This is a genomic window from Kribbella sp. NBC_01245 (assembly GCF_036226525.1).
Taxonomy (GTDB): domain Bacteria; phylum Actinomycetota; class Actinomycetes; order Propionibacteriales; family Kribbellaceae; genus Kribbella.
On record NZ_CP108487.1, the window covers coordinates 4,481,539 to 4,535,891 of the forward strand.

At 67.0% G+C, this 54,353-nt stretch carries 60 protein-coding genes and 1 pseudogene (2 of these 61 only partly in view); 29 read left to right on the plus strand and 32 right to left on the minus strand.

All coding sequences use genetic code 11. The features are described from left to right. The 4 genes from OG394_RS19955 to OG394_RS19970 form a co-directional block, all read left to right on the plus strand. A protein-coding gene (locus tag OG394_RS19955; RefSeq protein ID WP_328988497.1) for an alpha-L-arabinofuranosidase C-terminal domain-containing protein crosses the window boundary here: on the plus strand, positions 1-3,656 show its 3' portion. Its footprint begins 649 nt before the window's first position; the window shows 3,656 of its 4,305 coding nt (coding positions 650-4,305); its start codon lies beyond the left edge, outside the window; it ends in the stop codon at positions 3,654-3,656. A 109-nt stretch (positions 3,657-3,765) separates the two neighbouring features. Next, positions 3,766-3,969: a hypothetical protein gene (locus OG394_RS19960; protein ID WP_328988498.1), complete on the plus strand. Its 204-nt coding sequence runs from the start codon at positions 3,766-3,768 to the stop codon at positions 3,967-3,969. Between the two features lie 10 nt (positions 3,970-3,979). After that, positions 3,980-4,819, plus strand: a complete 840-nt coding sequence (locus OG394_RS19965; protein WP_328988499.1) for a helix-turn-helix transcriptional regulator — start codon at positions 3,980-3,982, stop codon at positions 4,817-4,819. Positions 4,820-4,863: 44 nt separating this feature from the next. Beyond that, positions 4,864-5,616: a glucose 1-dehydrogenase gene (locus tag OG394_RS19970; protein ID WP_328988500.1), complete on the plus strand. Its 753-nt coding sequence runs from the start codon at positions 4,864-4,866 to the stop codon at positions 5,614-5,616. Positions 5,617-5,628: 12 nt separating this feature from the next. Here OG394_RS19970 and OG394_RS19975 read toward each other — a convergent pair whose 3' ends face one another. The 3 genes from OG394_RS19975 to OG394_RS19985 all read right to left on the minus strand — a co-directional run bounded on the left by OG394_RS19975 (position 5,629) and on the right by OG394_RS19985 (position 8,030). Next, positions 5,629-6,099: a hypothetical protein gene (locus OG394_RS19975; RefSeq protein ID WP_328988501.1), complete on the minus strand. Its 471-nt coding sequence runs from the start codon at positions 6,097-6,099 to the stop codon at positions 5,629-5,631. Between the two features lie 132 nt (positions 6,100-6,231). Then, positions 6,232-6,888, minus strand: a complete 657-nt coding sequence (locus OG394_RS19980; RefSeq protein WP_328988502.1) for a response regulator transcription factor — start codon at positions 6,886-6,888, stop codon at positions 6,232-6,234. After that, positions 6,885-8,030 (minus strand): sensor histidine kinase, encoded by a 1,146-nt coding sequence (locus OG394_RS19985; RefSeq protein WP_328988503.1) that lies wholly within the window; start codon positions 8,028-8,030, stop codon positions 6,885-6,887. The genes OG394_RS19980 and OG394_RS19985 overlap by 4 nt, the downstream gene beginning before the upstream one ends. A gap of 172 nt (positions 8,031-8,202) precedes the next feature. Between OG394_RS19985 and OG394_RS19990 the strand changes: the two genes are divergently transcribed. Then, the gene (locus tag OG394_RS19990) at positions 8,203-10,392 is read left to right on the plus strand and encodes an MMPL family transporter (RefSeq protein ID WP_328988504.1); all 2,190 of its coding nucleotides are present in this window, start codon (positions 8,203-8,205) and stop codon (positions 10,390-10,392) included. A 556-nt stretch (positions 10,393-10,948) separates the two neighbouring features. On the opposite strand, the gene OG394_RS40095 is transcribed toward OG394_RS19990, so the two are convergent. Both OG394_RS40095 and OG394_RS19995 read right to left on the minus strand, forming a co-directional pair. After that, on the minus strand, positions 10,949-11,281 hold the full coding sequence (locus tag OG394_RS40095; RefSeq protein ID WP_442914310.1) for a double zinc ribbon domain-containing protein: 333 nt from the start codon (positions 11,279-11,281) through the stop codon (positions 10,949-10,951). Further along, complete coding sequence (locus OG394_RS19995) at positions 11,275-11,904, minus strand: AMIN-like domain-containing (lipo)protein (RefSeq protein ID WP_328988505.1); 630 nt, start codon at positions 11,902-11,904, stop codon at positions 11,275-11,277. The genes OG394_RS40095 and OG394_RS19995 overlap by 7 nt, the downstream gene beginning before the upstream one ends. Positions 11,905-12,046: 142 nt before the next feature. On the opposite strand from OG394_RS19995, the gene OG394_RS20000 reads away from it, so the two are divergent. Next, positions 12,047-12,823 (plus strand): aminoglycoside phosphotransferase family protein, encoded by a 777-nt coding sequence (locus tag OG394_RS20000; RefSeq protein WP_328988506.1) that lies wholly within the window; start codon positions 12,047-12,049, stop codon positions 12,821-12,823. Here OG394_RS20000 and OG394_RS20005 read toward each other — a convergent pair. After that, the gene (locus OG394_RS20005) at positions 12,810-12,962 is read right to left on the minus strand and encodes a hypothetical protein (protein WP_328988507.1); all 153 of its coding nucleotides are present in this window, start codon (positions 12,960-12,962) and stop codon (positions 12,810-12,812) included. The genes OG394_RS20000 and OG394_RS20005 overlap by 14 nt on opposite strands. A gap of 113 nt (positions 12,963-13,075) precedes the next feature. Here OG394_RS20005 and OG394_RS20010 point away from each other — a divergent pair, with 113 nt between their 5' ends. Next, on the plus strand, positions 13,076-15,055 hold the full coding sequence (locus OG394_RS20010; RefSeq protein ID WP_328988508.1) for an amino acid transporter: 1,980 nt from the start codon (positions 13,076-13,078) through the stop codon (positions 15,053-15,055). A 150-nt stretch (positions 15,056-15,205) separates the two neighbouring features. On the opposite strand, the gene OG394_RS20015 is transcribed toward OG394_RS20010, so the two are convergent. From OG394_RS20015 to OG394_RS20025, 3 genes are all read right to left on the minus strand, one after another. Beyond that, a complete protein-coding gene (locus OG394_RS20015; RefSeq protein ID WP_328988509.1) occupies positions 15,206-15,472 on the minus strand; it encodes a hypothetical protein in 267 nt (88 codons plus the stop codon). A gap of 94 nt (positions 15,473-15,566) precedes the next feature. Further along, a complete protein-coding gene (locus tag OG394_RS20020; protein WP_328988510.1) occupies positions 15,567-16,007 on the minus strand; it encodes a MarR family winged helix-turn-helix transcriptional regulator in 441 nt (146 codons plus the stop codon). A 136-nt stretch (positions 16,008-16,143) separates the two neighbouring features. Continuing rightward, the gene (locus OG394_RS20025) at positions 16,144-16,347 is read right to left on the minus strand and encodes a three-helix bundle dimerization domain-containing protein (protein ID WP_328988511.1); all 204 of its coding nucleotides are present in this window, start codon (positions 16,345-16,347) and stop codon (positions 16,144-16,146) included. Positions 16,348-16,480: 133 nt separating this feature from the next. Between OG394_RS20025 and OG394_RS20030 the strand changes: the two genes are divergently transcribed. Both OG394_RS20030 and OG394_RS20035 read left to right on the plus strand, forming a co-directional pair. Then, positions 16,481-16,909 carry an SRPBCC family protein gene (locus OG394_RS20030; protein ID WP_328988512.1) on the plus strand — a complete coding sequence of 143 codons (429 nt, stop codon included), beginning with the start codon at positions 16,481-16,483 and terminating at the stop codon, positions 16,907-16,909. Positions 16,910-16,948: 39 nt separating this feature from the next. Next, positions 16,949-18,325 (plus strand): aspartate aminotransferase family protein, encoded by a 1,377-nt coding sequence (locus OG394_RS20035; RefSeq protein ID WP_328988513.1) that lies wholly within the window; start codon positions 16,949-16,951, stop codon positions 18,323-18,325. Between the two features lie 4 nt (positions 18,326-18,329). Here OG394_RS20035 and OG394_RS40100 read toward each other — a convergent pair whose 3' ends face one another. Both OG394_RS40100 and OG394_RS20040 read right to left on the minus strand, forming a co-directional pair. After that, positions 18,330-18,446, minus strand: a complete 117-nt coding sequence (locus tag OG394_RS40100; RefSeq protein ID WP_442914216.1) for an alpha/beta hydrolase — start codon at positions 18,444-18,446, stop codon at positions 18,330-18,332. Positions 18,447-18,592: 146 nt separating this feature from the next. Next, positions 18,593-19,003 (minus strand): GNAT family N-acetyltransferase, encoded by a 411-nt coding sequence (locus OG394_RS20040; RefSeq protein ID WP_328988514.1) that lies wholly within the window; start codon positions 19,001-19,003, stop codon positions 18,593-18,595. Positions 19,004-19,129: 126 nt separating this feature from the next. Between OG394_RS20040 and OG394_RS20045 the strand changes: the two genes are divergently transcribed. The 5 genes from OG394_RS20045 to OG394_RS20065 all read left to right on the plus strand — a co-directional run bounded on the left by OG394_RS20045 (position 19,130) and on the right by OG394_RS20065 (position 22,966). Next, complete coding sequence (locus OG394_RS20045) at positions 19,130-20,260, plus strand: FAD-dependent monooxygenase (RefSeq protein WP_328988515.1); 1,131 nt, start codon at positions 19,130-19,132, stop codon at positions 20,258-20,260. A gap of 94 nt (positions 20,261-20,354) precedes the next feature. Beyond that, complete coding sequence (locus OG394_RS20050) at positions 20,355-20,801, plus strand: hypothetical protein (RefSeq protein ID WP_328988516.1); 447 nt, start codon at positions 20,355-20,357, stop codon at positions 20,799-20,801. Positions 20,802-20,848: 47 nt separating this feature from the next. Continuing rightward, entirely contained in the window at positions 20,849-21,184 is a 336-nt protein-coding gene (locus tag OG394_RS20055; protein ID WP_328988517.1) for a PadR family transcriptional regulator, read from the plus strand. After that, positions 21,181-22,056 (plus strand): hypothetical protein, encoded by an 876-nt coding sequence (locus OG394_RS20060; RefSeq protein WP_328988518.1) that lies wholly within the window; start codon positions 21,181-21,183, stop codon positions 22,054-22,056. The genes OG394_RS20055 and OG394_RS20060 overlap by 4 nt, the downstream gene beginning before the upstream one ends. Positions 22,057-22,117: 61 nt before the next feature. Then, a complete protein-coding gene (locus tag OG394_RS20065) occupies positions 22,118-22,966 on the plus strand; it encodes a DUF4184 family protein (protein ID WP_328988519.1) in 849 nt (282 codons plus the stop codon). Here OG394_RS20065 and OG394_RS20070 read toward each other — a convergent pair. Then, positions 22,955-23,266, minus strand: a complete 312-nt coding sequence (locus OG394_RS20070; protein ID WP_328988520.1) for a hypothetical protein — start codon at positions 23,264-23,266, stop codon at positions 22,955-22,957. The genes OG394_RS20065 and OG394_RS20070 overlap by 12 nt on opposite strands. A 150-nt stretch (positions 23,267-23,416) precedes the next feature. On the opposite strand from OG394_RS20070, the gene OG394_RS20075 reads away from it, so the two are divergent. Continuing rightward, the gene (locus OG394_RS20075; protein ID WP_328988521.1) at positions 23,417-25,315 is read left to right on the plus strand and encodes a sensor histidine kinase; all 1,899 of its coding nucleotides are present in this window, start codon (positions 23,417-23,419) and stop codon (positions 25,313-25,315) included. Then, complete coding sequence (locus OG394_RS20080; RefSeq protein ID WP_328988522.1) at positions 25,303-25,941, plus strand: response regulator transcription factor; 639 nt, start codon at positions 25,303-25,305, stop codon at positions 25,939-25,941. Before OG394_RS20075 ends, OG394_RS20080 begins: the two co-directional genes overlap by 13 nt. A 21-nt stretch (positions 25,942-25,962) precedes the next feature. On the opposite strand, the gene OG394_RS20085 is transcribed toward OG394_RS20080, so the two are convergent. Genes OG394_RS20085 through OG394_RS20095 form a run of 3 tightly spaced genes read right to left on the minus strand, consistent with a single transcriptional unit; the run spans position 25,963 to position 27,885 of the window. After that, entirely contained in the window at positions 25,963-26,415 is a 453-nt protein-coding gene (locus tag OG394_RS20085; protein WP_328988523.1) for a phosphotransferase enzyme family protein, read from the minus strand. Then, complete coding sequence (locus tag OG394_RS20090; RefSeq protein WP_328988524.1) at positions 26,307-26,945, minus strand: phosphotransferase enzyme family protein; 639 nt, start codon at positions 26,943-26,945, stop codon at positions 26,307-26,309. The genes OG394_RS20085 and OG394_RS20090 overlap by 109 nt, the downstream gene beginning before the upstream one ends. 55 nt (positions 26,946-27,000) lie before the next feature. Continuing rightward, positions 27,001-27,885: a hypothetical protein gene (locus OG394_RS20095; protein WP_328988525.1), complete on the minus strand. Its 885-nt coding sequence runs from the start codon at positions 27,883-27,885 to the stop codon at positions 27,001-27,003. Positions 27,886-28,083: 198 nt separating this feature from the next. Between OG394_RS20095 and OG394_RS20100 the strand changes: the two genes are divergently transcribed. From OG394_RS20100 to OG394_RS20110, 3 genes are all read left to right on the plus strand, one after another. Beyond that, on the plus strand, positions 28,084-28,842 hold the full coding sequence (locus OG394_RS20100) for a zinc-dependent metalloprotease family protein (protein WP_328988527.1): 759 nt from the start codon (positions 28,084-28,086) through the stop codon (positions 28,840-28,842). Then, positions 28,842-29,279 carry a hypothetical protein gene (locus OG394_RS20105; RefSeq protein WP_328988528.1) on the plus strand — a complete coding sequence of 146 codons (438 nt, stop codon included), beginning with the start codon at positions 28,842-28,844 and terminating at the stop codon, positions 29,277-29,279. The genes OG394_RS20100 and OG394_RS20105 overlap by 1 nt, the downstream gene beginning before the upstream one ends. Before the next feature lie 68 nt (positions 29,280-29,347). After that, positions 29,348-29,887 carry a hypothetical protein gene (locus OG394_RS20110; RefSeq protein WP_328988529.1) on the plus strand — a complete coding sequence of 180 codons (540 nt, stop codon included), beginning with the start codon at positions 29,348-29,350 and terminating at the stop codon, positions 29,885-29,887. 33 nt (positions 29,888-29,920) lie between these two features. On the opposite strand, the gene OG394_RS20115 is transcribed toward OG394_RS20110, so the two are convergent. Next, complete coding sequence (locus OG394_RS20115; RefSeq protein WP_328988530.1) at positions 29,921-31,723, minus strand: hypothetical protein; 1,803 nt, start codon at positions 31,721-31,723, stop codon at positions 29,921-29,923. A gap of 85 nt (positions 31,724-31,808) precedes the next feature. On the opposite strand from OG394_RS20115, the gene OG394_RS20120 reads away from it, so the two are divergent. Beyond that, positions 31,809-33,029: a hypothetical protein gene (locus OG394_RS20120; RefSeq protein ID WP_328988531.1), complete on the plus strand. Its 1,221-nt coding sequence runs from the start codon at positions 31,809-31,811 to the stop codon at positions 33,027-33,029. Between the two features lie 10 nt (positions 33,030-33,039). Here the strand turns inward: OG394_RS20120 and OG394_RS20125 are convergent, their stop codons facing one another. The 3 genes from OG394_RS20125 to OG394_RS20135 are packed head-to-tail and all read right to left on the minus strand — an operon-like array spanning position 33,040 to position 35,799. Beyond that, positions 33,040-33,843 (minus strand): ABC transporter permease subunit, encoded by an 804-nt coding sequence (locus OG394_RS20125; RefSeq protein ID WP_328988532.1) that lies wholly within the window; start codon positions 33,841-33,843, stop codon positions 33,040-33,042. Then, positions 33,840-34,751, minus strand: coding sequence for an ABC transporter ATP-binding protein (locus tag OG394_RS20130; RefSeq protein WP_328988533.1), 912 nt, complete (start codon positions 34,749-34,751; stop codon positions 33,840-33,842). Before OG394_RS20130 ends, OG394_RS20125 begins: the two co-directional genes overlap by 4 nt. Positions 34,752-34,770: 19 nt before the next feature. Then, positions 34,771-35,799 carry a M14 family zinc carboxypeptidase gene (locus OG394_RS20135; protein ID WP_328988534.1) on the minus strand — a complete coding sequence of 343 codons (1,029 nt, stop codon included), beginning with the start codon at positions 35,797-35,799 and terminating at the stop codon, positions 34,771-34,773. Between the two features lie 147 nt (positions 35,800-35,946). Between OG394_RS20135 and OG394_RS20140 the strand changes: the two genes are divergently transcribed. Next, positions 35,947-36,750, plus strand: coding sequence for an LLM class flavin-dependent oxidoreductase (locus tag OG394_RS20140; RefSeq protein WP_328988535.1), 804 nt, complete (start codon positions 35,947-35,949; stop codon positions 36,748-36,750). Here OG394_RS20140 and OG394_RS20145 read toward each other — a convergent pair. Beyond that, positions 36,747-37,319: a hypothetical protein gene (locus OG394_RS20145; protein WP_328988536.1), complete on the minus strand. Its 573-nt coding sequence runs from the start codon at positions 37,317-37,319 to the stop codon at positions 36,747-36,749. The two genes, OG394_RS20140 and OG394_RS20145, sit on opposite strands and share 4 nt — an antisense overlap. Before the next feature lie 25 nt (positions 37,320-37,344). Continuing rightward, complete coding sequence (locus OG394_RS20150; RefSeq protein ID WP_328988537.1) at positions 37,345-37,953, minus strand: dihydrofolate reductase family protein; 609 nt, start codon at positions 37,951-37,953, stop codon at positions 37,345-37,347. Between the two features lie 108 nt (positions 37,954-38,061). Between OG394_RS20150 and OG394_RS20155 the strand changes: the two genes are divergently transcribed. From OG394_RS20155 to smpB, 3 genes are read left to right on the plus strand one after another with little or no spacing between them, the layout of a single operon-like run. Next, on the plus strand, positions 38,062-38,928 hold the full coding sequence (locus OG394_RS20155; RefSeq protein WP_328988538.1) for a LysR family transcriptional regulator: 867 nt from the start codon (positions 38,062-38,064) through the stop codon (positions 38,926-38,928). After that, positions 38,925-39,164, plus strand: coding sequence for a response regulator transcription factor (locus OG394_RS20160; RefSeq protein ID WP_328988539.1), 240 nt, complete (start codon positions 38,925-38,927; stop codon positions 39,162-39,164). The genes OG394_RS20155 and OG394_RS20160 overlap by 4 nt, the downstream gene beginning before the upstream one ends. 36 nt (positions 39,165-39,200) lie before the next feature. After that, complete coding sequence (gene smpB / locus OG394_RS20165) at positions 39,201-39,680, plus strand: SsrA-binding protein SmpB (RefSeq protein ID WP_328988540.1); 480 nt, start codon at positions 39,201-39,203, stop codon at positions 39,678-39,680. A 121-nt stretch (positions 39,681-39,801) separates the two neighbouring features. Here smpB and OG394_RS20170 read toward each other — a convergent pair whose 3' ends face one another. The 6 genes from OG394_RS20170 to OG394_RS20195 are packed head-to-tail and all read right to left on the minus strand — an operon-like array spanning position 39,802 to position 46,170. Next, on the minus strand, positions 39,802-40,602 hold the full coding sequence (locus tag OG394_RS20170; protein WP_328988541.1) for a nucleotidyltransferase domain-containing protein: 801 nt from the start codon (positions 40,600-40,602) through the stop codon (positions 39,802-39,804). Between the two features lie 48 nt (positions 40,603-40,650). Further along, positions 40,651-42,177, minus strand: coding sequence for an alpha-N-arabinofuranosidase (locus OG394_RS20175; RefSeq protein WP_328988542.1), 1,527 nt, complete (start codon positions 42,175-42,177; stop codon positions 40,651-40,653). A gap of 21 nt (positions 42,178-42,198) precedes the next feature. Beyond that, the gene (locus OG394_RS20180) at positions 42,199-43,020 is read right to left on the minus strand and encodes a carbohydrate ABC transporter permease (protein ID WP_328988543.1); all 822 of its coding nucleotides are present in this window, start codon (positions 43,018-43,020) and stop codon (positions 42,199-42,201) included. Next, the gene (locus OG394_RS20185) at positions 43,017-44,006 is read right to left on the minus strand and encodes a carbohydrate ABC transporter permease (RefSeq protein WP_328988544.1); all 990 of its coding nucleotides are present in this window, start codon (positions 44,004-44,006) and stop codon (positions 43,017-43,019) included. The genes OG394_RS20180 and OG394_RS20185 overlap by 4 nt, the downstream gene beginning before the upstream one ends. Next, positions 44,003-45,358, minus strand: a complete 1,356-nt coding sequence (locus tag OG394_RS20190; RefSeq protein ID WP_328988545.1) for an ABC transporter substrate-binding protein — start codon at positions 45,356-45,358, stop codon at positions 44,003-44,005. The genes OG394_RS20185 and OG394_RS20190 overlap by 4 nt, the downstream gene beginning before the upstream one ends. Then, positions 45,355-46,170: an NAD-dependent epimerase/dehydratase family protein gene (locus tag OG394_RS20195; RefSeq protein WP_328988546.1), complete on the minus strand. Its 816-nt coding sequence runs from the start codon at positions 46,168-46,170 to the stop codon at positions 45,355-45,357. The genes OG394_RS20190 and OG394_RS20195 overlap by 4 nt, the downstream gene beginning before the upstream one ends. A gap of 142 nt (positions 46,171-46,312) precedes the next feature. Between OG394_RS20195 and OG394_RS20200 the strand changes: the two genes are divergently transcribed. Both OG394_RS20200 and dgoD read left to right on the plus strand, forming a co-directional pair. Next, a complete protein-coding gene (locus OG394_RS20200; protein ID WP_328988547.1) occupies positions 46,313-47,545 on the plus strand; it encodes an ROK family transcriptional regulator in 1,233 nt (410 codons plus the stop codon). Further along, positions 47,542-48,687 carry a galactonate dehydratase gene (gene dgoD / locus OG394_RS20205; RefSeq protein ID WP_328988548.1) on the plus strand — a complete coding sequence of 382 codons (1,146 nt, stop codon included), beginning with the start codon at positions 47,542-47,544 and terminating at the stop codon, positions 48,685-48,687. The genes OG394_RS20200 and dgoD overlap by 4 nt, the downstream gene beginning before the upstream one ends. A 15-nt stretch (positions 48,688-48,702) precedes the next feature. Here dgoD and OG394_RS20210 read toward each other — a convergent pair whose 3' ends face one another. Beyond that, positions 48,703-49,728 (minus strand): hypothetical protein, encoded by a 1,026-nt coding sequence (locus tag OG394_RS20210; protein WP_328988549.1) that lies wholly within the window; start codon positions 49,726-49,728, stop codon positions 48,703-48,705. A gap of 181 nt (positions 49,729-49,909) precedes the next feature. On the opposite strand from OG394_RS20210, the gene OG394_RS20215 reads away from it, so the two are divergent. Together OG394_RS20215 and OG394_RS20220 are read left to right on the plus strand one after the other, a co-directional pair. Continuing rightward, positions 49,910-50,488 (plus strand): dihydrofolate reductase family protein, encoded by a 579-nt coding sequence (locus OG394_RS20215; RefSeq protein ID WP_328988550.1) that lies wholly within the window; start codon positions 49,910-49,912, stop codon positions 50,486-50,488. A 188-nt stretch (positions 50,489-50,676) separates the two neighbouring features. Then, positions 50,677-52,113 carry an alkaline phosphatase PhoX gene (locus OG394_RS20220; RefSeq protein ID WP_328988551.1) on the plus strand — a complete coding sequence of 479 codons (1,437 nt, stop codon included), beginning with the start codon at positions 50,677-50,679 and terminating at the stop codon, positions 52,111-52,113. A gap of 240 nt (positions 52,114-52,353) precedes the next feature. Here the strand turns inward: OG394_RS20220 and OG394_RS20225 are convergent, their stop codons facing one another. Together OG394_RS20225 and OG394_RS20230 are read right to left on the minus strand one after the other, a co-directional pair. Beyond that, complete coding sequence (locus OG394_RS20225; protein WP_328988552.1) at positions 52,354-52,710, minus strand: hypothetical protein; 357 nt, start codon at positions 52,708-52,710, stop codon at positions 52,354-52,356. Between the two features lie 193 nt (positions 52,711-52,903). Further along, positions 52,904-53,137, minus strand: coding sequence for a hypothetical protein (locus OG394_RS20230; RefSeq protein ID WP_328988553.1), 234 nt, complete (start codon positions 53,135-53,137; stop codon positions 52,904-52,906). Between OG394_RS20230 and OG394_RS40105 the strand changes: the two are divergent. Then, a pseudogene (locus OG394_RS40105) lies at positions 53,097-53,186 on the plus strand (hypothetical protein); the annotation flags it as partial. The gene OG394_RS20230 and the pseudogene OG394_RS40105 sit on opposite strands and share 41 nt — an antisense overlap. 436 nt (positions 53,187-53,622) lie before the next feature. Here the strand turns inward: OG394_RS40105 and OG394_RS20240 are convergent. Both OG394_RS20240 and OG394_RS20245 read right to left on the minus strand, forming a co-directional pair. Then, on the minus strand, positions 53,623-54,261 hold the full coding sequence (locus tag OG394_RS20240; protein WP_328988554.1) for a response regulator transcription factor: 639 nt from the start codon (positions 54,259-54,261) through the stop codon (positions 53,623-53,625). Continuing rightward, positions 54,258-54,353, minus strand: the final stretch of a protein-coding gene (locus tag OG394_RS20245) for a sensor histidine kinase (RefSeq protein ID WP_328988555.1). 1,065 nt of this gene lie beyond the right edge of the window; only the last 96 of its 1,161 coding nucleotides appear in the window; the start codon falls outside the window, past its right edge; the stop codon is at positions 54,258-54,260. The genes OG394_RS20240 and OG394_RS20245 overlap by 4 nt, the downstream gene beginning before the upstream one ends.

A 54,353-nucleotide genomic window follows, 5' to 3' on the forward strand; every position in this document is an offset into this window, starting at 1 on the left:
CGGTCCTGCCCGCCGCGTTCGACTCGTTCACGATCGAGCACGATGAGGGCGCCGACGTCGTACCGGACAGCACCTTCGTCCTGCAGGCCACCGGCGCCGCGCCCTTCCTGGTCGCGAACGGCGATGCGCTCACGTTGACCTCCGACCAGCCCACCGCGAGCCTTCGACTCACCGCGACCGACCTCGGCGACGGCGCTCTCGGCATCCGCGCCGAGTCGAGGCCTGTGGTCGTCCGCAACGGCGCGCTCGTGTTGGGCGCCGAGGGTGACGAGCCCACGCCGATGCGCCTCACCGATGCGGGCGGCGGCAAGCTCGTCCTCCGGGTGGAGGCGTCGTACGTAACGAACAACGGCGGAGCACTCGTGGTCGGCAATGCGGCGGATGCCGTGCGTTTCGTGCTGTCCGAGGTCGATGACAGTGTCGCGACTCTCGACATCGACGGCGACGGCGTGGGCGCTTCGATCAGCGACACGATGTTCGGGATCTTCTACGAGGACATCAACTACGCGGCCGACGGCGGCCTGTACGCCGAGCTCGTCCGCAACCGGTCGTTCGAGTTCGCGCCCTCCGACAACGGTTCGTTCAACGGGATGACGGGCTGGCAGGTGCTCGATCGCAGCACCCAGGGCACCACTGGGGCGGTCGTCAACGACGAGACCCGCCTCAACGCCAACAACCGCAACCACCTGCGCCTGACTGCGAAGGCGGCCGGCGACGGCGTACGGAACCAGGGCTACAACAACGGCTTCGCGGTCAAGAGCGGAGCGACGTACGACGGCTATCTGTGGGCACGCAGTACGACTGCCCAGGAGTTGACCGTGCGCATCGAGAACGCCGCCGGCACCGCTGCCCTGGCAACTGCGACCGTCGCGGTCGACGGCACGGATACCTGGAAGAAGTACCCGTTCACCCTCACCTCCGGTCAGACGAGTGACGCCGGCCGACTGGTCGTGCTCGCCGGCGCCGCGTCGGTGATCGGGCTCGACATGATCTCGGTAATGCCGCACGACACCTGGGTCGGCGCGGTCAACGGCCGCTCGGTGCTGCGCAAGGACCTCGCCGAGAAGGTCGCCGCGATGAAGCCGTCGTTCCTGCGCTTCCCTGGTGGCTGCGTGACGAACGTCGGCACGTTCAAGAGCTACGAGGAGAGCGGGTACGTCGACCGCCGCCGCACGTACCAGTGGAAGGAGACCATCGGCCCGGTCGAGGAGCGCCCGACGAACTGGAACTTCTGGGGCTACAACCAGTCGTACGGCATCGGCTACCTCGAGTACTTCAAGCTCGCCGAAGACCTCGGCGCGGAGCCGCTCCCGGTGCTCTCGGTCGGCGCCAACGGCTGCGGTTCCAGCATTCCCGAGATGCACGACCCGGCGATGATCCAGCGCTGGGTCGACGACACCGTCGACCTGATCGAGTTCGCGAACGGCGGCACGGACACCGAGTGGGGTGCGAAGCGCGCGGCACTCGGCCATCCCGAGCCGTTCGGCCTGGACATGATCGGTCTGGGCAACGAGGAGAACACCACCACGTTCGAGGCGAACTTCCCGGCGTTCCGTGACGCGGTCAAGGCGAAGTACCCCGCCATCAAGATCATCTCGAACTCCGGTCCGGACGACGCGGGCGCGCGATTCGACACGCTCTGGGAGTTCAACCGGGCGCAGAAGGTCGACCTGGTCGACGAGCACTACTACAACGACCCGGGCTGGTTCCTGGCCAACAACCACCGGTACGACTCGTACGACCGCCAAGGCCCGAAGGTCTTCCTCGGCGAGTACGCCTCGCGTGGCAACACGCACGGCAACGCGCTCGCGGAGGCGTCGTACATGACCGGGCTGCAGCGCAATGCCGACGTCGTACGGCTGGCGTCGTACGCACCATTGCTGTCCAACGAGTCCCACGTGCAATGGAGTCCGGACGCCATCTGGTTCGACAACGATGAGTCGTGGGAGACGCCGAACTGGCATGTGCAGAAGATGTTCGGCAACAACGTCGGCGATGAGGTGGTGCCGAGTACGTTCGATGGAGCGGTCAACCAGCCTGCCGATATCCGTGGTGGGGTGTTCCTTTCGTCCTGGTCGACATCGGCCGCTTACGACAACGTGAAGGTTACGTCTTCGTCTGGCAACACCTTGTTTTCCGACGATTTCGCCGACGCTTCGCAGTGGTCGCCGCAGGGTGGTGCGTGGGCGGCCGACGGTGGTCGTTATGTCCAGTCGTCGACCACGGTGAACGACGCCCGCAGCATCATCACGGGCGCCTATGCGAAGGACTGGACCAACTACACGCTCGAGCTCGATGCCACCAAGCTGGGCGGTAGCGAGGGCTTCCTGGTCGGCTTCGGCGCAAAGGGTGGCAGCGACTACTACTGGTGGAACCTCGGCGGCTGGAACAACACCCGGTCGGTGCTGCAGCGCGCCAACGGCGGCGGCGCAAGCGAGGTCAAGGCCATCGAGGGCAAGAGCATCACGACCGGCCAGACCTATCGCGTGAAGATCGTCGTCGATGGTCACAAGATCTCGTTGTACCTCGATGGCGAGCTGCAGATGACGTACGACGAGTCGGGCGCGAGCGAGAAGCTGTTCCAGGTCGTCACGCGTCATGCGGCCACCGGTGACATCGTCGCGAAGGTGGTGAACACCGCGCCCGGGCCCGTGCGTACGAAGGTCGAGATCGCGGACGCCGAGATCGAGCCGACCGGTACCGTCATCCAGCTGGCCGGGTTGCCGTCGGCAACGAATACCAAGGCCAAGCCTAATAACGTCGCGCCAGTGCAACGGCAGATCAGCGGGCTGTCGAACTCCTTCGACTACGAGTTCCCCGGTTCGTCGGTGACGTTCCTGCGGATGCACACACGGGATGGCGTGGCGCCGGTCGTCTCCGAGGTGTCCGTGTCCGGCACCGAGGCCAATGGCTGGTACGCCGACCCGGCGACCGTGCACGTCGAGGCGACCGACAACCGTGCGGTGCACCACCTCGAGGTGTCGGTCGACGGTGGTGCCTGGGTCAGCCGGGCTGGCGCTCAGGCGGACGTCGAGGTGGCTGGGGACGGCAGTCATACCGTTGCTGTACGGGCGGTCGACGCGGCTGGGAATGTCGGTGAGGTCCGGCCGGTCGTGGTCGCCATCGACGCTAAGGCGCCCGTTTCGCATGCGGTCTTCGACAGTACGGCCCGGTCGGTCGCGTTGTCCGCGGTCGACTCAGGAGCTGGTGTCGCGCGTACCGAATACCGGATCGACGGGGGTGCTTGGACGACGTACGCCGGGCCAGTGGTCTTCGGTGAAGCGGCCGCGGTGGTCGACCATCGCGCGGTTGACCTGCTCGGCAATACCGAGACGCCCAAGCGGTACGCCGTACCTGCGGTGGACAAGCGGCTGGCGTCGGTGGTCACGGCGGCACCGCTCGCCAAGGTCGTCCCGCTTGGCGCGCCTGCGCTGATCCGGGTGCGCGTGACGGGTCCCGGCGGCAACCCGACCGGCATCGTGACCGTGCTGGCCGGAGATCGCGCGGTGGCACAGGCCAAGCTGGTTTACGGCCAAGCCGTTGTCAGCGTGCCGACGCGCGCTCTCGGCGTCGGCCAGCACCGACTGGTCGTGTCGTACCCGGGCGACACGAAGCACAAGCCCTCAACCACCGAAGTCCAACTAACCGTGCGGTAGCGCTGCCCCTTCTCTTTGCGACGAGTGGACGCGTTTTGCCGCTCGTCCGCTGCCTGTCAGGTGCAGGCTGCCTCGCAGCGGCAAACGCGTCCACTCGTCGCAAAGAGCGTTGTCGGAGACCAGTGTCGAGTTCGGGCTTGCGTTCGGGGTCGCCGTACTCGGCAGCATCGGTCTGCTGGTGCAACGCGAACACGGCTTCACGGCGGGCATGGCCGTGGTCGCGGCGATCGGCGCCGGGTTGTCGGTCGCGCTGGCCGTGTTGGCGACGCTCACCCTTCGAATTCCGGCTTTGCGTATTGGCGATGCTGGCTAGCATGGCGGGTATGCCGAGGGAATCGCTGGCCGTGCGACAGCATCGTCGCGACGAACTGCGCGACTTCCTGCGCAGCCGCCGGGCGCGACTGACGCCTGCCGACGTTGGGATCGCGGCGGCCGGGCGACGCCGTACGCCGGGACTGCGTCGCGAGGAGGTCGCCGTACTCGCCGAGGTCGGCGTCTCTTGGTACACCTGGCTCGAGCAGGGGCGCGATATCAACGTCTCGGTCGACGTACTCGATGCGATCAGCAGGGCGTTGCGGCTCAGCGAGGCCGAACGCGCGCACCTGTACCTGCTGACCGGGCTCAACCCGCCACGGACCGCCGCGCCGCGCGAGGCCGCCGTCAGCGCCGAATTGCGGCAGCTGATCGACGCGTGGCATCCGCGGCCCGCGATATTGCTGGACCAGTACTGGAATCTGCTCGCGCTCAACGACATGGCGCGAATGGTTTTCGGCTATGACTCCGATGATCGCAACTGTCTGATCTCGTATTTCACGAACGACCGGTATCGCAGCATGCATCACGAGTGGGAGTCGCTCGCGCCGTCCGTCGTCGCCGCGTTTCGGGCGGATGCTGCGCGCGTGCCTGGCGATCCGGAGTTCGCGCGGGTGATCGACGAGCTGAGCGCCGCGAGCCCTGAGTTCGTCGAGCAATGGGCGCGGCATGACGTTGGGGACCACGCGCAGACGGTGAAGGCGGTGACGCATCCCGAGGCCGGCGAACTCGTCTTCGACAAGACCGCCTTGGTGGTGGCCGATCGGCCGGACTGGCGGTTGGAGCTGTACAACCCGCGACCCGGCACGCTCGAGCGGCTTCTGAGCCTGGTGGTGGCAGTCACAGGTTAAGCGCGCACTGGTTGGGTCGGGTGACGGTTGGCACGCTCGGTCCTATGACTTCCCGATTCGACCAGAAGATCGCGCTCATCACCGGCGGTACGAGCGGTATGGGGTTGGCCACCGCACAACGGTTGCTCGCCGAGGGCGCGGACGTGATCATCACCGGACGCGAGCTGTCGCGGTTGGAGGCTGCCGTCAAGGAGCTGGATGGCGGCGACCGCGTCCTCGCGCTGCAAAGCGATGCTGCGAATCTCGCTGACCTGGATTCACTGACGGCCGCTATCGAGGAGCGGTACGGGCGGCTGGACGTGGTCTTCGCCAATGCGGGTGTCGCCTCGTTCAAGCCGTACGCCGAATTCAGCGAGGCCGAGTTCGACCGAGTTGTCGACATCAACTTCAAGGGGGTGTTCTTCACGATCCAGAAGGCTTCGCCGCTGCTATCCGACAACGCGTCGATCGTCATCAACGCCTCGTGGACGCTCCACCGTGGTCTGCCCAACAGCTCTGTCTACGCAGCGACCAAGGCGGCGGTCCACAACCTCGCCCACACGCTCGCGGCGGAGCTCGGGCCGCGCGGAATCCGCGTCAACTCCGTGAGCCCCGGCTATATCGCCACGCCGATGTTCCACGAAGCCATTCCCGCCGACGAGCACGACGCCGTCCTCACCGCGATCGTCGCCGGCCGCCTCGGTACGTCCGAAGACGTCGCGAACGCCGTCGCCTTCCTCGCCTCCACCGAAGCGTCCTACATCAACGGCCAAGACCTCATCATCGACGGCGGCCTAGTCACCGCCATCCCCGCCTGATCTCCACGGAGGCTATTGGACCTGCAGTGTGGGGCTGTTCATCGCTGTGTAGTCGAACGTGTCCTGATGGACTTCGCTCCTTGAGGCGTACGCCCCGGGCACGCGCGTGATGACACAGGCGAGCCGAGGAGTGCTCATCACGGAATTCGGTTGAATCTCGATCTCACCCTCCCAACGCGCCGCGCCGCAATCCTTCTTCACGCCACTCTTGATGTAATCCACCTGGGTCCAGCTGGGGCGCCACCAAAGCGTGTCGGTGTTGCCGAAGTTGACCGTGAACCACACGTACTGGTGGTCGGCCCATGTGCAGGTCTGCCAGTAGTGCTGAGGAGTCACGTGGTGGTAGCCGCTACAGGTATGTCCCGCCTGACCTGGCGGGACGACTACGCTCGCAGTCGATGCGGCACTGGAGGACCCGGCCAGCCCCGCAATCGCCAGGGACGTCGCCACCAGTGTGGATGCGACTCGGCGCAGACTCTTCATTCGATCTCCTTGGGCTCAGAACTCAGGCAGCCCGACGCTACGGTGACCGGCAGATCGTTAGTAAGGTTTATGCGTTGCACGTACCTGCAACTTTGCGCCACCTCGCACGCCGTACAAGACAGTCGGCGTAAGCTAGCGTTTGACGCGGCCGGTTTCGTAAGCCCACATGACGATTTCGACGCGGTTCCGGGCTCCGACCTTGGCCATCACGCTGGTGAGGTGGGTCTTGACGGTACTGAGGCTGATGTGGAGTTCGCTGGCGATCTCCGCATTGGTCCGGCCGTTGGCCACGGTGATGAGGACCTGCTCTTCCCGGCTGGTCAACGGTTCGATGGGCTGAACGGGTTGGCGCCCGGTGCGCGAGTCGGCGAACGCGGCGAGCAGCCGGGCGGTGATCCTCGGCGCAATGAGTGCGTCGCCCTTGGCTGCGGCGTGAATCGCCTGGACGAGTAGTTCGGGCCCGGCGTCCTTGAGCAGGAACCCGCGAGCGCCCGCCTTGAGAGCGCCGTACACGTACTCATCGAGGTCGAAGGTGGTGATCACGACGATCGCCAGTGGATCCGCGACGCCGGCGCCGGCCAGCTCGCGCGTGGCCGCGATCCCGTCCATACCGGGCATGCGAATGTCGAACAGGCAAACGTCGGGCCGGAGTCGACGCGCGAGCTCAACCGCCTCGAGTCCGTCGGCCGCCTGACCGACCACCTCGATATCGGGTTGTGCGTCGAGGATCATCGACAACCCGGTTCGGACGAGATCCTGGTCGTCGGCGACCAGCACGCGAACGGTCATCCGGCCGCGCCCGCCTTGGGGAGTACGGCCTCGACGGTCCAGCCCCGATCCGGGCCGGGACCGGCCGCGAACGAACCGCCGAGCAGCAGCGCCCGTTCGGTCATGCCCACCAAGCCGTAGCCGAGCGAGTTCCCCGGGGCCGGGCCGGCTTCGCCGTCGTCGCTGACGGTCAAACGCACGCAGTCGTCGTCGCCGATGACGCGGACTTCGATTCGCGTCGCGTGGCGCGCGTGCCGGACGGCGTTCGTGATCGACTCCTGGGCGATGCGATAGAGGGCGGCGCCGACAGACGGGCCGACGTCGTCGAGCTCCCCCGCCAGCTCGACCTCTACCTGAGGGCCGCTGTCGCTGCTGGCCAACCGCTTGATCTCGGCCAATCCCGGCTGCGGGGCGAGTGCGGGCGCGCCGTCATCGCGAAGGCCGCCCACCATGATCCGCATTTCGGCGAGCGTACGCGTGGCCTCGGCTTCGATGACGCCGAGGGCATCGATCGCGGCCGTCGGATGCGAGGCGGCGACGACGCGGCCGGCCTGGGCCCGAATGAGGATGGCGGAGACGTGGTGTGCGACCGTGTCGTGCAACTCGCGGGCCAACTGCTCGCGCTCGCGGAGCCGTACCTGATCCAACTCGCGCATCCGCGACGTACCCCGATAGCGGACCGCGGCACCGAACGAGGCCGGGGAGAGCAGGAACATGCTGCCGAGCACGGAGTCGACGATGCCGGTGTAGTCGCTGATGAGGCCGAGCAGCAGCGCGCCCAGGATGAACGCCGTCCCGATCCCGATTTCGCGACCGGCTCCCCAACGGAAGAGCGCGTACGGCAGCAGCACCACGCAGACCATCGTGTTGAGGCCCACTGGACCTTCGCCGGTGATCAGCGCGCCGATGCTGGTCACCATCAGGGTGCCGAACACGGCGGCCACCACGGTGAGTGGATGCGTACGCCGCCAGAGCAGCGCGCAGACGACGGCGACGGCGAAGACGAGCGCGACCGGGCGCCAGACCACCGCCTCGCGGTAGATGCCTTCGAGGACCGCCGTCGGTAGCAGGACGGCGACGAGCAACCAGTCCCGCCACACCCGCCTTGGGGGCTGCGGTGCGCGCGGTTCGGCCCACAGCGAGCGGACGGCGTTTCTCAACATGACCTCAGCGTAGGTACCCAGGGCGCTCAGCGGATCGGCCCAAAGTACGGCACGCCGGTCGGCTCTTCGGCCGATGGAACTCGGGCCGATCGTCGGAGGTGCCGTCCGGGCCGTCCCGACACCATGAAACCGATCGGTCTCGGAACCCCTGACGCACTGAAGGAGCTCACAAATGATGTCGAATCTGTACCGGTTGGGCCGGTACGCCGCGCGCCGCCCGTGGAGGGTCATCGGGGCCTGGCTGGTCATCTCCGCACTGGTGGTCGCGGCATCCAGCGCCTTCGGTCAAAAGCTCGAGGAATCCTTCGGCGCGCCGGGAGTCGATTCCCAGCACGCGACCGATCTGCTGTCGGCCGCTGGGTCGGACCAGGCCGGACTCACCGCACAGGTAGTCGTGACTCCACTCGACGGGGGTACGACGTTCCAGAATTCGGCTGCTGCGCGAGCTGCGCTGGCGCGGATCCAGTCAGCGGCGGCCGAATTGCCGCAGGTGCTCGCGGCCGGCCCGGGGAACATCTCGCCCGACGGCCGGGTCGCGATCATCCGGCTGCAATACCCGGTGCTCGACAAACTGGAACCGAGCGACCTCGAGAATCTCAAGGCATTCGGTGAGCAGGCGCGCGTGGACTCTCCGCTGCGGATCGAGCTGGGCGGCGACCTCTTCTACGCGTTCGAGGAAGGCGCGCCGGGGATCGCCGAGGGGGTCGGATTGGCGGCCGCGATCGTGATTCTGCTGCTGGCCTTCGGCTCGATCATCGCGATGGGGCTGCCGATCGGGATGGCGTTGTTCGGGCTCGCGCTCGGGATCAGCTCGCTGTCCCTGATGACGTACCTGATCGATATTCCGGCCTGGGCGCCCGTGCTCGGCAGCATGGTCGGGCTGGGAGTGGGGATCGACTACGCGCTGATCATCGTGACCCGGCATCGCGAGTTCCTCGGCCTCGGGATGAGCGTCCAGGAAGCGGCCGGGCGTGCCGTCGCCACCGCTGGGCAGGCCGTCGTGTTCGCCGGTGGCACGGTCGTCATCGCGATCCTCGGCCTGGCCGTCGCCGGCGTACCGTTCATGACTGCGGGCGGCGTCGCCATTTCGCTCATCGTGCTGGTCATGGTCCTCGCTTCGCTGACCTTGCTGCCCGCGTTCCTCGGTCTGACCGGGCACTGGATCAACCGCCTCGGTATCCACCGCCGCCATCGCTCCTCGGCCCCTGGGCTGGGCTGGCAGCGTTGGGCTGGGCACGTGTCGAGGCACGCGGTTGTGTACGCGATCAGCGCCACGGTGCTGCTCTTGGCACTCGCCGCACCCGTGCTGGCGCTGAAGGTCGGCACCCCCGATGAGGGCGCCTTGCCAACGCAGCGAACGGAGCGCCGGGCGTACGACCTCGTCGCCGCGGGTTTCGGTGCCGGTAGCAACGGCCCGTTGGTCATCGCCATCGACATCTCGAAGGACCCGAACGTGGTCCAGCCTCTCGCCGATGCCATCAAGGCCGACTCGGGCATCGCCTCCGTCGTACCGCCCGAGGTGAACGCGGAGGCCGGCGTCGCGACGCTGATCGCCATCCCGACGACTGGACCGCAAGACGACACCACCATGGAGACGGTCAAACGGCTCCGGTCGGAGGTCTTTCCCGCGGTGCTGGACGGGAGCCCGGCCAAGGCTCACGTCGGTGGTCAGGTGGCGACGTTGGCCGATGTGGGCCAGAAGGTCAACGATCGGCTTCCGTGGTTCATCGGGGCGGTCATCCTGTTGTCCGTATTGCTGCTGACGTTGGTCTTCCGGTCGATCGTCGTACCGCTCAAGGCAGCGTTGATGAACCTGCTCAGCATCGGCGCCTCGTTCGGGGTGATGGTGATGGTGTTCCAGTGGGGATGGGCCGCGAGCCTCATCGGACTGGAGTCAACTGTGCCGATCCTGCCGTTCATCCCGATGTTCATGTTCGCCGTACTCTTCGGGCTATCGATGGACTACGAGGTGTTCCTGCTCTCGAGAATTCGGGAGGAATACCTGCTCACGGGGGACAACGAAACCTCGGTCAGCAACGGCATCGCGTCCACCGGCCGCGTCATCACGTCTGCCGCGCTGATCATGATCTCGGTCTTCGTAAGCTTCGGCCTCGGCGACGACCCAACCGCCAAGATGTTCGGCCTAGGCCTGGCCGTAGCCGTCCTCATCGACGCCACCATCGTCCGCCTGGTCCTCGTACCAGCCGCCATGAAACTCCTAGGCAACGCCAACTGGTGGATCCCCACCTGGCTGAACCGCCTCCTCCCCACCCTCCACCTCGACCCCCACCCCACCTTCCCTGCGCCCACCCCCACCCCGCCCCCCACTCCCCTCCCCGACGACAACCCCGCCCTCGTCTAACCACCCCGACCTACCCACATCCCGCTCGGGGTGGAGTGGCCCCGCCGCTCCACCCCCACCCACGATCAGACGCAAAATGCGCCACCTGGTGCCAAACGCCTGCGACGGTCGGACGCAAAATGCGATACCCCAGGCAGACGTTTGCGACGGTCGGACGCGAAATGCGCCACCTGTGGACAGCGCTACCGCGGCCGGACGCAATCTGCACAGGCCCAGGCCAATCTGGGGAAAACTCTCCCGCGAAGTGCCTCGTTGTGCTTGCACACGCGCGACACAACAAGGCACCTCGCGGCAAGGTTTTGCACAAATCGGCTTGAACCTGCCGCCACGGTCGGACGCGAAATGCCGTCCCTGGGGCAGACGCTTGTGACGGTCGCACGCAAGATGCGCCACCTGTAGACAGCGCTACCGCGGCCGGACGCAATCTGCACAGGCCCAGGCCAATCTGGGAAAACTCTCCCGCGAAGTGCCTCGTCGTGCTTGCACACGCGCGACACAACAAGGCACTTCGCGGCAGGGTTTTGCACAAATTGGCCAGAACTTGTGCGGTTCGGCCCTAGGTGCCGTGGGCTGGGTGTCCACAGGTGGCGCATCTTGCGTCCGACCGTGGCAGGGGGTTTCCACAGGTGGCGCATTTTGCGTCCGACCGTGGCAGGGGGTTTCCACAGGTGGCGCATTTTGCGTCCGACCGTGGCAGGGGGTTTCCACAGGTGGCGCATTTTGCGTCCGACCGTGGCAGGGGGTTTCCACAGGTGGCGCATTTTGCGTCCGACCGTGGCAGGGGGCGCAGTGGGGGCGGGGTGTGCGTGACGCTCGCGCGTGGAAAGAAAGGGGGCGCAGCCGGGAGTTGGCTGCGCCCGCGTTCTTGGGGAGGGTGGAGAGTTACCAGCGGTGGGCTACGTCGACCACGATGCGGCCGGTGTTACCGGGGCCGGTGAGGGTGAAGACGCGGAACGGGAGACGGGCGCGGACGCCGAGTCCGATCGTGGTCTCGCCTTCGAAGCTGCCGGCGGTCGCGACTTGCCGGAAGGTCCGGTATCCGCGCACGTTCGTCAGTTCCTTCTGGTTCGCCGGGTTGTAGGTGGAGCGGCCGGCAGCGTCGTACGACGGCACCGCGAGCACGATCTCCAGCTTGGCGCCTCCACGCAGCGGGAGGAGTCTGCCCTCGCCGACGGTGTAGACGTTCTTCACGTAGTGCACGCGGAACCAGGACGGCTTGCCCTTGACGTCGAACACGATCCGGTCGAAGCAGGCATGCCTGCCGGTCCGGACGTTCGTGAGCACTCCGGCGCCGCGGTACTTGCCCGACTCGGGCAGCGAACCCCAACCGGTGGGGCACTTGGTGGCAGCGGCCGTGGTGCTCGTGGCAGCTGTCGTGGACGCGCCGGCCAGCGTCGGTACGGCGACGGCGCCTGCCGGGACCGCGGCAACGGCCAGAACGGCCACCGCGGTACGGATCGGTCGGTGGATCGGTCGGTTGACCGGCTTACGGATGGTGTGGAAGAGCTTCATGGTGTGTCCCCCCTTAGAGACACCTGTTAGATGCGCTCATAGGGTCCCAAGTTGACACGCCGCAACGATGATTTCCCGTGCTCGCGCGACCACACCTCGCAACCACCGGCGGTTAGCATCCGGGAGGACGTGAGGAGGTGGGATGGACGCGGACGAAGTGCTTCAGGATCGGCCCGATCGACCGGTCGTCCGACGAGGTGGGACGGTACGTCACCCGGCCCAGCCGTGGTCGCCGTCGGTCCGCGCATTGCTCGTCCACTTGCACGAGGTCGGTTTCACCAGAGCTCCGCAGGTCCTACCGTCCGAACCCGACTGGGACGTGTTGACCTATCTCGAAGGCGAAGCGGGCCCGTCCGGCTGGGCCAAGGTCGTCGACGAGAGGGGCCTGGCCGAGTTCGCCCGGATGCTGCGCGATTACCACCAGGCCGTTGCCGAATGGCGTCCGCGCGAGGAGCTCACCTGGTACGACGGGAGTACGGGCGCCGGCGGTGAAGGCGAGATCGTCTGCCATGGGGATTACGGCCCGTGGAACGTGGTTTGGCGCGATACGACACCGACCGGGCTGCTCGATTGGGAGTACGCGCGCGTGGCGCCGCCGGCGCAGGACGTCTACTACGCGCTTCAGTACGTCGCGCCCTTTCGCTCCGACGCGGAATGCTTGCAGTGGTTGGGGTATTCCGCGCCGCCCGACCGGAGGCGTCGTACCGGAATCTTCCTCACGTCGTACGGCTGGACAGGGCCGGCCGATGTCGTCGACGGGGTCATCGCCGTACAACGCGAAACGCATGCGAAGGTCGTACAACTCGCGGCGCAAGGGCATGAACGCCAGCGGACCGCGTTGGCCGCGGGCGCGGCGGACCGAGTCGCCCGCGAAATCGCCTGGGCCGAACAGAATCGCGGGTTGTTCAGTCGAGAGTGACGGTTCCCACCAGGCCGAGGGTCAGTCCGGCGACCATGAGGCCGGCGCCGAGCGCGATGCGGTAGCGCAGCACGGATACCAGGCCCCCGATGACTAGGCCCACGCCGACGATCCAGAGCGCTGTTCCAGGGGTCAGCATCGCGCAAAGGTAGCCGCCGGACCGGGACGACGCAGGGATTCTCACACGTTTCTAACACCCTGATGGCGGTCTGCAATGCGGGGTTGGCCGGGCTGATCGGGCATTGTTTCCGGGTGACCACATCGGATGAACTCGTCGTTCCCGCAACCGTCGCGGGACCCGGCAAACCGTCGACCGCCGACGGTGGTGTGAAGGGCTGGCTGCTGAAGCATCAGGTGCAGCCGGTCGGGCCGGAGACGGACGAGGGCCATGCCCAGCCGCAATCGTGGTGGAAGGTGATGTGCCTGACCGGCGTCGACTATTTCTCGACGCTGTCCTACCTGCCCGGCATCGCCGCCCTCGCCGCAGGCGCCTTGTCACCGCTCGCGACGTTGCTCATCGTCGCGTTGACGCTGCTGGGCATGCTGCCGATGTACCGCCGGGTGGCCAAGGAAAGTCCGCACGGTCAGGGTTCCATCGCGATGCTGGAGAACCTGCTGCCGTTCTGGCGCGGCAAGATCTTCGTCCTGGTACTGCTCGGATTCGTGGCGACGTCGTGGATCATCACCATCACGCTGTCATCGGCCGACGCGACCGTTCACATGCTCGAAAACCCCTTGATGCCAGGGGCCTTGCACGGCCACGAAGTACTCGTCACGGTGGTGCTGCTGCTGGTTCTGGGTGGCGTGTTCCTGCTCGGCTTCAGTGAGGCCGTCAGTGTTGCGATCCCGCTCGTGGCGGCCTTCCTCGCGCTCAACGCCGCGGTCGTTGCCGTCGGCATGTACGACGTCGTCACGGTTCCTGGGGCCTTCAGCGGCTGGGTCGACGCGTTGACGGCCGGGCGCGAAGGGTTCGGTGGGGTGGTCGGACCGGCCATCGTGGCCTTCCCCTTGCTGGTGCTCGGGATGTCCGGATTCGAGACGGGCGTGAGCATGATGCCGCTCGTCGCGGCGGACGGTAAGGACGCCGCCGAGCGACTGGCCAGCCGGATCCGCAATACCAAGAAGCTCCTGACGGCTGCCGCGTTGATCATGAGCGTCTACCTACTGGCGACCAGCTTCATCACCACTGTGCTGATCCCGGCCAAAGAGTTCGAGCCGGGTGGTGCCGCAAACGGGCGCGCGATGGCTTACCTGGCGCACGAATACCTCGGCGAGGTGTTCGGTACGGCGTATGACATCAGCAGCGTGTTGATCCTTTGGTTCGCGGGCGCCTCAGCGATGGCCGGGCTGATCAACATCGTGCCGCGGTACCTGCCGGCGTACGGCATGGCGCCGGAATGGGGGCGCGCCGTGCGCCCGGTGGTGCTGGTCTACACCGCCATCAGCGTTGCGATCACCATCGCGTTCGGCGCCGATGTCGACGCGCAGGCCGGGGCGTACGCGACCGGAATCCTGGTGATGATGGTCTCCGGTGCGGTCGCGGTCGCCATTTCCGCGGCGCACCGGCGGCAGCGCCGTCAGACCATCGCCTTTACCGTCCTGGTCCTGGTGCTGATGTATGCCTTGGTCGAGAACATCATCGAAAAGCCCGACGGCATTGCCATCTCCGGTCTCTTCATCGCCGGCATCATCGTCGTCTCGCTGATCTCGCGGGTGTCGCGAACGACCGAACTACGCGCCGACCGGATCGAGTTCGACGAGGCGGCGCGGCGCATCATCACCAACTCGATCACCAACGATGGCGCGCTCAACCTGATCGCCAACAAGCGCCAGGCCGGCGATGCCGCGGAGTACACGGCCAAGGAGGCCGAGGTCCGCGCGATGGACCCGGTGCCGGGTCACGCGGACGTGGTGTTCCTCGAGATCGACGTGATCGACCCGTCCACCTTCAGCGACGTACTGCGGGTCGAGGGCATCGACGTCGACGGCCACCAGATCCTGCGCGCGCAGAGCCCGGCCGCGCCGAACGCGATCGCGGCGATCCTGCTGACCCTGCGCGACACCACCGGCGTAATGCCGCACTGCCACTTCGAATGGTCCGAGGGCAATCCGCTCAGCCATCTCCTTCGCTACCTCATCCTCGGCCAAGGCGACACCCCGCCCGTCGTCCGCGAGATCATCCGCCAGCACGAACCCGACAACGCCCGCCGCCCCGGCATCCACGTCGGCTAAACCAGCCACGTCGGCTGACTGGTCTCCTTCTGCCGGCCCTTTTCTTGCGACGATCGGACCCGTTTTGCCGCTGGAAGCCAGCCTGCACCTGACAGGTAGCAGACGAGCGGCAAAACGGGTCCGATCGTCGCAAGAAAAGGGGGTCGGGGATCAGGCGGAGGCGCGCCTTGGGGTTGCGGACTTCCGGTGGGAGTCGAGCAGTGGCTCTGAGCAATCGCCCGCATTGCGGTAGGAGTTGCGTTCGATGATCGCACCGTCGGCGTCCCTGATGATGTGGTCGACCGCGTACCAGTGAGCCACCGTGGCGCCCTGCGCGATCAGCCTGCTCATATCGGTCCCGCTTGCGAAGGGTTCGCGACCGTTCACCCAGCGGCACTTCCACTCACCATCGTCGTAGTAGGTCTCGACGTCGTCCATCAGTTCCCACCTCCCGGCAGAACTCAGCCCGCCCCGGAGGGGACGGTAAGTCCACTCCGCCCGGTACCCGCCCGATGAAAACTCATTCGTCGGCTCACAATTGCGAAGACGATGTGCCCTCGAGGTTGCCGGCCATCCGGGCCAGGCAGTCGACCACGGACTGGTACTCCTCGGGGGAGATCCCGGCCGTCAGTTGCTGCCGGTTCTCCGTGACGCGCTCGAGGAGCCGGGCATGCGCCGACGTCCCGTCCGCGGTCAACGCGAACGCGTCGTCGGACGCCACCCACTCCCGCTTGATCAGATCGTCGATCACCGGCGCGAGCGAGGGCTCGTCGGCGGAGAGGAATGGTTTAAGCGCGGCCTCGAGCTCGGGCAGCCGCTGGGGCCCGTCGGCGGCAAGCGTGTTCAAAACCTGCCAGTGCCTCCGGCCGACTCCAGCCTCCTTCAGAAGCTGGTCGAAGCTGGCGTCGATCAACTCGTGAACGCGCTTCAGCCAATAGCCGATCGGCCGAAATCCCGCCCGCTGCTCACTCATCCGGTCTCCTCAGCGTCGCGCCCGCGCTCAATCGTCAGCGACGGGCTTTGCCGAAGTACACCAGCTCCCGGAGGGCATCAGCGACCGCCGTACGACTTATGCGGCGTACGACGGGTGTGGCGGGTGGTGCGTGCCGCTAATGCGACACAAGATGGCGTAGGCGGTGTTTGGCGGAGCGTTCCACGAATAGCGGGACAAAGTCGCGAATCGGCATGTCGGCGAACTCCTTCTGCGCATGTCGTACAGCCGCTGTGACGATCTCGGGTGAGACGTTGGGGAACGCCTTGCCCAGTCGTTCGATGACCTCGCCGATAGCCCGAACTTCCTCGTTCGTCTCCATACCTCCAGTACAGGCACGTCCCCGCCACCACACAAGGGGAGTCCCACCCAGCGGTCAGTCAGTAAGGTCATCACTGGTACGCCGAAGGCCTCCCTGACGACACCTGCTCTACAGCCCACGAAGGAGATCGGCCATGCAGTTCACCAACACGATCAGGATCGACCGCCAGCCGACCGACGTGTTCGCGTACCTCGCCCAGTTCGAAAACGTGCCGATGTGGAACTACGCCATCAGCGAGACCCAGAAGATCTCGGACGGCCCCGTTGGCGTCGGCTCGCAGTACCGGCAGGCGCGGACGATCCCCTCCCCAAGTGAGGAGCTGTTCACGGTGACCGAGTTCGAGCCCGGCAACCGGCTCGCGATCCGGGGAGCCATCGGGCCGTTCCAGGGCGATATCACCTACCTGCTCGAGCCGGATGGCACCGCCACGACCCTCGCCAACACCATGGACCTCAAGGCAACCGGCCCGCTGCGCCTCATCGCGCCCTTGACGGGATCCCGGGTCAAGTCGGCGGTGGCCGCCAACCTCGAGGTACTCAAGCAAATCCTCGAACGCCCCTGACCTTTGGCACGCGCCCGAGCGGGTCCACGTTGTGATCTTGTGAATCGCGCGTGGCGGTCAGACAGTGGAGTTTGGCGGTCGCGGCAGCAGGGGAGGTGCGCGATGGATCTCGACGAGCTGGTCTTCCATCCCTGGACGGTGCAGGGTCCGCGTACGGTGCCGACCTTCGTCGGCGGCTCGGGCAGCCACGTCATCGACGTCGACGGTCGGCGCTTCCTGGACTTCAGCTCGCAGCTGGTCTTCACGAACCTCGGTCACCAGCACCCGCGCATCGTCGCGGCTGTGAAGGAACAGGCCGATCGGCTGTGCACGCTTGCCCCCGCCTACGCCTCCGACGTACGCGGTGAAGCGGCGCGGCTGATCGTCGAGGTCGCCCCGGAAGGACTCGGGCACGTGCTGTTCACCACCGGCGGTACCGAGGCGATGGAGCACGCCGTACGGATGGCTCGCCTGCACACCGGGCGGCCCAAGGTGCTCGCCGCCTACCGCTCGTACCACGGCTCGACGACGACCTCGATCCACCTCACCGGCGACCCGCGCCGATGGGCCTCGGACACCGGCGGAGCGGGCGCGGTCCACTTCTTCAGGCCCTTCCTCTACCGCTCGGCGTTCGGATCGAGCACGCCTGAGGAGGAGTGCGAGCGAGCTCTCGCCCACTTGGAGCAGGTGATCCTGCTGGAAGGCCCGCCGACCATCGCCGCGTTGGTGCTGGAACCGGTGACCGGCAGCTCGGGCGTCATCGTGCCGCCGGCCGGCTACCTCCGTGGTGTCCGGGAGCTGTGCACCCGTCACGGCATCGTCTTCATCGCGGACGAGATCCTCGTCGGCTTCGGCCGTACCGGCGCCTGGTTCGGCGTCAACCATGACGGGGTGGCCCCGGACCTGCTGGTCTTCGCGAAGGGCGTGAACTCCGGGTACGTGCCTCTCGGCGGCGTACTGGTCGGCGACGCCATCCACGAGACGTTCACCCAACGCCCCTACCCGGCTGGCATGACGTACAGCGGGCACCCACTCGCCTGCGCGGCCGCGGTCGGCGCCATCAGCGCGATGCGCGACGAGGGCACCGTCACCGCAGCCGCCCGCCTCGGCACCGACGTCCTCGGGCCCGGGCTCACCAAGCTCGCCGAGAAGCACCCGTCCGTCGGGGACGTCCGCGGCATCGGCGGCCTTTGGACCCTAGAACTGGTGCGCGACCGGCAGACCAAAGAGCCGCTGGTGCCGGTCGGCGCGACGGGCGAGGCGAACGCACCGATGGCCGCGTTTGCCAAGGCGTGCCTGAGCCGGAGCCTGGTCCCACTCATCCTTGGCAACCGCATCCACGTCGCGCCGCCGCTCAACGTGACCGACAACGACGCCGAAGCCGGTCTGGCCATCCTGGACGAAGCCCTCGCCGAGCCCGACGCGTACCTCACGTGACCTCTCAGCAGGTTGAGTACTTCGGTGGCAGTTCTCCTTCCAGCAGGTACGACGTGATGGTGGCCCGCGCGCATTCCGAGTTGAAGTACGCCGTGTGGCCACGGGATCGGCCAGCCCGCACAGGCAGCGGCGATCACCCAGCCTTCGACGGCCGCGCCGACTCGCGGAGCCACCCGTTTTGCCTTGGCCAGACGCGCCTTCGCATCGGCGTACCCCTTGAGCTCACCAGGCAGGTCCATGCAGGACACTCCACGCCGATGAGTAGCGTCACTTGGTGTAGATCATTGGAGCAACGTCGGGGTTTCCTGACGGGATTTCTTTGAATCCGAACTTCTCGTAGAAGCCCTCTGCAATAAACCCATTTCCCTGACGATCCAGGACTGGGAGCTTGCCTTGACCTTGGATGTACTTGATGGATTCCTTGAGCAGGTATCTTCCGATGCCATATTCGTGGGTATTGGGTCTGACAAAGAGCTTTCCGATGGCCAACAGATTGGCGGCGGGCTGCTCGGCGTAGTCGACCCATGGAGAAGCTTCGGTGGGGTTGAAGATCTGGATGTGGCCGACCACGTTTTTCGTCGGCGCTACCGTCACCGGCGCCATGTCGAAAACCCAAGACCGCTCTGCGTCGTACTCTTCAAGCCATTCTCTGAGGTCTTTTCCAGAGGGATACTCCATGGTCTCAAGAATGGCGCATAGTCGATCAAGATCTTCTTCTCTTCGCTCACGAATCATCTTGCGAAACCCTCTGCTCCTCGGCGACCTTCGTCAATGGTAGTTCTGCACTCGGGGCATGATTGGCCCATGGTCGACCGGAACGCGGTGATCGTCGGAGCGGGGATCGGGGGCCTGGCCGCCGCGATCGCGTTGCACCGGCGCGGCTGGAACATCACCGTCCTCGAGCGCGCGCCGGCTCTACGCGAGGTGGGCGCGGGCATCTCGCTGTGGCCGAACGCGATCCGCGCGCTGGATCTCCTCGGCGTTGGCGATCAGGTCCGCGAGTTCAGTACGGTCGAAGGCGCGGGCGGCTTCCGGGACGCTCACGGACGCTGGCTGTTCCGATCGCCCCTGCGAACCGGCTACGGCGACACCTTGATGCTGCGCCGGCCGATCCTGCTCGACATCCTGCGATCCGCCGTGCCTGCCGAGGCGATCGTTCTGGACACGACTGTGAACGAGGTCGAGCGTACTGGCGATCAGGTGACGGTCACGCACGACGGCGTACGACGCTCCGCCGACCTCCTGGTCGGCGCCGACGGACTCCGCAGTACCGTCCGAGCGCTTCTGTGGCCGCACGCCAAACCACCCGTGTACGCCGGCTACACCACCTGGCGTCTCATCGCGCCACCGCTCGAGCTCGACTCCGAAGTCAGCGAGAGCTGGGGCCAGGGTGAGCGCGTCGGCATCTTCCGGCTGGCCGACGGCGCCGTCTACTCCTACCTCGTCGCGAACGCCCCGCCAGGTAGCGAGTACGCCGACGACCGCGCCGAACTCCGGCATCGCTTCGGCCGGTGGCACGACCCGATCCCGGCGATGCTCGACAGCATCAACGGGTCCGAGATCCTGCGGCACGACATCTACCGGCTCCCCGCACTGCGCAGCTACGTCGCCGGCCGGGCGGTCCTGGTGGGAGACGCCGCCCACGCCATGACGCCGGACCTCGGCCAGGGCGGCGGCACCGCCTCGGAAGACGCGGTCGAGCTCGCCGCAGCCCTCAATGAAGACGGGAATGTCGACCACGGCCTTCAGGTTTACGACCGCCGTCGCCGCCGACGTACGCAAGCCATCGCTCGTCAGTCGGCCGCCTTCGGCACCTTCGCCCAAGCCTCCGGCCGGTTGACCGTCCCGCTCCGAAACACCGCCGCGAGACTGCTCCCCGAGCGCCTTTTCCTCCGCGCCAACCACGCCACGCTCACTTGGCGGTCGACCAGCTGAGACTTTGATGGGCTGGGTTGTCCCGCAGCTATCCGCGGCTCCGACGTACTGGTTGTCAGGCCGCTCAGGCCCGGCACCAACGAAGGAGAACGAGATGAACGACACCACCCAGACCCAGCAGACCCCCGAGACCCCCGTGCCGAGCGAGCAGATGCGCGCCCTGGACCGGCTGGTCGGTACGTGGAAGGTCGAAGGCGGAGCGGTTGGCACCACCCGGTACGAGTGGATGCCCGGCCGGCACTTCCTGCTCCAGCACGTCGAGCTGGAGAACAGCAAGGGCATCGAGGTGATCGGCCACGAGCACCCCTTCTTCGGCGAACGCAGCGAGGACGTCAAGTCGCGGTATTACGGCAACGGCGGCGAGACCTTCGACTACGTGTACGAACTCGAGGGCGACGTACTGACCATTTGGGGTGGCGAGAAGGGGTCGCCGGCGTTCTACCGCGGCACGTTCAGCGCGGACGGGAACACGCTGACCGGGTCCTGGACCTACCCCGGCGGAGGCGGCTACGACTCGGTCTCAACGAGAGTGGCCGGTTGAGTAATCCGTCCAACGGAATACTCTGCAGACATGACTGAGCGAGTGGCATGACTGAGCGCGGGATGCAGGAGCTGGCACTGCTGCTGCTGACGGCGCTGGCGAACGCACCTCGGCATGGGTACGCAATCGCCCAAGAGGTCAAGACGATCACCGACGGCCGGGTGACGCCTCGGACCGGAGCGTTGTACGGAGCGCTGGACAGGCTACTGGCGGAGGGCCTGATCGTGGTGGAGCGCGAGGAGGTCGTGGGCGGCCGGGCCCGTCGCATCTTCGCGCTCGCCCCGGCCGGACGCGAGAGGCTGGAAGCCGAGGCGGAGCGGCTGGCCGCCACCGCCCGGGAGGTAAGGCGGCGACTGGCCGACGGGACCGCGGCAGCGACGTGAGGGAGTCACTGCTCCAGCTGTATCCGGCTGCGTATCGGACTGCTCACGGGCAGGAGATCGTCGACGTACATCGGGAGTTGACCGAAGGCCTGCCCCGCGCGGCCCGGCTGCGCGCGGACGCCGACCTGGTCGCGCACGCCCTCCGGGTCCGGCTGCGGCTCGACTCTGCCTCACCTGCCGGGCGCCTCTTCGTCTTGGCCGCACCCTTCGCACTCGCGGTCGGCGCGGTGAACAGCGGGATCCACCTGATGACCTGGTACACCGGGATCGCCCTCTCACCAGGATCGGTCTGGAGCCACCTCTCGACCACGGATGGCATGTGGGCGTTGCACGTCCTGCTCCTGGCGATGGTGTGCGTCGGCGCGATCATCGCGCTGTCCGGGCGGTGGGCGCTTGGCGCGGGGCTGGCCGTGGGCGGCTTGCTGGGGATCGCCGTGCAGTGGACGATCGCCGCGCCCCAGTACGGCGAGGGAGCGTTCGAACCAGTCGCGGCAGTGCTGACCGCTTTCGTCGTACTCGCCTGTCCGCCGGATCGACGCGGCGACCGGCGGCTGGCAGCGGCGGCCGGAGCGATGGCCGCCGTGGCATGGTTCCCCGTCGCCCTCATCGACACGAGGGCCTTCGTTGTGAGCACGGAGTACGGCGCCTGGCCGCTGCTGGTTCTCGCTGCCACCGGGGCAGTTCTCGCCCTCCACGGGCGGTCCTCCGGCTTGCGCGAGATGGGCGCGATGGCGCTGGCCTCTCCGCTCTTCCTCGCCTACGCCTACACGAGCGGCTGGCTCGAACTGCCGCCCGTCCTCGCCATTGGCGTGGCTCTCGCGCTGCCGATCCTGGCCGGGCTCACCGCGGCGTATCACCGGCTTTGGCAATAGTCCGTTCAGATGAGTATTCTCTGAAACGTACTATCTGTGCGCGCTACAGAGACGGTCATCGATGCCCTTCACCCTGGCTCATCCCGCCGCAGTGCTGCCGTTGCTGCGGCGGCCCTTCGTTCCGGCGGCTCTGGTCGCGGGCGCCATGGCTCCCGACGTGCCGTACTTCCTCGCCGCCGTCGGTATCTCAACGACCAGCCGCCAGGACTGGTACGGGCCGCTCCTCGTCAACGCCACCCAGACCCATTCGCCCTGGGGCCTTCTGGTCGACCTACCCTTCGCCATCGGGTTGGTCGCCCTCTACTCGATGCTGCGCGCGCCACTCACGGCACTACTCCCAGCCGGCCTCGGTCTCCCCGCGCCCGATCCGCGACCCAAAGCCCAGTACGCCCTGTGGCTATTGCTCTCCGCGCTGATCGGCATCGCCACGCACCTCGTCTGGGACTACCTCACTGAAGCCGAATTCCTGCCGTCCAGGCTGCTGCAGTACGGGAGCACCGCCTTCGGCCTGGCGGCCATCGGCTGGTATCTCTGGCGCCACCGCGACCGGCTACGCACTCAAGCCGGCACCACCGCCCGCCTACGTCCCGCCATGCGGTGGACCGCGGTGGCCCTGCTCGTCGCGGCACCCGTGCTGGGAGCCGCCGTACTCGTCCCTAGCGACTACAACGCCTACCGCACTGTGACTGAGGTGGACTACGAGCACCCGATCACCGTTGACCACGGCAACAGCTCCACCGAGACCACCTACCCCACCACGACCGTCCAAGCACCCTGGGGCACCGTCGCCGAGGGCGTGCTGACCGGGGCCGCCAAGCGAGCGGGCGCCTCGTTCGTGATCGCCCTACTGCTCTACGCCACCGCCTGGCACCTCTTCCCGACAGCCGCCCGCCATCAGCTACTTCGATGACTCGAGGTCGACGGCAAGACTGCGGTTGCGGCGCTTCGCACCCAGCCGATGCCCGAGGGTGATGAGCAAGAAGCCGACGGCGTAGATCGCACCGGTGACGGCGAGGTAGTCAAGCGGGAGCTTTTCCGGATCCGCACTGAAGGCGGAGTGGTCGCCGCCGACCCAGGCACGCAACAGGTAGAGCGTCTGAAAGGTGAACGAGTACCCGAAGATCGCGACGTACACGACATACGCCGACGTTCGATTGTGCAAGAAGAAGCCGAGCGGGAAGGCGAGTAGAACGGTCACGATGGCGATCATGGGAATCCCTCCTGGACTGAGAACTGACGGCATCAGCCTCGCCTCCCAGGCGGGTGTTCCACATCGGTGCTGCCGCCGGACTCGGTTCGCGGCTGGCCACTAAGTGCTGGCACTGGTGCCAAACGCCTGAACCGCCGCCATCATGAGGTTGTGCGCTGGGGCAGAGTGCTCGTCTTCGCCGCGACCGTGGTCTTCGTCGCGGCCGAGGTCGTGCGTGCGTTCCTCGCCTACGGGCCCGCATCCGTCGGAACGCCCGCCGGTTGGGCGATCAGCACAGCCTTGCTGCTGCCGTGTCTCTTGCTCGGCTGGCTCATCGCAGTCCGGGCGCCGGCCAGTCCGATCGGACCAGCGCTTGCGTTGACTGCGACCACGCCGGCTGTCGTCTTCACCGTGGAGGACTGGGGTACGACGTACCTGACCGCTCACCCTTGGCCGGGTGCACGAGTCGTCGACGCGATCGGCACTGGTGCCTGGCCATGGCTGTTCCTCGGGTTCGTGACGTTGATCCTGCTCTTCCCCGACGGCCTGCTGCCCGGCCGGCGCTGGCAGGTGATCTGGGCGGCCGTTCCGGCGGCCGCGGCCCTGGTGAACTTCACCGTCTCCACGGATGGTGGCAACATGCTCCCGCGCCCGTTCCGGGTGGCGTTGACCGTTGTCGCGTTCACGTTATTGATCGCCGTACTGCTGGCCGCCGCCTCCAGTCTCGTCGTGCGCTACCGCCACGGCGACCAGCTCACCCGGCTGCGGTTACGTTGGCTGCTGTGCGCGGCCGTTAGCGTCCCCGGCCTGCTGGCGGCGAGCTGGCTGGCGGTGGCGCTCGGCGCACCGGGCGCCGTCGCCTACACGGGGTTTCTCGTCGCCATGCTGGTCCTCGTCCCGGCCACCATCGCCGTGGCGATCCTCAAGCACGACCTGCTCGATATCGACCAGCTGCTCGGAACCACGCTGAGCTGGCTCATCACCGCGGCAACCTCTGCGGCCATCTTCGCGGCCGGAGTTCTTGCTGCCGGCAACTTCTTTCCCGATCGCGTCAGCGTCACGACCGCCGCCTTCGTCACCGCTCTCGCACTCCTCCCACTCCACCAGTGGGTCCATCGCACCGTCGGCCGCTTCGTCGATCCCGACCGGACCGTGGTGCTGACCCGAATCCGTTCCTTCGTACGTCAGGTACGCGATGGTGAGGCCGAGCCCGAACAGGTCGAGAACGTACTGCGCGACGCCCTGGATGACCCGTTGCTGCGCGTACTGCTCCGCCGGCCCGGCGACCAGTTCGACATTCCTCCAGGTGCGATCCCGCTGCGGACGGGCGAGTCGATCGTTGGAGCGCTGATACTCGGTACGACGTCCGCCCGGCGGATCCGGCGAGCCCGCGAAGCCGCGGTGGAGGCGCGCCTGCCGCTGGAGGTCAGCCGATTGCGACTGGAGCTCCGGGAGGCACTCGACGAGGTGCGCGCCAGCCGCTTCCGCCTGATGGAGGAGGTGAACGCCGAACGGCGACGCCTCGAGCGGGATCTCCACGACGGGGCCCAGCAGCAGCTGATCGCGATCGGCATGCGGCTGCGATCCCTGCAGTATCAGCTCGAGCCCGGCCTCCCGGCGTACCGGGAGATCGACGAAGCAGTCGAGGCGGTCGAGGGGACCGTGGCGGAACTGCGGCGGATCGCGCACGGCGTACGGCCGAGCCGTCTCGACGACGGGCTGGCCGTGGCGCTGCGCCGCCTGGTCGCCGACAGCTCGGTTCCGGTGGATCTCGTCGTACCCGAGCTGGAGATCGGCGAGGGCGTGGCGACAGCGGTCTACTACACCGTCGGCGAAGCGATCGCGAACGCGCTGAAGCACGCGAGCGCCACCCGCATTTCCATCGAGGTAGGGATGGTGGAGCAGCGGCTCCAGGTGGCGGTGCGGGACAACGGCGTGGGTGGGGCGAAGGAGGGGTTCGGGCTGACGTCGTTGCGAGATCGGGTGGCTTCGGTGGGTGGGGAGATCACGGTGGACAGTCCGCCGGGCGCGGGCACGTCGATCCGAGTGGAGATCCCGTGCGCATCGTGATCGGCGAGGATTCCGCCTTGTTTCGCGAGGGTTTGAGTCGGCTGATGACCGAGAACGGCCACGAGGTGATCGGTCTGGCGACCGACGCGGACGAGCTCGTCGACCTGGTTCGCGCGAAGGACCCGGACTTGACGATCATCGACGTACGGATGCCACCGACGATGACGGACGACGGTGCGCGGGCGGCGAAGGTACTGCGGGACGAGTCGCCGGATCGCCCGATCCTGATGCTGTCACAGCACGTCGAGACGCGGCACGTGGTGGACCTGGTCGGCACCGGGGCATTCGGCTACCTGCTGAAGGATCGCGTTCTGCGCGTTGCCGATTTCCTGGACGCGATGCGACGGGTCGTGGACGGCGGGTCGGCGCTCGATCCCGTGATCGTCGCGGCTCTGGTCACGCCGACTCGGCCCAACGATCCGCTAGCCGCCCTGTCCAGCCGGGAACGCGAGGTGCTCGGCTTGGTCGCGGAAGGCCGGTCGAACAGTGCGATCGCGGCTCAGCTGGTGCTCGCCGAACGAACGGTCGAGACGCACATGCGCAGCATCTTCCAGAAGTTGCGCATCAACGACACCCCGGACAGCCATCGCCGGGTGCTCGCCGTACTGACTCATCTGACCGACTGAATCCCTTGCCTGCTTGGCATGTCACAGCAGCCGATCAAGTGACCGGTGGAGGTAGTCCGTCGTCCTGTCCAGGTCGGCCGCGAAGGCCGGATTGACCTGAGCCATCCCGGCGAACCACAGCCCGAAGGCCACGTGCCGAGTGGCGATGAAGTCGTCCAGGTGAGTGAGATCGGGCAGCTCGCGGCGTTCACCGTAGCCATCGAGAAGCGCCGCACGGATCGCGGGATAGTCGGCCCGCCAGTGGTTGTCCCAGAGTGGTACCGCGATGTCGTACAGCCAGTGACCGAATCCGCAGTCGTCGAAGTCGATCAGCCGCACCGCGTCACCGTCGAACAGCGCATTCTCCAGATGCAGGTCGGCATGGATCAGGCCGAAGGCTCCGGCTTTGAGCCAAGATCCGCCATGACCGTACGCATCCGGCGCGCGACCTCGTCGAATTGCGCGCGCAACGGCGCTGGCAGCAGGTCCCAGCACGCGGCGGCGGGCACCCCGCCGTACTCCATGGTGTTGCCGAAGAAGGTCTCCCAGTCCCACCGCATGCGGACGAACCCGGATGGCGGAGCCCACCCCGAAGCGTGATCGTGCAAACGGGCGAGGACGCCACCCAATCGCCGGAAGTGCACGGACCGCGGATTGGCCGCCTGCATTCGTCCGCCCTGCCAGCCGAGGACCGAGCAGACCCGGCCGTCGACGACGGTGGTCCACTGCCCATCGCGGGCCCGGATCGGCGTCGGCACGCTCAACTCCGAGCCTGCCTGCAATGCGGTCAGCCAGGCCAGCTCCGATCCGACCGCGACCCGCGAATCGACGCCAGGGCCGTGCCGGTTCGGCCGGTGCACACGCAGCAGGAAACGGTCATCGCGGGAGTCGACCCGAAACGTGGTGTTCTCGCCGTGCGCGATGAACGACAGGCGTGGCTCGTCGACCGGGTAGTCCGCGAGCGCCCGCACGGCGGTACGGCGGATGCGTGCGACCTGGGCGCGCTTCGACACCAGCTCGGGCATTCGCGCAGCGTATCGCCGCCGCCTCGATCGCCGCCAGGAAAGGAGCCGGGCGTACCTAGTCCCAGGACCAGCTGATGCCGTGGACACCGCGGGCGGCGTCTTTGACGAAAGTGTGTGCGCGGTTGTCGACGAGTCGGGTCTCCTGTCGCAGGTCATCGGCGGAGTCGACCGTGCGACGTGAGAATCGCCAGACGCGGACCGGTTGGCACTTCGGATGGAACTCGACGGTCATCAGCTGGGCCTGGTCCTTCTCGATCCGGCTCCGAAAGTACTGCGTACAAAGAACAGGGACGCGGGACCGCACCTCATAGTCCAGCAATCGGGTTTCCCCTGGCAGCAGCGGCGCGTCGAAAAGGACCTCGGCCACCAGGAACCGCGTCTGTCGATCACGCACCTCCCGGCCACGGCGTCCGCCGGCGCGAACCTTGAAGTCGAGATCCGCCACATCGACACCGGGGTCGGCCTGGTGAATCACGATCCGCCGATCCACCACCCGCGTCGCCCTGATCAGGGCCAGGGACCTCGCTCGCTTGAACGAGCCAGTGGCATCGAGCCGGACGAAGTCGGTCATCGAGACCGTCGGCGTCAGACCATAGGCGGTCTCTCCCCCGATCTGCCGCACCAACTCGGCGGCAGCGCTGTGCGCCGGCAGCAGGCCGAGTGCGGAACGCTGCAGCTGGTGGAGGTCCGCCGGCGGCAGGGTCCCGGTCAAGGTGCCCGGATCGAGGTCGAGAACACGCTCCATCGCCTCAACGGTCGTGAGCGCTTTCACGGTGGCCGGCAACCGTTGCCCGCTCTGCCAGTAGCTCAGCGAGGCCAGACTGATGGACGACCCTGACCGCGTAAGCCGTCGGTGCAACTGGTGCAGCGACAGGTCCTTGCCGACCAGAACTCGACGTAGCGTCGCGCCGAATGTGGTCGGGAACTCGTCAGGTTCCATGGGCGGCACCCCTGCGTGATGGCGAACCGGGGTGAATATTCACCCCGCGGACTGGCTAGCCCTCACCGTACCGTTCACTCCGCCCCCCGGCTGTTCACTTCGCCCGCGCACGGACCTGCCGATCCATTGCCAGGCATCCGTCGCGAGAGCACCATGCACCACGGTTTCTTCCACTCACCGCCCGTTTGAGGAGTACCGATGAAGGCACGTCTCGCCACGCTCAGCGTGGTCTCGTCCCTGGCTGTGGTGGCCGTCGTCACCGCGAATGCCGTCTCTGCAACTGCTTCGCCCACCCGGTTGTCACCGGAAGCACCCACCCAACAGGCAGCATCTGGTGTCGCAGCGACCGACACCGACGGTGACACCCTCCCCGACAGCTGGGAGGTCAACGGGTACGACGCGAACGGTGACGGCACCGTCGACGTCGACCTGCCCGCGATGGGCGCGACCCCGAACAAGAAGGACTTGTTCGTCGAGATGGACTACATGAGCGGCCGGCTCGCCTCCACGGCGGCCCTCGACCGGATCGTCCAGGTCTTCGCGACTGCTCCGGTCAGCAACCCGGATGGCACCACCGGCATCCGGATCCACCTCGATGCCGGCTCGGCCCGCGGTACGGCGTACGACCTCGGCGGCGGCAACCAGGTTCCCTACGACTCGAACCTGCAGCCGGCCCTCCAGCAGACCGACGCGATCAAGACTCGCAATTTCGCCGCCGCCCGGACACCGATCTTCCACTACATGCTCTGGGCCGACAGCTACGGCAACGGCTGCAGCAGCGGCAACGCGTTCGCCATCCCGAACGACACGTTCATCGTCACGATGGGCCCGAAGTGCAGCTGGAACGTCACCGAGGACATGAACGTCGGCACCTTCATCCACGAGCTCGGGCACAACCTCGGCCTGCGGCACGGCGGTACCGACCACGTCAACTACAAGCCAACTACCTCAGCGTGATGAACTACTTCTTCCAGTTCAACGGTGTCCCCAAGGCCACCGGCGGCGGCTATTTCGGCTTCTCGAACTTCGCGCCGCCGTCACTCACCGAGTCCAGCCTGCGGGAGCCGAGCGGCCTGGGCACGAGTCAGGCCGGCGCCTGGCTGACCAAGTGGAAGTGCCCGAACGGCACCACCCGCACCTCTGGACCAGCCGACCAGGCGATCGACTGGAACTGTGACGGCGACGCCGTCGACACCACGTCCGCGGACGTGAACGACGACAACAACACCACCACGCTGACCACCCAGAACAACTGGGCCAACATCGTGTTCGGTGGTGGCGACGTCGGTGGGGCCGGCAGCACGAAGGGCAAGGTCGCGGCCACAACCGCCGTCGAGGACCTGCGCGAAATGACCCGCAACGAATTCGTGCGGCTCCAGAAGAACCACCGCTGACCGCGGACCCGGGACGCCTTCGCAGTCGGCTGCGAAGGCGTCGTCGGGGATAGCGGCCGCTACTCCTCGTGGGGATTGTCGACGAACTCGCCGCGCAGCGGGATGGTGTCCGCGCGAGTCAGGGCAGCGACACCAACAGGGCGTCGTCGGTCTTGAACCGCGGCTACTCGGGCAGTCTCGAAGACGTTCAGTTCTTCAACGGAACCGGCACGGACTGGGGCGGCGGCTGGTTCTGCCTCCAGAACCGCTCGTACGTCGTCGACCTGCGCGGCGTCTGGTTCTCGAGCGGTATCAACGCGAACAACGAGATCTCCTCCCACCGCTGGCGTGACGCCTGCCCACCGACGTCTTCGCCACGTTCATCGCCGGACTCACGGAGGCTCTCGAGGACCCGGCGACGGCAGCCGAGATCGCCGGGCGAATCCACTTGTCGCGCTCGCAGCTCGACCGGGTCGTCGCCGCGGTCTGCGCTGGACGACGTACTCCCGCCGGACTGGCGAACCGGGTTCGAGCACCACCTCGACGAATGCGATGGCTGCACCGAATACGTCGAACAGATCCGCCTCACCCTCCAGGCGCTCGGAGCTACGAGGTCGTCCGGGTCGTGACCGGTGACCTTAGGGGCCGGTTGTCGCGGCCTGTCAGTCGGCGGTCTCCGCCAGCGGGGACGTTCGGCGCCGGCGTCCGTACAGGGCCGCCGCCGGTAGTAGCAGGATCGCCAGCCCGACCAGACTCAGGTTCACAGCCGAGGTGCGGACCGTCGGCGCGGGACCCTGTGCTCCGATCGGGTTCGGCCGGCCCGTCCAGCTGGCGATGTCGATACCACGGTGGATGTCGTCCGTGGCGAGGAAGTAGGTCCGGGTGCCATCGGGGTTGTCGACGATCTTGAAGTCCTCGACCGCCCAGGTATTGGCATTCGGCAGCGTGAACGACGACGTCTCCCGGAACTGCACATGCCCCTGCGCGTCGACGAACCAGTCGACGACCTTGATGCCCTGGCTGTAGTACGCCGCCAGGAACCGCTGCTCGCCCGGGACCTGCTCGATTACGTGGATGTCGCAGAACGTCTCGGCCGGTACGACCGCGTCACTGATGTAGACGGCCTTCTTCCCGTCCGATCCGAAGGCGTACCGGATGTCGGCCGGGTCGCTGATGTCGAACGTGTGCGCCCCGCCGTTGCCGTACGGGTTGTCGATTCCCGGCGCACAGGACGAGCCGGGCGGTACGACGCCGCCACCACGCTCGTCGGTGACGAACATCAGCCGCCGGTCGGACGTCGGGTCGGCCTCGTGCGACACCGAGATGCCGTCATCGGAGCGCACCTGGTTGTTGGAGTTGCAGGTCCGGACATCGGTACCAGGCGGACCACAATCGCGCCCCGGGTGCTGGAACGTGCCGAGGAACTGCCAGCCGGTGGCCCGTTCCGTCCGGGTCGGGCCCATGCCGCCGCAGTCGGTGACTTTCGCCCCGGTCCGTGTCCCGTCGATCACGGGGCAGGCGAATGGCGTACCCGACACCGTCCCGCCACTGCCGAACATTCCGGACACGTCGAGGATCAGCGTCGCGTTCAGGGCGGCGCAGTACAGGCGGTCGTCCGCAAAGGTGATGTCGTGACACGCCGCCGATCCCGGCTCGAGCTGTCCGGTGTTCTGGTCGCGCTGCATGGTCCACTCGGGCTGGAACGCGATCCGGTAGACCTGCGGCCTGCACTCGGCGCGGCGCTTGGCCAAGGTCCAGTTGTGGCTGCCGAAGCACGAGCGGATGTCGACCACGTCGATCCAGTTGCCGCCGGAGGGCTCCGAGCTGCTGTTGTAGACGATCCAGGGCCGCGATGTGTCGATCGTATGCGTATGCGAGAAGCCGAACAGCCGGACCAGGCCCACTTCACGGGGTGCGAAGGCCGGATTGGCGATACCGGTGACGTCGACGATCTCGAGACCGCCGCCGTTCGGGTCATGGCAGCGGCCGGTCGCGTCCGTCGTATCGGTGAGCAGCCGAACCTTGCCCAGGGCGCCTATCTGCGAATCGTGTTGCAGACCAAGGGTTCCGCTGGGGTTGGTGGTGGAGCAATGTGCGGAGCCGTGATCGGCGACCCACCTCGGCGCGACCGCGTTTCCCTTTGTCAGCTGGACGATCCGCTGACCGATGCTGCCGGCATCGTCTTGGCCCAGGGTGCCGAAGGCGCCGTACACGTCGCGGCTGCCGGCGGGTGAGAAGAACTCGAGATCCGTGCCACCGCCGGTAAGCGCCGGGCTGGCAAGGCCCGGGAAATTCTTCAAGTGCGTCCAGGTTCCTTCACCCCGGACGATTCCCGTCGCGGTCACGCCATCGGTGGGAGCGAGCGGGGCCCCCGGATTCGTATGGTCGGCAAGGGCCGGCGGGGCGACCGAGACCCCGAACACCGTCAACGACGTCGCCAGAACCAACCGGGTGACCAAGCGCATTTTGCCCACCTCCGCACCTGCAAACGTAGGCGCGCCTCAGCGTTGTCGTCAATCGCTCAGCCTCATACCGCCCTACCATGAACGGGTGATTCCGGTTCCGCGTTTCACCGTGGCTCTCGGCACCGTGCCCACCCATCCGATCACACAGCGGTACGACCTTCCGGTCTCGCCGTTCGTCACCGGGTGCATTACCGGTGCCATGGTGTTGCTGGTAGCACTCGCCTGGCCCGGAGTACGCCGACCGCGCACCAGCCCGCTGCCCGTGGTCGAGTCCTGGCGGAACGGACTCTCACCACTCGTCGTGATCCCGCGCCTGCTGGCGGTCGCGCTGCTCGTGGTGGCGATCATCGCCGGCCGCGTCGGCGCGGACGACGACCTGGAGAACATCGCTCCCGCACTCGTCGTCGGCCTCGCCTGGCCCGTGCTCGTGCTGGCGAGCGTGCTCCTCGGCCCGGTCTGGCGCTGGACCGACCCTTGGGACAGCGCCGCGAGAGTCCTTACGCGGAGTCACCCCGGCGACGGACCCGGCAGCGTCTGGCCCGCGGCCGCGCTCGCGCTGCCGTGGTTCTGGTACCTCAGCGCGTACCAATATCCGTTGGCGCCACGGTCGGTCGGTCTGATGCTGGCCGTCTACTCCCTGGTCACCGTGGCAGCCTGCCTGGCCGTCGGACGGGTGCGATGGCTCTCCACCTGTGAGCCACTCGGCATCGTCCTCGCCTGGATCGCGCTACTCCCCCGCGGCCGGCTCCCTGACTGGGAACCACCCCGCGGCGCCGAGGCGCTCCTGGGAGTCGTTGCCGGCGGCACCCTTTTCGCCGCGGTCCGCCGGTCGGAGCTCTGGGCCGCTCCGAACAGCGCCGAGCGGGCAACCCTGCTCGCCACGCTGGGGTTGCTGGCGTTCTGTGCGGTCGGCGCCCTCGCCATCTGGTGCCTGGCGATCGTCGCGGGCAGCCGAAGTACCCGGCCCACGGTCGCCCAGGCCGTCGTACCGGCCGTCGCCGGCATCGTTGTAGCGGTGGCCATGGACCGCAACCGTCTCACCACCAGCCTCCAACTGCTCCCCGGCCTGCTCGGCGATCCGTTCGGCCTGGGCTGGGACCTCCTCGGCCGGCCGGGAGCCGGGTTGAACCCCGCTCCGCTGGGAGCGTCGGGCCTGATCGCGGTCCAGCTGGCAGTCGCCACCGCCGGATACCTGGCCGGAGCCATCGTGCTGGCGCGTTCGGTGCGGCGCGGGGAACGGGCCCCCGTTGCTGTCGGCCTGTCGCTGCTCTGCGGCGCGTCCGCGATCGCCCTCGCCACCCACTGACCGCATTCCCTCAGCGGGTCAGGTCGCGGCGGGTGAAGTCGGCGGCGGCCCAGACGAGCGCGGCGACGGGGATCGCTCCGAGAATCAGTAGATCGCCCGCGGGCAAGGTGCCGGCGAGCAGGTCGATGGGCCGGAAGTAGTGGAACGGAGAGGCGAATCGCAGGCCACTGACGGCGTCGATGAGCTGTGCGATGAAGTTCAGGAAGAACCACGCGACCACGATGCCGACGGTGATGCCGATCGCCCGTCCGCGCAGGCTCGTACGGGCCGAGACAAGGATGCCGACCATGGCGACGCCGACGAACAGCAGCCAGGAGCCGGCAAAGGCGCGCAAGACGGGCGCGATCGACAACTCCCCCACCCCGCCGACCGTTTGCCGGGCGATCAGTACGCCGATCAGGCCTCCCGCCTCGGCAGCCGTCACGGCCAGGATCGAGGCGGCCGCTTTGGCGAGGAGGAACGGAACGCGCCCAACCGGCCGGACGAGCACGAGGTCGATCGTGCCTCGCTCGACCTCCGTGGCCACGGATCCGGCGGCGACCAGCAAAGCCGACGAGGTCAGCAGCGAGAGTGTGACGGGGTGGGTCATCCCGGCACTCAGCCATCCGTCGGCGTGGAAGAAGTCGGCCGAACCTCCCAGGAACGCCGTGACGGCCTCGGGCGGCGACTGGAAGAACGGTACGTTCGCCGCCTCCTCGATGAACGTCGATGACGCGAGCAGCACCAGGTAGAAGAACGCGCCGACGCCGAGGGTGAGGACGCCGAGGGTACGGCGCACCTGCCGCAGGGTCTGGCGGAACACGATGGCGTTCATCGCGCCCGTTCCTCGCCCGCATCCCGGTAGATCTCGAAGAACGTCTCGGCGAGATGCTCGGGCTCGGAGAGAAACTCCTGCACGGCGAACGTACCAAGCCGTCGCATCAGCGGCTCCATGTCGCCCCGGAACTCGAAGCGGTGTCTCAAACCGTCGCTCTCCAGATGCGATACGCCCTCGATGTCGAGTGCCGCCGCATCGTCGAGCGGCTGCTTGAGGACGAGGGTGCACTGGCGTACGCGTTCGCCGGTGAGGTCCGCGGTCGCCCCGGTTCGCACGATCCGGCCGGCCTTGAGCACCGCGACCCGTTCGGTCGTTTCCTCTACCTCGGACAGGATGTGGGACGAGAGGAAGATGGTTCCGCCGGTCTGACGGTGCTCGGCGAGCAGCCCGACGAACTGCTCCTTCATGACGGGGTCGAGGCCCTCAGTTGGCTCGTCGAGCACCAGCACGCGGGGATCGTGCTGAAACGCCTGGATGATGCCGATCTTCTGTTTCATCCCGCGCGAGTACAGCCTGACCTGGCGCCGCAGGTCGGTCTGGGACAGTTCCAGCCGGTCACACAACTCCCGCCGGCGTACGGGCGGCCGGTGCTGCAACGCGCCGAGGTAATCGAGACACTCGGCGCCGGTCAGCTGCGGCCACAGCCCGAACTCGCCGGGTAGATGCCCCACCTCGGCCAGCACAGCCCGGAGGTCTGTGGCCACGTCGTGTCCGAGAATCCGGATTGTGCCGGCCGTCGGCTGAACGAGACCGAGCATGCATCTGATCGTCGTCGTCTTACCGGCTCCATTGGGACCGACGTACCCGAAGGCTTCGCCCTCCGCGACCGACAGCGACACGTCATCCACCGCCGACTTAAGGCGGTATCGCTTGACGAGCCCCTCGACCTCGATCGCGTCGGCCATCAGCCCGCCCGCTTGGGTCCTACTCCTCGTGTGGGTTGTCGACGAACTCGCCGCGCAGCGGGATGGTGTCCGCGCGAGCCGGATCCTGGCTGAAGACGGTGCCCTCGGCGATCGACTCCAACAGCGCCGCCATCGACGCGTACGCCGTCCGAACGAGCATCCCGGAACTCTTCTGCCCGATGTCACCACGCAGCTCGACCAGGACACTGCCGGCACCGCGAATGCCGTAGGAGTTGCGCGCGATCCCACGCGGCAGCGTGCCCGGGTACTGGCTGACCTCCGCGAATCCGTAGTGCATGAGCGTGTCGAAGATGACCAGGCACATCTGCCGCGACAGCGCGATCGCCGCGGCCGATGCGTCCGGGTGGTTCGGCCAGAAGATCGACGCGGTGATCAGGTCCCCGTCAGCGCTGCGATAGGAGCCCTGGTGGTGGTAGTCGACGACCATCTTCGGCTGGTACCGGATGGCGACCCGCTGCACCGCGGCAGCCTCCGGTACCGGGTTCGCCTCGGGCGCAACAGCCGGATCGTGCCAGCGGTTGACGTCGAAACCGACGCCTGGGGTACAGAAAGCGCCGGAGCAATCCGGATCGTGGTTCTGCCGCTGGAACCGCTCGGAGCCGTCCGGGTTCACCTTGGGGATGACCAGCAGAGTGACCTTGCTGAGAATGCTGTCCCACGCGGCGCCACCGTTGGCCAGCCGCTGCAGGAGTTGCAGTGCGGCTTCGGTGCCCAGGGGCTCGTTGCCGTGCTGCTGCGTGATGTAGAGGACCTTGGTCGGGCCGGTGCCGACCTTCGCCAGGTACAGGTTCCGCCCTTCGTTCGAGCGGCCGACGGTCTCCAGCGAGACGCGTCCCTTGGAACGCTGCTCGATCTGCCGGAGCGCTTTGACCATCTCGTCGTACGAATGCAGGCGCTGCAGACTGACCTGCTGGGAATCCTGCACCCATGGGCCATTCGGGACGGTTGGTGGGTCAGCGGTCGCGGTCACCGTGGTGGTAGCCACTGCAAGGCTCATCACCAGCAACGCAAGCATCAATCGGCGCATGGCGGGCACCTCCGAAACGACGTCTGAAGCGGTTCTCCCAACCTAATAACGCCGACGACCCCCGGCAACAGCTCGACACCACGGGAGTTCTAAACCCCCAGCGCATTAGCGTCGACGCATGACAACGAACTCAGCTCGGGTCGCATGATGCGTACGGCGCCCTGGTTCCCGCTCTTCGACGACCTCGCGGATCCGGCGGTGGTGGCGAGGTTGGCCGCCCAGGCGGAAGAGGCAGGCTGGGACGGGATGTTCGTCTGGGACCACGTCCGTTGGCATGAACCGGTGGAGGCGGTCGCCGATCCGTGGATCACCTTGACGGCGATGGCGACCGCGACGCAACGCTTGCGGATCGGGCCGATGGTGACACCGTTGGCGCGTCGGCGGCCGACGAAACTCCTGCGAGAGACGGCGACGTTGGACCTGCTGAGCGGCGGGCGATTGACCCTCGGCGTGGGCCTGGGCAGCGACCGGTTCGGCGGCGAGTTCTCCCGCACCGGCGACGAGGTGAGCGATCGCGTGCGCGGGCAGCGATTGGACGAGTGCCTCGAGATCCTGGTCGCCGGTTGGTCAGGTGAAACCGTCGAGCATCACGGAAAGCACTATCTCGTCGACTCGATCCGCTTCCTGCCGCGTCCGGTCCAGCGACCGCGAATCCCCATCTGGGTGGCCGGATTCCCGGGCAATCTCAAGCCATTGCGGAGAGCCGCACGGTACGACGGGTTCTTCCCCGTCAACCTGGAGACGCCGGACCAGCTGGCCGAATGCGTCGCCACGGTAGAGGCGGAACGAGGTACGCGGACGGGGTTCGACTTCGTCGTCGCACTACCTCCGGGCACCGACGTACGGCCGTATGCCGAGGCTGGTGCGACCTGGTGCCTGACCGAGTTCGGTCCCGACAACCTGAGCGTCGCCGACATCCGCGCTGTCCTGTCCGCCGGACCGCCCGACTAGCCGTCGACTGCCGGGTCGTCCCAGCCGGAGACGAACCACCGGGTCGCTCCGGTGGCCGGGTCGTACGACGGCCGGTTGATGGTGCCGATGTTGCCGCCGTACACGTGGATCCCGATGGTGGGCTCGTCGCCTTCGGCCACCACGGAGTGGACGTCGTCGTCGGTCGTACAGCACACGGTGACCTGCCCGCGTTCCCACACATGCTCACCAGCCGGCGTCAGGGGTCTGGGCACCGCGGAAGCAGCGGGCTTGACGTACCGGATCTCCCGTTCGGCTCCCGAGTAGATTCCGACCACACCCCAGGTCTCGTGTCCGTGCACGGGCGTCCGTTGGCCTACGTTCCAGACGACGGATGCCAGTGACCAACTGTCGTCCGGCGCGATGTAGAGCGGGTACGTCAGGTGACGGTCCGGCGATGGCCGTACGAACTCCGGCGGAAGTCGGTAGCCACTGTCCAGCAAGGCGGACATGAGCTCCGCAACGCGCTTCGTGATTTCGTACTGGTCGTCGGTGCTGCCGACGACGAGCGCCACGTCGTCGATGAAGGTCTGCAAGTCCTGCGGTTCCATAGTCGGTCTCCTCTGAAAGTGCCGCTCAGGACAGGACGCGATACGTCACGTGCGTGACCGAGCTCGCAGTCTTCGACTCCACCTGCTCGAGGTTCAGCGGCGGGACACCGTCGAAGAGCCGGGTGCCGGCGCCGAGCGTGAGCGGCACGATGTGCAGCCGCAGCTCGTCGATCAGGCCGGCCGCGAGACCCTGGTTGATGGTGGTCGCGCCGCCAAGGATCGTGACGTCGCCATCCCCGGCCGCCTCCCGCGCCTGGGCCACCGCCGACTCGATTCCGTCGGTGACGAAGTGGTACGTCGTATCGCCGTCCATCGGCTGCGGGTCGCGCGGGTAATGGGTGAGCACGAAGACCGGGGTGTGGTACGGCGGATTGTCACCCCACCAGCCGTTCCACTGCCGATCCCACTCGCCACGCACCGGGCCGAACATGTTCCGCCCCATGACGTACGCCTTCGCAATCGTCATCTGGTCGATCTCGGCCCGGTTCTCGTCGGCGTTCTCGAACATCCAGGAGTGCAGCCGGTCTCCCCAGCCGTCGCCGCCGTCGTCGCCGAACGGGCGCTTCTCGGTCTGGTTGGCCCCAGCCGAATACCCGTCGGCCGTGATGGTGATGTTGACGATGACCTTGCCCATGGTGTGCCTCCTCGGATCGGATGAGCTGCCTTTACCCACCAGCATGGGTCAGCTGATTCATGACGTCTAATGCCGATCTTCTGGCGAACACATTGATATTCTTGATCCATGCTCAACCTGGTCCACCTCAAGGTCTTGGCCGCGGTGGCGCGGCACCGGTCGGTGACCGAAGCTGCCAAGGAGTTGCACTACTCCCAACCGTCGGTGAGTCACCACCTGGCTCGACTGGAAGCGGCGGTTGGCGTCAAGGTCGTTCAGCGCATCGGTCGTGGGATCCGACTGACCCCCGAAGGGGAGCTGCTGGCAGGCCGGGCCAGCGAGATCCTGGGCCGACTCGACGCGGCGACCACCGAACTCGCGGCACAGGTCGGCCTGCAATCCGGGCGGGTCCGCGTGGCCGCCAACTCGTCGGCACTGAGCACGATCGTGACCAAGGCGGCCATCTCGCTGACCGAGGCGTACCCGGGAATCGAACTGATCGTCTTCGATCGCCATCCCGTCGAGGCGTTGCAAATGCTGCGACGCAGCGAGATCGACGTCGCGGTCGTCTTCCGGTACGCCGACGCCCCGGGCGAGGACGACGGCCTCCGCCTCGTCCACATCGGCGATGACCCGATCTACCTCATCAGCCAACGCCCCGACGACAGCATCGCGAACCATCGCCAATCCGGCTGGATCGGCGGTTGCGAAAGGTGCCTGGACGAGCTGACCACCGTGTGCCGGCGAGAAGGCTTCACCCCACGCATCGCCTCACACAGCGACGACATGGTCGTCGTACAAGCCCTCGTCGCCGCCGGCGTAGGCGTCACGACCCTGCCAGGACTCGCCCTCCAAGCCCACCGCCACCCCGATATCCACGCCACCCGAATCGACAGCTCCCCCCGCCGCCTCCACGCCGTCACCTACGGCGAACCCCCAGACCCACCCGCCGCCACCGCCCTAATCCAAGCCCTCCGCGACTCGGTGAGCTCGTGACGGCGCTTCTTCGGCGACGCAAAAGCCCTTTGGAGGCGCTGACCGAGCGCGAGCGGGAAGTGCTCGAGCTGATCGCCCGCGGAGACGGCAACCGTGAGATCGCCACCGCCCTGCGCGTGACCGAGGCGGCAGTGCACAAACACGTACGAAACATCTTCCAGAAGCTAGGCCTCCTCGCCGACGACACCCGCCACCGCCGAGTTGTCGCCGCCCTCACCTACCTCAACCAGCAATAGCCGTGGCAGGTTGGGTTGTCGGGGCAGAATTGGCGTGTGAAGAAGCCCGAGGCCAACCCCGTAATCGCGCGTAACCGCAAGGCCGCCCACGACTACCAGCTGGGCGAGTCCTGGGAGGCGGGGATCGTGCTGCAGGGTGCGGAGGTGAAGGCGCTCCGTGCCGGGCGGGCGTCCTTGGTCGGCGGCTTCGCCGTTGTCGAGAACCGGGAGATCTGGCTGCACGGCGTGCACATCCCGCAGTACTCCCAGTCCCGCTGGTTTGACGGCGGCTCACGCCGCAAGCGGAAGCTGCTGCTACATCGTGCCCAGATCGACAAGATCGAGCGCAAGGTCAACGAGAGCGGGCTGACGATCGTCCCGGTGACCCTCTACTTCAAGGACGGTCGCGCGAAGGTGGAGATCGCCCTGGCCCGCGGCAAGAAGACCTGGGACAAGCGGCACGCGCTCGCCGAGCGCGAGGCGACCCGGGAGACCGAGCGTGCGATCAGCCGTCGGCGGAAGGGCCGCCCGGACTGATCAGCGGTGCATGCGATCGCGCCCATCAGGCCGTGCGGCTCCAGCACACGGTCCGGTTGGCACCTCAACAGCGTCGAGCACCAGGAACCGGCGAGCATCGACGACCTACCCGCCCGAAGCGTCAGAGTTCGGTTACCCAGTGGCGGATCTGCGCGCGGGCGATGTCGGTGGTGCGCCAGGGAAGGTTGAGCTGTGCGCGCTGGTGGTCGTGGAGGTCGATCAGCTTGAGCAGCGCGCGTTTGAGGTCGGCGCGATCCGGTGTGGGGAACAGCTGGGCCAGCTCGGTGGTGTCGAACAGCGTCTCGGTACGGCGTGCCGGGAAGGCGTGATGGCCGGCGAGGCGCGCGTGCCACTGCTCGACGATGTCGCGCAAACTGTCGAAGTCCGCTGCGATCGAGTAGTACTCACCGCGCCGTACGTGCTGAAGGCAGTAGACGATCCACGCCCAGAACCGCTCCTCCTCGTGCACCGCCGGCGACCAGTCGACAGCCCGTTCAGCCGGTACGGCGGACGGAGCCCAGTCGTCCAAGCGCCCGTCGTCGTCCCACGCGACCCCGTACGGCCCGCCCTCGCCATCGGGCAGCTCGTCCGGCGTATAGAGCGAGATGTCGGCCTTGATCCGCGGCTCGTAGAGGTAGATCACGAAGTACGGCTTCACATGGTCGGCGTCGAACCGGTGAAACCACGGCGCGATCGCCCAATCCCACCGCTCGCCCCAAACCGCGTCGCGGACGGCTGCGTCGGGAAGCACGATGCCGATATCGAGATCGGACTCCCCGTCCATCCCACCCCGCGCGACCGATCCACTGACAAACGCGCCAACCGCACGCGGCCGAAAGAACTCGAGCACGGCCCCCAACACCCGCCGATGCTCCGGCAACTCCGCCATCGCCCCGTACACGCTCTCCCGCACATCACCCATGCCCGCCACCGTAAGCGAAGACCTCACACCACCGCCCCCGATTTCCCGCTAGGGCTGCAGTTGAAGGGAAACGGTGGTGTAGGAGTGGGGTGGCAGGTCCAGCTCGAGACCACGGTCGTGAAGGCGAATGCCGTCGAGCGGCCGAGGCGCCACCGAATCGGGATCGTCGGGTGTGTTGTGCGCCTGCAATGTGGATGCCGTCAAGACGCGCGCCGAGTAGTCGGTGAAGTCCCGTCCGCGTAGGTCGAGAACGACGGTTCGGCTCGATGAAGCGTCGAGGTGGGACAACGAGATCAGGGCCGTGTCGTCCTTGGTCGAAGCCGAGGCCGACAACAGCGGGAGGTCCACGCCGTTGACGTCGCGTGCGGGTGCGTCGACGTGGACGGCCAGCGAAGCCGCGTCCTGGTGACCGACGTTCATCTCGAACACGTGGTACGTCGGCGTCAGGACCAGCGCCCCGCTGTCGGGATCGGTGAGGATCATCGCTTGCAGCACGTTGACGGTCTGCGCGATGTTGGCCATCACCAGCCGGTCGGCTCTTGCGTGGAAGGCGTCGAAATGCAGGCTCGCGACGAGGGCGTCGCGGACCGAGTTCTGCTGATAGAGGAAGCCAGGATTGGTGCCCTCCTCGACATTCCACCAGGTGCCCCATTCGTCGAGAACGAGGCCGATCTTGCCGCAGGGGTCGTACCGGTCCATCACCGTGGAATGCCGACGGAGCAACTCGTCGATTCGCCGGGCGTTGACCATCGTGAGGTAGTAGTCGTCGTCGGTGAACTCGGTGGCATGACCTTTGTCATCCCAAGTTCCGGTCATCGTGTAGTAGTGCAGCGACACCGCCTGGAATGGACCGCCCTTGGACCCGGCGCACCCGTCGCAGCCGAAGGACTTCATCAGCGCCTCGGTCCAGTCGTAGTCGTCGACGTTGGCCCCGGCAGCGATCCGGTACAGCTTGTTGTCGCCATGGTCGCGGCAGAAGGTGGCGTACTGGCGGGCGAGATCGGCGTACGCCTCCGCGCGCATGTTCCCGCCGCAACCCCAGGCCTCGTTGCCGATCCCCCAGAACGGCACCTTCCACGGCTCTTCGCGGCCGTTCGCCCGCCGGAGGGCGACCATCGGCGAATCGCCCGAGCGCGTGAGGTACTCGACCCATTCGCTCATCTCCCGGACCGTGCCGGAACCAACGTTGCCATTGACGTACGGATCGGCACCCAGCAGCTCGCAGAGCGCCATGAACTCATGCGTGCCGAAGCTATTGTCCTCTTCGACGTTTCCCCAATGGGTGTTGACCATCCGAGGGCGTTGGTCGCGCGGGCCGATCCCGTCCCGCCAGTGATACTCGTCCGCGAAGCAGCCACCCGGCCAGCGCAGGTTGGGGATTCGCAGCGCTCGCAGTGCCTCGACCACATCGAGCCTGATGCCGCCCTCGTTGGGGATATCGGAATCTTCACCGACCCAGAAGCCGCCATAGATACAGCGCCCCAGATGCTCAGCGAAGTGGCCGTACAAGTGCCGACTGATAGTCGCCCCCGGAAGGTCGAGGTTGACCACGGCCCGGGCAGATGAGGGTGACATGAGTTCCTTTCAAAAGATGGGCTATTTCAGTCCGGCGGTGGAGAAGCCGCTGACGAACCGGCGCTGCATGAACATGAACAGAACGAGTACGGGCAAGACGTACATCACCGCGCCGGCCGCGATCAGGTTGTTGAGCGGAAGCCCCTGCGCATTGACGTACCCGCTCGCCATCGCCACAGCGAGGGTGGTGCTGTCCTGACTGAGCAACAGCGCGGGTCCAACGAAATCGCCCCAGGCCGCAGTGAACGACAGGATCACACTGGCGGCGATCACCGGCCAGGACTGCGGCAGGAAGATGCGCCAGAAGATCCCAACGTAGCCGCATCCGTCGATGACCGCGGCCTCCTCCATCTCGCGCGGCAGGCCGGCGAAGAACTGGCGGAACAGGAAGATCAGGAACGGGCTGCCGGCCAGACCCCAGAGCACCCACGGCCAGAACGTGTTGACCATGTGGACCTTGGCGAAGAGCAGGTACATCGGCACCAGCGTGACGATGCTCGGCAGCATCATGGTCGCGAGCAGTACGCCGAAGAGCTGCTTCTTTCCGGGCGCGTTGAGCCGGGCGAACCCGAACCCGACCCAGGCCGAGCTCAGCGTGGTGAGGATGGTGCTGATCGCCGCGATCGTCAGGGAGTTCCGGGTGGCGCCGAGGAAGTCGACGCTCCGGACTGCCTCGACGTAGTTGTCCGGTCGCGGCTCGGCCGGTACCCAGGTGGGCGGGAACGACGCCATCTCGGCGGGTGACTTCAGTGACGTGATCGCCAGCCAGACGATCGGACTCAGCAGGACCAGCACGACCGCGGCCAGGATGATGTACACGGCATAGCGATAGGAGCGGCTCATCGCTTTCCCTCCGGCTCGACGGTGTAGAACACCGTTCGGGCGCTGACCTTCATGATCAGCAGGGTGACCAGCAGGATGACGGCGAACAGCAGCCACAGCATCGCCGACGCGTATCCGAAACGGGACGCGCTGAAGTACTGCGCGAACACGTGGATCATGAAGAGGTAGTTGCCCTCTGGCACCGCACCGGCTCCGCTCAGCGATCCCGAGGACAGCAACAACGGCGCGAACGACTGCAGGGAACCGATCACTCCGGTGATGACCTGGAAGAGGATCACCGGCGACAGCAGCGGGACGGTGATTCTAATGAACGACTGCCAGGCATTCGCGCCGTCCACCTGAGCCGCCTCGGTCAGCTCCCGGGGGATGTCCTGCAGCCCGGCGAGCGAGATGATCATCGCCCCACCACAACCCCACAACACCAGCGCATAAAGCACATAACGGACATTAGGGTCCACCAGCCACGTGATCGGGTCGGCGCCGAGACCACTCAGTACGCCGTTCGCCGCGCCCGCGTCCCGGTCGAAGATCAGCCGGAACGCCAGCGCCGCGCCCACCGGCGGAACCACCGCGGGCAGGTAGATCAGCGCCCGGAACAACCCACGCGCACGAATCGGCAGATTCACGATCACCGCCAGCAGCAAGCCGGCGATGATCGATAGTGGCACCGTCACGAGTGCGAAAACACCTGTCCGTCCAAGCGAACTGAGCGTCAGCGGATCCTTGAAGATCTCGACGTAGTTCTCCAGCCCCACGAAATGTGTCCGCGGCGAGAGCCCGTCGGAGTCCGTCAGGCTGAGCCAGAACGCATAGGCCAGCGGAAAGACGGTCAACGCGACGAACCCGATCACCCAGGGGGCGACGAATAGGTAGAACGTCCGCGCCCGGCGCATACCGGACTTAGGCCTGCCCTTGTCCGTGCGGGTGGCCGTAGTGGGCGTCGGCGCGACCGGTGGCCGTGCCTGCGTCAGCTGCCCGGAACTCACCGCAACCGCTTCTTCCCGTCGGCGAGCTGCTTGTTGAGCTCGCCGTTGAGAGCATCCGCCAGCTGTCCCGCCGAGACGGTTCCTTTGATTGCCTTAGGCAACTCACGGTTGATGCTGGCATCTAGGGCCTGGAGCCGCACGTACGGCGTGAACGAGATGACCGAGAGGTGCTTCTGCTCAGCCACCTGCACCGCGTACGCCTCTTTCTGGTACGGCTGCGTCTGTGGCATCAGCTTCTGCAACGACTTCAGCGGCGGAATGCCCCAGCCGCCACTGGCGCGCGCCTTGGCCGGCTCTCCGGCGAGGAACCACTCCATCAACTGCCAGGCGGCGTCCTTGTTCTTGCCGGCCTTCGGCATCCACAATCCGGTGGCACCGAAGCAGGGGCTGATTCGCCGGTCGGTGCCGAACTGCGGCGCCGGGGCGAGCCGCGCGACCTTCGCGTTCTTGGGGTCGGTCGAGAGCAACCCGCCGAACCAGTAGCCGCTGGTCGTGATCGCCATCCGGCCGGCCTGGAAGGTAGGCCCGTCCCAGCCGTTCGGGTCCGGGTTGAGCACCGTCGGCCCGATCCCGGCCTTCGCATAGTCCAGATACCAGGTGAGTGCGCGCAACGCCTCCGGGCTGCTGAAATCGACCGACGCGAGGTCGTCGGACAACAGCTTGCCGCCCGCCGATGCCGTCAGGTTGAGAAGAGTCAGGAACATGCCGAGCCCGGTCGCGTTCATGCCGTAGACGCTGATCTTCGCGCCCTGCCGTTTGGTCAGCCGCTTGGCGTCCTCGAGCAGGTCGTCGTACAGCAGTGGAGTCGTCGTGCTCGGGTGGGCCACCTTGGCGGCATCGAACAGTCCGCCGTGGTACCAGAGCATGGCGTCCTGCGAGTAGTCCTTCGCCATCCCATACCGCGGACCCGCGCCCTGCTTCTCGCCGTCGTACCGCCAGACGTCGTTAACCGGGTCGATGTCGTCCGCCTTGATCAGCGTGCTGCTGGCGAAGTACGGATCGAGGTTCTCGGCGACCTCGCGGGCGGCGAGGTACGGCGTGTCGGTCGCACCCATGCCGCGGACCAGGTCCGGCGGGTTGCCGCTGGCAAGCATCGCCGTCAGCTTGGTGAGGTCGTACTCGACGGTCTTCACGGTGTGGCCGAGCGCCGCGCTGGCCGCCTTCGCCTCCTTCGGACCGAACTCACCCGCCTGGGACATCACGGTGAGCGTGGTCTTACCAGCAGACGTTCCGGCCGCCGGGGTTTTCGTCGAGGAGGTCGGCGAACAGCCCACCACCAGTGCACCGCCTGCCGTCGCCGCCGAAGCGGCAAGGAACCGGCGACGTGAGAGTCCTCGTTGCGAACCTGTCATGGTCTTTCCTCACATCCTGAAGTCTCTGAGTCGTCGAAGATCCGGCACACCGGACCGGAGGGTGGCCCGGCCGAGCCGGCAAAGATCTCGCTGTCGTCCCGCGGCCGGTAGCCGAGGGCTTCCTGGGCGGACGTTGTGTCCCAGTTGTTCCGTGTGTTGGCCGAGACGCCGAAGTGCACGCCGTACGGCTCCGGGGTGCGAAGCGCCGCGAGGAAGAGCCGGCCCGCGTCATCGTTCGACAGCCACATCCCGAGGTATCGCCGTTCCGTCAGCGGCCAGCCGGTCAGGCCCAGTCGCAGACAGGTGACCGAAGCGCCGGTGCGCTCCGCGTGAGACCGGCCGAGCGCCTCGACCTCGACCTTGGTGACGCCGTACGGACAGCAAGGCCGGGGCTCCAGCTGTGGGCTCACCGGCCAGTACTCCGGACGGTTGTACTCGCCGACGGCGTGCAGCGAACTGGCCAGCACCACCTTGGGTACGCCTCGCTCGGCGGCCGCTGCCAGCACCGTCTCGGTCGGCGGCACGTTCGCGGCGTACACCTCGTCCCAGCCGTGCCAGGGGTTGCTGTCCCCGGCCAAGTGCACGATCGCGTCCGCTCCATCGAACGCCCGGTACGCCGCATCCGGATCGCCGATGTCGGCCTGGTGGACGTCGATCCCTGGCTCGATCGGTGCCGGTTCGGCCGACGCGGCCCGATCGACGAGTCGCAGCCGGTGGTGCGCCCGCAGGTGGGGGCGCAGCACGGTGGCCACGCGGCCTAGTCCGCCGGTGATCACCACCAGCGACTCTCGGTCGTTTCGCAGTGCGTCCATGTTTTCTTCCATGTCGCCTGGCCGGGGTCGACGCCCGAACTTGGTGCAGATTGTTCGGCCGTCTTCGGGTTTGTGTCAAGAGTGTGAACGATCTATGTCCATTTTGTTGACTAAGACCCTCATTGGCTCGATACTCATCGACATGACGGCGAAGGACACGGGTTCCCTCAGAGCGCTTCGGCGTACCAACTCCGAGCGCCTGTTGTCGGCCCTGATGGAGCACCGCACGCTGCACCGCGCCGAGCTCGCGCGCATCTGCGGCGTATCGCGCACCACCGTGTCGACGATCGTCGGCGAGTTGCTCATCGGCGGTGTCGTGATCGAGTCGGCCGACGATGCCGCCGCCGACAGTGGCGCGGACGGACGAGCGCGTGGCTTCCTGCAGGCCAACCCGGCGGCGGGTGCCGCGGCAGGGCTCGACTTCACCCTCGAGCGCATCTGGGGCCACGTCACCGACCTCGCCGGTACGACGCTGGCGAGCGACGGAGTGACGATCGCCCGCGATACTCCGTGGCAAGAGCGACTCACCGCCGGGCTGACCCTGCTCGACGGGCTGCTCGCCTCCGCCGCGCAGAATCGCGAGGCACTGTTCGGTATCGCGATCGGCGTACCGGGTCCGATCGACCGGCAGACGGGTGTTGTCGGGCCGTCGTTGCCCGGCCAGGCGTGGGCCGGGGTCAACGTCTCTGCCGAGTTCGGCAAGCACTTCGCCGTGCCTGTGCTGGTCGAGAACAACACCAGGCTGGAGGCGGTCGCCGAGTTCACCTGGGGCGCGGGCCGCGGTGCGCGCGACGTGCTCTACCTCGGGTTGTCGACCGGCATCGGCTCCGGACTGCTCGTCGACGGACAACTTCACCACGGCGGTGCCCGCGGCGGTGGCGGCGAGGTCGGCCACATCTCCGCGGACACCTCGGGCCCCGCCTGCCCGTGCGGAAACCGCGGCTGCCTGATCCAGCACGCGTCCGTCCCTGCGGTCTTGGCCGCACTCAGACCGGTGCTCGGCGAGGAAGCCGGCATCGAGGATGTGCTGGAGGCCGCCAAGAGCGAGCAGGCCGACACCTTGCGCGTGCTCCGCGACGCGGGCGAGGTCGTCGGCCGGGTGCTCGCCAACATCTGCAACCTGCTCAACCCGGAGCGGATCATCATCGGTGGCGAGCTCGCCCGCGCGGGCGACGTACTGCTGGAGCCGATCCGCGCCACCCTTCGTCGCTCCGCGATGGCGCTCACCCGCGATGTCGACGTGGTCGCCGCGGAGCTGGATCTGGGCGCCCGGGCGGGAGCATCGGGCGCCGCCGCTCTGGTGCTGCGACAGACCGACCAACTCGTCAGCGCACTATTGGCCGGTGCCACCTCTCGATCGAGTGAGGCCGTATGAAGATCGTCGGCTACGAGACCTTCCTCGTGGCACCACGCTGGCAGTTCCTGCGGATCGACACCGACGAAGGAATCAGCGGCTGGGGCGAGCCGATCGTCGAGGGCAGGGCCGAGGCGGTCCAGGGTGCGATCACCGCGCTGATGGAGTACCTCGTCGGCACCGATCCGCTACGGATCGAGGACCACTGGCAGACGCTCGCCAAGGGCGGCTTCTATCGCGGTGGCCCGGTGCTGTCGAGCGCTCTGGCCGGGATCGACCAGGCGCTCTGGGACATCAAGGGCCGCTATCACGAGGCGCCCGTTCACGAACTGCTCGGCGGACCGGTGCGCGATCGGGTCCGGATGTACACCTGGGTGGGCGGTGCCGATCCCGCCAAGCTCGTCGATGACGCGCTGGCCAAGATCGCCAGCGGTTTCACGGCGATCAAGCTCAACATCGCCGAGACGTTGCCGCCGGTGCCGAGTGCCGCTCAGGTGCGCGCGATGGTGCACCGCGTGGAGACTCTGCGCACCGCGGTCGGCGACGAGATCGACATCGCGCTGGACTTCCACGGTCGTTTCAGTAGCGCCGCGACCCGACGGATCCTGCCACTGCTCGAGCCCCTGCTGCCGTTGTTCGTCGAGGAGCCGGTGCTTCCGGATTTCGCCCGCGACCTGCGCCGGATCACCGAGGCGACCAGCATCCCGATCGCGACCGGCGAGCGGCTCTACTCGCGCTGGGACTTCCGCGATGTGCTCTCCACCGGCATCGCCGTCGCCCAGCCGGACCTCTCCCATGCGGGCGGCATCTCGGAGGTACGACGCATCGCCGCGATGGCCGAGGCGTACGACGTGGTGATCGCGCCGCACTGCCCACTCGGCCCGATCGCCTTGGCGGCCAGCCTCCAGATCGACCTGGCGACGCCGAACTTCCTCATCCAGGAGCAGAGCCTCGGCATCGAGTACGGCGGCGGCAGCGCGCTTCTCGACTACGTCACCGACCCCCAGGTCTTCGCCTTCGTAGACGGCCACATCGACCGCCTAGCCGGACCAGGCCTCGGCATCGACATCAACGAAGACGCCGTCCGAACCGCCGCCACCAAAGGCCACACCTGGCGCTCCCCCCTCCAACGCCACCCCGACAACTCCTTCGCCGAGTGGTAACGGTGGCTTGTCCGGTCAGCGGGCGGTGACGGTCATGTCCTTGGTGAGGCGGGGGTTGTCGAGGCCGGTCGCGCTGAGTGTCAGCCGGAGCTTGAAAGTGCCTGCGCGGTTGGACTTCCAGTAGCGAGCGAAAGTGCCGTTCGCGGCGCCGTACCCGAAGGACTGCGTGTTGACCCACGTCGTGCCGTCGAGGTACTCGAGGGTGGTCCAGATCTGACCGGGGAACGCGGATCCGGCAACCTTCCAATACGTACCGACGGTCGCGTTAGGGGATGCCGACAGGGTGCTGAGCACCATCCGCTTGTGTGCCGTTTGGGTGTAACCGGTGTAGGCCGAGCCGTAGAACCCGGTCTGTTGCACGCTGGCTCGCATCGTCGTCGTACGGGTGAATCGGATCTCTACCCGATAGCGGCCGTCCGCGCCGGTGATGGCGGTCGCGAGCAGTTGGCCGGTGGGGTAATGCAGGATCCGCACAACGCGACCCGGGCTGACTACGTGCGCGCCGGTTGAGGTGTAGCGCCGGACAGCGCCCGTGACAACGGTCTTGGTCAGGCCGGTCGTCGTGGCCGTCGGATCGATCGTGAGCGTACTCGCCCGGTTGATGCGGAAGGTGACGTTTGTGACGCGGGTGTTGGCTCCATGGCTGATCGTCGCGATCACCCAGTCGCCGACGCCGTTCGCGACCGGGATGGTCAGGTAGCCGAAGGCGTGCTCGCCGGGTGGTTCGTTGGGGGTCACGACCGGGTCAGCGAACGCCACCACGGTCCGTTGGCTGCCATCCGACTTCTGAACCACCGCGGTCATGCCCGTGCAAGGGCCCCCGTCGAAGAGCCCGACCGGAAGGGTGATCCGTTGCTGCACTGGAACGGTCGAGATGGGCGGCTGTTCATAGGTGTGCCACCCGGCCTCGGGCTGATAGTGCAGGCAGTTGTCTTCGACCGCGGCTGCCGGTACCGCGAGTACGACGGCGCCGGCCAGAGCAAGGACTGCGGCGCTGGTCAGAGCAAAGACGGATTGGGCTGCAGTGCGGTGACGCTTCACGCGATCTCCCGGCGGTGCCTCGATGTGATCGAAGTCGACCACATCCAGTCAGATGCGCAAGAGCGGGCGATAGTTGCGTTGTTGCGCGTCGGCGAGGCGGTGTCGGATCGGGGCCGATGCGTTCGTAGCAGGAGTGAGGGGCCGCCCGCGAGGGGCGCCCACCGTACTCAAGGAGAGCATCATGACCGCTACCTATACGTTCGACGTCTTCTCCAGCCTCGACGGCTTCGGCTCGTACGACGGCGGCGACTGGGGCGGCTATTGGGGCAAGCACGGCCGCGAGTTCCTCGACCGCCGCCTCGCCTCGTACGAGCAGGAGCAGCGGATGGTCCTCGGGGCCAACACCCTTCGGCTTTTCGTGGCGATCCTGGGCTCACGCACCGAGCAGGACGAGATCGATGACCCGGTGAACACCCGGATGATGAACCTGCCGACAACGGTGGTGTCGAACACGCTCGAAGGACCCCTCGACTGGCCGGACGCGACCCTCGTCAGCGGCGACGCCGTCGACATCGTCGCCCGGCTCAAGGAGGAGTCCAACGTGCCCTTGCGCTCACACGGCAGCCTGTCGCTGAACCGGGCGCTGATGGCCGCCGGTCTGGTCGACCGCATCCAGCTAACGATCTTCCCTGTCATCACCGGTCAGACCGGTGCGGCCCCAATCTTCCAGGGCGCAGCCGACTTCGACCTCGAACTAATCGAAAGCCGAACCCTCGACGGCCACATCCAAGAACTCACCTACCACCCCACCCTGCACTGATCGCGGCACACCTCACGGCCATGCCGGTCTGGCGTGCCGTCGGCTCGTCCAGTGAGTTGTTCAAGTTCTGTTCGCCGTACCGCCGTGAACCGGGTGCAGGATCGTCGGGCGGTAACGCGGTGGCCAGCTGGGGAGTCCGTTCGCGCAGTACCGCTGAATCGGCCACTGATCCCTGAAGGAGCACCGCCATGTCTCTCGATCGTCGTTCCGTACTCCGCGGAGCCGCCGCCGGCGCCACCGGCGTCGGCTTCGCCGCCGTCGGAACCGTCCCCACGCTCGCCCAAGCCACCCCAGCCCCGCAGCACACGCCGTACCCGGTGAACCGCCCGTTCCCGCCGCTGGTGGACGACCCGAAGGGCCTGCTGGCTCTGCCGCCGGGCTTCAAGTACACGGTGGTCACCAGCGCCGGCGAGACCAAACTGAAGACCGGCCAGCCGACTCCGGGGTCGCACGACGGCAACGCGGTCTTCAACGACGGCCGGAACTACCTGCTGATCCAGAACCACGAGATCGGCGGCAACAACGCGCTCGGCGTACCGCAGATCGAGGGCACCGTGTATGACCCGGGCGTCGGCGCGGCGGGCGGCTGCACCGTCATCTCCGTCGACCGCGACGGCCGCAACCGCGGCGAGTGGGTCGGTATCTCCGGCACCCTGACGAACTGCGCCGGCGGCCACACGCCGTGGGGCACCTGGCTGACCTGTGAGGAGACCGAGGGCAAGGCCAACGGCACCACCCGGCTCAAGGACCACGGCTACGTGTTCGAGGTCTGGGCGGATGGCGAGACCGCACACCCGGTCCCGCTCAAGGCCCTCGGCCGCTATGCCCACGAGGCGCTCGCGGTGGACAAGAGCCGCACCCACATCTACCTGTCCGAGGACGCGTCCGGCCCCAACGGACTGTTCTACCGCTGGTCCGCGCCGGCCGGCTACCGGCTCGGCGCGCAGAGCTGGAAGGACCTCGCCAACGTCGACTTCGGCACGTACGAGGCGATGGCGATCCTCGGCGATGACGGAAAGCCGATCCCGGACGTCGCGTACCTGACGTCGGCGCAGCTGCTCCGGCCGTTCCGGGTGGCGTGGGTGCCTGTGCCCGACCGGGACGCGGTCTCGGTTTCTTGCCGTAAGCAACTTGCCGACGGCACGGTCACCCGCGGCAAGAAGTTCGAGGGCGTGTTCGGTACGGACGAAGGGGTGTACGTCGTCAACTCGTACGCCAAGTCTGGCACCTCGGACCTTCCGACCGACGCCGTACCCCACGACGGCATGGTCTGGTTCTACAGCTACAAGGCCAAGACCATCCAGCTGGTCACGTACTTCCCCGAGAACGCCGCCGCCGACAAAGGCGACGCCGCGAAGTACTTCGACTACAACTTCGACGGCCCGGACAACGTCACCGTCACGCCGTGGGGCTCCCTCGTACTCGCCGAAGACGGCAACGCCAGCAGCCACATCCTGAGCTCAACCCCGGGCGGCCCGACCTACGCGATCGCCCGCAACATGCTCAACGACTCCGAGTTCTGCGGCCCCGCCTTCTCCGCCGACGGCCGCATCCTCTTCGTCAACATCCAAGACCCCGGCCTAACCCTCGCCATCACCGGCCCCTGGCACACCTACCTCGCCTAACCTCCCACGCCACCAGCGTGGCGGCCACTTCGCGGCGATGGAGGCATCCGACCTGCTGCTCGGCGACGTCCGCGAATTCGTTCGCTCACTTACGTAGTTGCCGTCAGAGCTACTGATCCGGTCGTTTCTTGATCTGCAAGCCAGGGCGCCGATGGACTGCCAGGTACGACGGTCCATCGGCGCTGGCGGTGACGTTGCGGGTCGAACCGTCAGATGGCCGCCCAGACCCGGATCTCTGCGTTAGACGATGTCCCAGTCCCAGGTAGAGCACTTGTCGTAGGTTGGCCAGGACTTGTCCACGCAGACCCGAAACCAGATCTTCGTGTTGTTGGCCATCGGGATATCAACCCACCTGCTAGTACCGCAACCCGATGTGTTCGCTACCTTGATCGTGTCGCCGCCCTCGGTCTTCCACTCGGTGTACACCGAGTCGTCATCACAGGCGATGTCGAAGAGCGTGATGCGGTCGAAGTAGCCCTCGAACTTCGCGGCGGCGCCGGGAACCTCCAGGTACGTAACGGCCATCGCAGGAAGAGTGGTACCGACCAACATGACGGCGGTGACGCCGATTCCAGCAAGGGCTTGACGGACTCGCATAGAACGCTCCTAGGCTTCGATTGCGCCGAGCCTAGGTATCCGATGCGCCGACCGTCCCATGTTTTGCAGCTTCCTGCATAACCAACGATCACGATGCCTGACCATCGCGTACTAGTCGGTGTAGCGATTCCACGTCGCCGAGGTGGGCAGCTCAACTCAGGAGGCTAGAGGACACCGGTTTCGCCCCGACGCTCTAGCGCTGCCGTGAAGTAGGCGAGTGCATCGAGCGGAGCACGATTCGTTGGCCGGCGTGAACGGTACCGGCGAGTTCGTCGGCGATGCCGGTCGTGATGATCCACTCGGTTGAGGAGCTTCGCAGGTCGCGATGCCCATTGCCGTCGCGGCTCTGCCATCGGATCAACCCGCTGCAATCGGTGACGGTGCCGATGACCAACACCGGACCGACCGTCGATCCCAGCACGCTCACCGCGATCGCCGCCGCGTGCCGCGATTCGCACCGGCTGCGCTTCGACTATTACCCGCACGACGGGACCAGCAGCGTCCGTACGACGGAGCCCACCGGTTGGTGCACACGGGCGGCGTTGGTACCTCATCGGCTTGGACGTCGACCGCGAAGACTGGCGCACGTACCGGGTGGACCGCCTCGATCCACGCACGCCCACCGGCCCGCGGTTCACCCCGCGCACTCCGCCGGACCCCGACCTCAGCGTGTACACCTCGCGGGCGATCTCCACGTCGGCGTACTGCTATCAGGCCCGGTACCCGCATCAAGACCCTCGCCACCCTCTTCACCCAGGCCACCCACCCCTGACCCGCCGGCCCATTCCCGCCATGCACTGTCAGCAGGGCCCGGGCACGCACGCGGTGGCGGCAGGTGCGGAGACGAGGCGGGCAATGTTGATCACCGAAACGAGCGCGCCGGTCCGGCTGCTCCAGCTCAGGAGAAGCCGATCAGCTGACCAGGCCGGAGCGGTAGGCGAGCACGACTGCTTGTACGCGGTCCCGGACGCCCAGTTTCATGAGTACGCGGCCGACGTGGGTCTTGATGGTGGCGTCGCCGACGACCAGACGCTCGGCGATTTCTGTGTTCGAGAGGCCCTCGGCGAGCAGTGCAAGCACCTCGGTCTCGCGGGGTGTCAGGTCAGGTGGGAGTTTCGGCCGGGTGGGTGACTGGTCGGTGAACCGCGCGATGAGCCGGCGTGTCACGCTCGGCGCGAGGAGAGCGTCTCCGTTGGCGACGACCCGGATGGCGTGGACCAGCTGGCTTGCTGGGGCGTCCTTGAGCAGGAAGCCGCTGGCGCCGGCGGCCAGGGCCGCGTAGACGTGTTCGTCGAGGTCGAAAGTGGTCAGGACGACAACTTTCGCACTGGGGTGTTCGGTGCAGATGCGCCGGGTCGCCTCGAGGCCGTCCATCCGCGGCATCCGGATGTCCATCAGTACTACGTCCGGGTGGAGTTGATCGAGGCGAGCGAGCGCGGCTTCGCCGTCGGCGGCGTCGCCGGCCACGGTGATGCCGGGCTCGGCGTCGAGGATCATCCGCAGTCCGGTGCGGACTAGTTCCTCGTCGTCGACGAGAAGTACGCGGATCATCGTTGTCGCCCGTCGACCGGGATCCGCGCGTGCACGACGAATCCGCCTTCGGGGCGGCGAGCTGCACGGACCGTCCCGCCGTACAGGGATAC

Excerpts from the sequence above, each read along its gene's own strand:
- OG394_RS19965 (WP_328988499.1), top strand. The coding sequence starts at position 3,980 with ATGCCGAGGGAATCGCTGGCCGTGCGACAGCATCGTCGCGACGAACTG.
- OG394_RS20020 (WP_328988510.1), bottom strand. The coding sequence starts at position 16,007 with ATGAGTGAGCAGCGGGCGGGATTTCGGCCGATCGGCTATTGGCTGAAG.
- OG394_RS20025 (WP_328988511.1), bottom strand. The coding sequence starts at position 16,347 with ATGGAGACGAACGAGGAAGTTCGGGCTATCGGCGAGGTCATCGAACGA.
- OG394_RS20065 (WP_328988519.1), top strand. The coding sequence starts at position 22,118 with ATGCCCTTCACCCTGGCTCATCCCGCCGCAGTGCTGCCGTTGCTGCGG.
- OG394_RS20100 (WP_328988527.1), top strand. The coding sequence starts at position 28,084 with ATGAAGGCACGTCTCGCCACGCTCAGCGTGGTCTCGTCCCTGGCTGTG.
- OG394_RS20050 (WP_328988516.1), top strand. The coding sequence starts at position 20,355 with ATGAACGACACCACCCAGACCCAGCAGACCCCCGAGACCCCCGTGCCG.
- OG394_RS20015 (WP_328988509.1), bottom strand. The coding sequence starts at position 15,472 with ATGGACGACGTCGAGACCTACTACGACGATGGTGAGTGGAAGTGCCGC.
- OG394_RS20155 (WP_328988538.1), top strand. The coding sequence starts at position 38,062 with ATGCTCAACCTGGTCCACCTCAAGGTCTTGGCCGCGGTGGCGCGGCAC.
- OG394_RS20000 (WP_328988506.1), top strand. The coding sequence starts at position 12,047 with ATGGACGCGGACGAAGTGCTTCAGGATCGGCCCGATCGACCGGTCGTC.
- OG394_RS20070 (WP_328988520.1), bottom strand. The coding sequence starts at position 23,266 with ATGATCGCCATCGTGACCGTTCTACTCGCCTTCCCGCTCGGCTTCTTC.
- OG394_RS20115 (WP_328988530.1), bottom strand. The coding sequence starts at position 31,723 with ATGCGCTTGGTCACCCGGTTGGTTCTGGCGACGTCGTTGACGGTGTTC.
- OG394_RS19990 (WP_328988504.1), top strand. The coding sequence starts at position 8,203 with ATGATGTCGAATCTGTACCGGTTGGGCCGGTACGCCGCGCGCCGCCCG.
- OG394_RS20225 (WP_328988552.1), bottom strand. The coding sequence starts at position 52,710 with ATGCGAGTCCGTCAAGCCCTTGCTGGAATCGGCGTCACCGCCGTCATG.
- OG394_RS20135 (WP_328988534.1), bottom strand. The coding sequence starts at position 35,799 with ATGCGCCGATTGATGCTTGCGTTGCTGGTGATGAGCCTTGCAGTGGCT.
- OG394_RS20095 (WP_328988525.1), bottom strand. The coding sequence starts at position 27,885 with ATGGAACCTGACGAGTTCCCGACCACATTCGGCGCGACGCTACGTCGA.
- OG394_RS19985 (WP_328988503.1), bottom strand. The coding sequence starts at position 8,030 with ATGTTGAGAAACGCCGTCCGCTCGCTGTGGGCCGAACCGCGCGCACCG.
- OG394_RS20090 (WP_328988524.1), bottom strand. The coding sequence starts at position 26,945 with ATGCCCGAGCTGGTGTCGAAGCGCGCCCAGGTCGCACGCATCCGCCGT.
- OG394_RS20005 (WP_328988507.1), bottom strand. The coding sequence starts at position 12,962 with ATGCTGACCCCTGGAACAGCGCTCTGGATCGTCGGCGTGGGCCTAGTC.
- OG394_RS20190 (WP_328988545.1), bottom strand. The coding sequence starts at position 45,358 with ATGACAGGTTCGCAACGAGGACTCTCACGTCGCCGGTTCCTTGCCGCT.
- OG394_RS20145 (WP_328988536.1), bottom strand. The coding sequence starts at position 37,319 with ATGGAACCGCAGGACTTGCAGACCTTCATCGACGACGTGGCGCTCGTC.
- OG394_RS19995 (WP_328988505.1), bottom strand. The coding sequence starts at position 11,904 with ATGAAGCTCTTCCACACCATCCGTAAGCCGGTCAACCGACCGATCCAC.
- OG394_RS20215 (WP_328988550.1), top strand. The coding sequence starts at position 49,910 with ATGACCGCTACCTATACGTTCGACGTCTTCTCCAGCCTCGACGGCTTC.
- dgoD (WP_328988548.1), top strand. The coding sequence starts at position 47,542 with ATGAAGATCGTCGGCTACGAGACCTTCCTCGTGGCACCACGCTGGCAG.
- OG394_RS20140 (WP_328988535.1), top strand. The coding sequence starts at position 35,947 with ATGCGTACGGCGCCCTGGTTCCCGCTCTTCGACGACCTCGCGGATCCG.
- OG394_RS20200 (WP_328988547.1), top strand. The coding sequence starts at position 46,313 with ATGACGGCGAAGGACACGGGTTCCCTCAGAGCGCTTCGGCGTACCAAC.
- OG394_RS20180 (WP_328988543.1), bottom strand. The coding sequence starts at position 43,020 with ATGAGCCGCTCCTATCGCTATGCCGTGTACATCATCCTGGCCGCGGTC.
- OG394_RS20125 (WP_328988532.1), bottom strand. The coding sequence starts at position 33,843 with ATGAACGCCATCGTGTTCCGCCAGACCCTGCGGCAGGTGCGCCGTACC.
- OG394_RS19980 (WP_328988502.1), bottom strand. The coding sequence starts at position 6,888 with ATGACCGTTCGCGTGCTGGTCGCCGACGACCAGGATCTCGTCCGAACC.
- OG394_RS19970 (WP_328988500.1), top strand. The coding sequence starts at position 4,864 with ATGACTTCCCGATTCGACCAGAAGATCGCGCTCATCACCGGCGGTACG.
- OG394_RS20175 (WP_328988542.1), bottom strand. The coding sequence starts at position 42,177 with ATGTCACCCTCATCTGCCCGGGCCGTGGTCAACCTCGACCTTCCGGGG.
- OG394_RS20045 (WP_328988515.1), top strand. The coding sequence starts at position 19,130 with ATGGTCGACCGGAACGCGGTGATCGTCGGAGCGGGGATCGGGGGCCTG.
- OG394_RS20030 (WP_328988512.1), top strand. The coding sequence starts at position 16,481 with ATGCAGTTCACCAACACGATCAGGATCGACCGCCAGCCGACCGACGTG.
- OG394_RS20055 (WP_328988517.1), top strand. The coding sequence starts at position 20,849 with ATGACTGAGCGCGGGATGCAGGAGCTGGCACTGCTGCTGCTGACGGCG.
- OG394_RS20170 (WP_328988541.1), bottom strand. The coding sequence starts at position 40,602 with ATGGGTGATGTGCGGGAGAGCGTGTACGGGGCGATGGCGGAGTTGCCG.
- OG394_RS20240 (WP_328988554.1), bottom strand. The coding sequence starts at position 54,261 with ATGATCCGCGTACTTCTCGTCGACGACGAGGAACTAGTCCGCACCGGA.
- OG394_RS20040 (WP_328988514.1), bottom strand. The coding sequence starts at position 19,003 with ATGGAGTATCCCTCTGGAAAAGACCTCAGAGAATGGCTTGAAGAGTAC.
- OG394_RS19975 (WP_328988501.1), bottom strand. The coding sequence starts at position 6,099 with ATGAAGAGTCTGCGCCGAGTCGCATCCACACTGGTGGCGACGTCCCTG.
- OG394_RS20220 (WP_328988551.1), top strand. The coding sequence starts at position 50,677 with ATGTCTCTCGATCGTCGTTCCGTACTCCGCGGAGCCGCCGCCGGCGCC.
- OG394_RS20195 (WP_328988546.1), bottom strand. The coding sequence starts at position 46,170 with ATGGACGCACTGCGAAACGACCGAGAGTCGCTGGTGGTGATCACCGGC.
- OG394_RS20130 (WP_328988533.1), bottom strand. The coding sequence starts at position 34,751 with ATGGCCGACGCGATCGAGGTCGAGGGGCTCGTCAAGCGATACCGCCTT.
- OG394_RS20105 (WP_328988528.1), top strand. The coding sequence starts at position 28,842 with ATGAACTACTTCTTCCAGTTCAACGGTGTCCCCAAGGCCACCGGCGGC.
- OG394_RS20150 (WP_328988537.1), bottom strand. The coding sequence starts at position 37,953 with ATGGGCAAGGTCATCGTCAACATCACCATCACGGCCGACGGGTATTCG.